At 73.5% G+C, this 42999-nt stretch carries 43 protein-coding genes (1 of these 43 only partly in view); 18 read left to right on the top strand and 25 right to left on the bottom strand.

All coding sequences use genetic code 11. The features are described from left to right. Positions 1-134 precede the first annotated feature (134 nt). From ACWGN5_RS20545 to ACWGN5_RS20475, 15 genes are all read right to left on the bottom strand, one after another. Positions 135-2390, bottom strand: a complete 2256-nt coding sequence (locus ACWGN5_RS20545) for a phage minor capsid protein (RefSeq protein WP_453517092.1) — start codon at positions 2388-2390, stop codon at positions 135-137. Between the two features lie 15 nt (positions 2391-2405). After that, positions 2406-3887 (bottom strand): phage portal protein, encoded by a 1482-nt coding sequence (locus tag ACWGN5_RS20540; RefSeq protein ID WP_453517089.1) that lies wholly within the window; start codon positions 3885-3887, stop codon positions 2406-2408. Next, complete coding sequence (locus ACWGN5_RS20535) at positions 3871-4308, bottom strand: HNH endonuclease signature motif containing protein (RefSeq protein WP_453517088.1); 438 nt, start codon at positions 4306-4308, stop codon at positions 3871-3873. Before ACWGN5_RS20535 ends, ACWGN5_RS20540 begins: the two co-directional genes overlap by 17 nt. Positions 4309-4379: 71 nt before the next feature. Continuing rightward, positions 4380-5612 (bottom strand): PBSX family phage terminase large subunit, encoded by a 1233-nt coding sequence (locus ACWGN5_RS20530; RefSeq protein ID WP_453517103.1) that lies wholly within the window; start codon positions 5610-5612, stop codon positions 4380-4382. After that, entirely contained in the window at positions 5612-6058 is a 447-nt protein-coding gene (locus ACWGN5_RS20525) for a helix-turn-helix domain-containing protein (protein WP_453517085.1), read from the bottom strand. Before ACWGN5_RS20525 ends, ACWGN5_RS20530 begins: the two co-directional genes overlap by 1 nt. A gap of 238 nt (positions 6059-6296) precedes the next feature. Further along, positions 6297-6446, bottom strand: a complete 150-nt coding sequence (locus tag ACWGN5_RS20520) for a hypothetical protein (RefSeq protein WP_453517083.1) — start codon at positions 6444-6446, stop codon at positions 6297-6299. 210 nt (positions 6447-6656) lie between these two features. Beyond that, positions 6657-7418, bottom strand: a complete 762-nt coding sequence (locus ACWGN5_RS20515) for a hypothetical protein (RefSeq protein WP_453517080.1) — start codon at positions 7416-7418, stop codon at positions 6657-6659. 14 nt (positions 7419-7432) lie between these two features. Continuing rightward, complete coding sequence (locus ACWGN5_RS20510) at positions 7433-7774, bottom strand: hypothetical protein (RefSeq protein ID WP_453517078.1); 342 nt, start codon at positions 7772-7774, stop codon at positions 7433-7435. Further along, positions 7771-7956 carry a hypothetical protein gene (locus ACWGN5_RS20505; protein ID WP_453517076.1) on the bottom strand — a complete coding sequence of 62 codons (186 nt, stop codon included), beginning with the start codon at positions 7954-7956 and terminating at the stop codon, positions 7771-7773. Before ACWGN5_RS20505 ends, ACWGN5_RS20510 begins: the two co-directional genes overlap by 4 nt. Further along, on the bottom strand, positions 7953-8243 hold the full coding sequence (locus ACWGN5_RS20500) for a hypothetical protein (protein ID WP_453517073.1): 291 nt from the start codon (positions 8241-8243) through the stop codon (positions 7953-7955). Before ACWGN5_RS20500 ends, ACWGN5_RS20505 begins: the two co-directional genes overlap by 4 nt. After that, positions 8240-9061 (bottom strand): zinc finger domain-containing protein, encoded by an 822-nt coding sequence (locus ACWGN5_RS20495; protein ID WP_453517071.1) that lies wholly within the window; start codon positions 9059-9061, stop codon positions 8240-8242. Before ACWGN5_RS20495 ends, ACWGN5_RS20500 begins: the two co-directional genes overlap by 4 nt. Further along, entirely contained in the window at positions 9058-9873 is an 816-nt protein-coding gene (locus tag ACWGN5_RS20490; RefSeq protein WP_453517068.1) for a hypothetical protein, read from the bottom strand. The genes ACWGN5_RS20495 and ACWGN5_RS20490 overlap by 4 nt, the downstream gene beginning before the upstream one ends. A gap of 156 nt (positions 9874-10029) precedes the next feature. Further along, positions 10030-10713: a hypothetical protein gene (locus ACWGN5_RS20485; RefSeq protein WP_453517065.1), complete on the bottom strand. Its 684-nt coding sequence runs from the start codon at positions 10711-10713 to the stop codon at positions 10030-10032. Continuing rightward, positions 10670-11239 (bottom strand): DNA cytosine methyltransferase, encoded by a 570-nt coding sequence (locus tag ACWGN5_RS20480; RefSeq protein ID WP_453517062.1) that lies wholly within the window; start codon positions 11237-11239, stop codon positions 10670-10672. The genes ACWGN5_RS20485 and ACWGN5_RS20480 overlap by 44 nt, the downstream gene beginning before the upstream one ends. A gap of 56 nt (positions 11240-11295) precedes the next feature. Continuing rightward, entirely contained in the window at positions 11296-11565 is a 270-nt protein-coding gene (locus tag ACWGN5_RS20475) for a hypothetical protein (RefSeq protein WP_453517059.1), read from the bottom strand. Between the two features lie 207 nt (positions 11566-11772). Between ACWGN5_RS20475 and ACWGN5_RS20470 the strand changes: the two genes are divergently transcribed. Next, a complete protein-coding gene (locus ACWGN5_RS20470) occupies positions 11773-12207 on the top strand; it encodes a hypothetical protein (RefSeq protein ID WP_453517056.1) in 435 nt (144 codons plus the stop codon). A 701-nt stretch (positions 12208-12908) separates the two neighbouring features. On the opposite strand, the gene ACWGN5_RS20465 is transcribed toward ACWGN5_RS20470, so the two are convergent. Together ACWGN5_RS20465 and ACWGN5_RS20460 are read right to left on the bottom strand one after the other, a co-directional pair. Next, positions 12909-13394 carry a Pycsar system effector family protein gene (locus ACWGN5_RS20465; protein ID WP_453517054.1) on the bottom strand — a complete coding sequence of 162 codons (486 nt, stop codon included), beginning with the start codon at positions 13392-13394 and terminating at the stop codon, positions 12909-12911. Further along, positions 13384-14583: an adenylate/guanylate cyclase domain-containing protein gene (locus tag ACWGN5_RS20460; protein WP_453517051.1), complete on the bottom strand. Its 1200-nt coding sequence runs from the start codon at positions 14581-14583 to the stop codon at positions 13384-13386. The genes ACWGN5_RS20465 and ACWGN5_RS20460 overlap by 11 nt, the downstream gene beginning before the upstream one ends. 222 nt (positions 14584-14805) lie before the next feature. Between ACWGN5_RS20460 and ACWGN5_RS20455 the strand changes: the two genes are divergently transcribed. Then, positions 14806-16194: an ATP-binding protein gene (locus ACWGN5_RS20455; RefSeq protein WP_453517048.1), complete on the top strand. Its 1389-nt coding sequence runs from the start codon at positions 14806-14808 to the stop codon at positions 16192-16194. Between the two features lie 121 nt (positions 16195-16315). Then, on the top strand, positions 16316-17212 hold the full coding sequence (locus ACWGN5_RS20450; protein ID WP_453517045.1) for a hypothetical protein: 897 nt from the start codon (positions 16316-16318) through the stop codon (positions 17210-17212). A 96-nt stretch (positions 17213-17308) separates the two neighbouring features. Here ACWGN5_RS20450 and lepB read toward each other — a convergent pair whose 3' ends face one another. Together lepB and ACWGN5_RS20440 are read right to left on the bottom strand one after the other, a co-directional pair. Continuing rightward, a complete protein-coding gene (lepB, locus tag ACWGN5_RS20445) occupies positions 17309-18064 on the bottom strand; it encodes a signal peptidase I (protein ID WP_453517042.1) in 756 nt (251 codons plus the stop codon). 102 nt (positions 18065-18166) lie between these two features. Continuing rightward, the gene (locus ACWGN5_RS20440; protein WP_453517040.1) at positions 18167-19351 is read right to left on the bottom strand and encodes a LuxR C-terminal-related transcriptional regulator; all 1185 of its coding nucleotides are present in this window, start codon (positions 19349-19351) and stop codon (positions 18167-18169) included. A 207-nt stretch (positions 19352-19558) separates the two neighbouring features. On the opposite strand from ACWGN5_RS20440, the gene ACWGN5_RS20435 reads away from it, so the two are divergent. The 8 genes from ACWGN5_RS20435 to ACWGN5_RS20400 all read left to right on the top strand — a co-directional run bounded on the left by ACWGN5_RS20435 (position 19559) and on the right by ACWGN5_RS20400 (position 28735). Continuing rightward, positions 19559-19762: a hypothetical protein gene (locus tag ACWGN5_RS20435; protein WP_453517037.1), complete on the top strand. Its 204-nt coding sequence runs from the start codon at positions 19559-19561 to the stop codon at positions 19760-19762. A 5-nt stretch (positions 19763-19767) separates the two neighbouring features. Further along, positions 19768-20688 (top strand): hypothetical protein, encoded by a 921-nt coding sequence (locus ACWGN5_RS20430; RefSeq protein WP_453517034.1) that lies wholly within the window; start codon positions 19768-19770, stop codon positions 20686-20688. A 137-nt stretch (positions 20689-20825) separates the two neighbouring features. Continuing rightward, positions 20826-21311 carry a cupin domain-containing protein gene (locus ACWGN5_RS20425; RefSeq protein WP_453517031.1) on the top strand — a complete coding sequence of 162 codons (486 nt, stop codon included), beginning with the start codon at positions 20826-20828 and terminating at the stop codon, positions 21309-21311. Beyond that, a complete protein-coding gene (locus ACWGN5_RS20420; RefSeq protein WP_453517028.1) occupies positions 21308-22909 on the top strand; it encodes a class I tRNA ligase family protein in 1602 nt (533 codons plus the stop codon). Before ACWGN5_RS20425 ends, ACWGN5_RS20420 begins: the two co-directional genes overlap by 4 nt. After that, on the top strand, positions 22902-25031 hold the full coding sequence (locus ACWGN5_RS20415; RefSeq protein WP_453517025.1) for an FAD-dependent oxidoreductase: 2130 nt from the start codon (positions 22902-22904) through the stop codon (positions 25029-25031). Before ACWGN5_RS20420 ends, ACWGN5_RS20415 begins: the two co-directional genes overlap by 8 nt. 330 nt (positions 25032-25361) lie before the next feature. Then, entirely contained in the window at positions 25362-26588 is a 1227-nt protein-coding gene (locus ACWGN5_RS20410; RefSeq protein WP_453517022.1) for an APC family permease, read from the top strand. 28 nt (positions 26589-26616) lie between these two features. After that, a complete protein-coding gene (locus tag ACWGN5_RS20405) occupies positions 26617-27957 on the top strand; it encodes a lysine N(6)-hydroxylase/L-ornithine N(5)-oxygenase family protein (RefSeq protein ID WP_453517019.1) in 1341 nt (446 codons plus the stop codon). Between the two features lie 43 nt (positions 27958-28000). Next, complete coding sequence (locus ACWGN5_RS20400) at positions 28001-28735, top strand: pyridoxamine 5'-phosphate oxidase family protein (protein WP_453517016.1); 735 nt, start codon at positions 28001-28003, stop codon at positions 28733-28735. Positions 28736-28887: 152 nt separating this feature from the next. On the opposite strand, the gene ACWGN5_RS20395 is transcribed toward ACWGN5_RS20400, so the two are convergent. After that, positions 28888-29268 (bottom strand): DUF6479 family protein, encoded by a 381-nt coding sequence (locus tag ACWGN5_RS20395; RefSeq protein WP_453517013.1) that lies wholly within the window; start codon positions 29266-29268, stop codon positions 28888-28890. A gap of 121 nt (positions 29269-29389) precedes the next feature. Here ACWGN5_RS20395 and ACWGN5_RS20390 point away from each other — a divergent pair, with 121 nt between their 5' ends. Beyond that, positions 29390-29899, top strand: coding sequence for a SigE family RNA polymerase sigma factor (locus ACWGN5_RS20390; RefSeq protein WP_453517010.1), 510 nt, complete (start codon positions 29390-29392; stop codon positions 29897-29899). Positions 29900-29948: 49 nt separating this feature from the next. Then, positions 29949-31223, top strand: a complete 1275-nt coding sequence (locus ACWGN5_RS20385; RefSeq protein WP_453517007.1) for a hypothetical protein — start codon at positions 29949-29951, stop codon at positions 31221-31223. A 49-nt stretch (positions 31224-31272) separates the two neighbouring features. Here the strand turns inward: ACWGN5_RS20385 and ACWGN5_RS20380 are convergent, their stop codons facing one another. Together ACWGN5_RS20380 and ACWGN5_RS20375 are read right to left on the bottom strand one after the other, a co-directional pair. Continuing rightward, positions 31273-32964: a bifunctional 3'-5' exonuclease/DNA polymerase gene (locus ACWGN5_RS20380; RefSeq protein WP_453517004.1), complete on the bottom strand. Its 1692-nt coding sequence runs from the start codon at positions 32962-32964 to the stop codon at positions 31273-31275. A 418-nt stretch (positions 32965-33382) separates the two neighbouring features. Then, positions 33383-34627, bottom strand: a complete 1245-nt coding sequence (locus ACWGN5_RS20375; RefSeq protein WP_453517002.1) for a LuxR C-terminal-related transcriptional regulator — start codon at positions 34625-34627, stop codon at positions 33383-33385. Between the two features lie 148 nt (positions 34628-34775). Between ACWGN5_RS20375 and ACWGN5_RS20370 the strand changes: the two genes are divergently transcribed. Both ACWGN5_RS20370 and ACWGN5_RS20365 read left to right on the top strand, forming a co-directional pair. Further along, positions 34776-35702 carry an NADP-dependent oxidoreductase gene (locus tag ACWGN5_RS20370; protein ID WP_453516999.1) on the top strand — a complete coding sequence of 309 codons (927 nt, stop codon included), beginning with the start codon at positions 34776-34778 and terminating at the stop codon, positions 35700-35702. 30 nt (positions 35703-35732) lie between these two features. Continuing rightward, a complete protein-coding gene (locus tag ACWGN5_RS20365) occupies positions 35733-36290 on the top strand; it encodes a GNAT family N-acetyltransferase (protein ID WP_453517101.1) in 558 nt (185 codons plus the stop codon). Positions 36291-36660: 370 nt separating this feature from the next. On the opposite strand, the gene ACWGN5_RS20360 is transcribed toward ACWGN5_RS20365, so the two are convergent. The 3 genes from ACWGN5_RS20360 to ACWGN5_RS20350 form a co-directional block, all read right to left on the bottom strand. After that, the gene (locus ACWGN5_RS20360) at positions 36661-38763 is read right to left on the bottom strand and encodes an FtsX-like permease family protein (protein WP_453516996.1); all 2103 of its coding nucleotides are present in this window, start codon (positions 38761-38763) and stop codon (positions 36661-36663) included. Then, positions 38757-39593 carry an ABC transporter ATP-binding protein gene (locus ACWGN5_RS20355; protein WP_453516993.1) on the bottom strand — a complete coding sequence of 279 codons (837 nt, stop codon included), beginning with the start codon at positions 39591-39593 and terminating at the stop codon, positions 38757-38759. The genes ACWGN5_RS20360 and ACWGN5_RS20355 overlap by 7 nt, the downstream gene beginning before the upstream one ends. Before the next feature lie 122 nt (positions 39594-39715). Next, on the bottom strand, positions 39716-40537 hold the full coding sequence (locus ACWGN5_RS20350; protein WP_453516990.1) for an NAD(P)H-binding protein: 822 nt from the start codon (positions 40535-40537) through the stop codon (positions 39716-39718). A 124-nt stretch (positions 40538-40661) separates the two neighbouring features. Between ACWGN5_RS20350 and ACWGN5_RS20345 the strand changes: the two genes are divergently transcribed. The 3 genes in view from ACWGN5_RS20345 to ACWGN5_RS20335 are tightly spaced (at most 59 nt apart) and all read left to right on the top strand, a layout consistent with a single transcriptional unit that may run on beyond the window. Continuing rightward, the gene (locus ACWGN5_RS20345; protein WP_453516987.1) at positions 40662-41054 is read left to right on the top strand and encodes a winged helix-turn-helix transcriptional regulator; all 393 of its coding nucleotides are present in this window, start codon (positions 40662-40664) and stop codon (positions 41052-41054) included. Continuing rightward, positions 41030-42166, top strand: coding sequence for a DUF2786 domain-containing protein (locus tag ACWGN5_RS20340; protein ID WP_453516984.1), 1137 nt, complete (start codon positions 41030-41032; stop codon positions 42164-42166). The genes ACWGN5_RS20345 and ACWGN5_RS20340 overlap by 25 nt, the downstream gene beginning before the upstream one ends. Before the next feature lie 59 nt (positions 42167-42225). Further along, on the top strand, positions 42226-42999 hold the beginning of the coding sequence (locus ACWGN5_RS20335; protein ID WP_453516981.1) for an FUSC family protein. 1293 nt of this gene lie beyond the right edge of the window; 774 of the gene's 2067 nt are visible here — the first part of the coding sequence; the start codon lies at positions 42226-42228; the stop codon falls past the right edge of the window.

Below are 42999 nucleotides of genomic sequence, written 5' to 3'. Positions count from 1 at the left end.
ATAAGAGACAGGTGCAAGCACCGTAACAAGCCCTTCCACCCCGATCCTCCGCGCCTCGCCACGGGGAAGTTAAAGGGTTTGCAAAATATGACGGGCACTCAAGAAAGTGCAGGTCAAGGGTTGTTGGGCATCTTCTAGAGCCGACGCCGTTGGTCCTCACGCGCGTTGCGGGCGGTCTCGCCCGCACCGGTGCGGACGCCGGTCACCTGCTCGGTGAACTCGGCGAGAGTGATTCTCGGGCTCACCTCTTCCCAAAACCTGATCAGGTCCTCGGACGCTCGCGCGTAGGCGACGTGCGAGGGGCCGCTGAACAGAGAGGTGGGGTCGACGCCGGCGGCGCGTGCCTTGCGGTTGAGCATGAACCCGTTCGTGTAGTCCTCGGCGGCGATCTCTTGCAAGTAGATGTGCTCTCGGTACATCTCGCGTATCTCGTCGCGGCTGTACGCCGCCCGCTGGGAACGCGCTTCGAGTTCGCGCTCGTACGCCCATCGCTCGACGGCGGACATGTGCTCGGTGCCGTCGGGGCCCCGCTCGACGTCCGCCCCGTACGCGCCCCACTCGTCGGGGTCCGCAGGGGCGGGGTCGTCGAGGCGGATCGGGTGCATCGCGTCGTCGAGGGCGTTCCGCGCGGCGAGGGTGTCGGCGACCGTCGCCCCCACGACCGGCGGGGGCGGTGCGGGTGGGTGTCGGCGGTCGATCTCGGCGGTGATCCGGGCGGCGTCCTCGGGCCTCGCGTACCGGATGCCCCAGACGAGCAGCTCGTCGTCGAGCCCGGACAGGTCGGCGGCGAGCCGCCCGCCGGGGAACAGTTCGGCGAGGGCCCGGCGGCGGTGCATCTCGGCGCCGATCGCCGGACCGTCCTCGGGGACGTTGCGGGCTCGGGCGGCGAGGTCACGCTCGGACATGCTGACGAGATCCGAGCGGATCTCGGGCATGGCGGCGTCGAGGTCGCGCCGGTCGGCCTCGGCCATGACGCGCAGCATCTGCTCGTCGTCGAGGTGCGGCGCGATCCGGGCGAGCTCGTCGTCGCTGAACGGGGCGAGGTTGTCGACCATGCGCCCGCCGGGGCGGATGCGGTCGAGCAGGTCGGCCAGGTCGCGGCGGTCGCCCTCGCCCCGGATGCGGTCTCGGTCGCGCTCGTCGAGCACGCCGGGCCGGATCGCCGCGCCGAGCTGCTCGTCGGTCATCTCGGGCAGGGTGCGGTCGTCGCCCGCGCGCACGCGCGCGGCCTCGACCGCGTCGCGCGGCGGGGGCGGCGCGGTGCTCGGGAGGTTGCTCGCCCCGGGCTGCTCGCGCTCGCGCCGACGGATGAGCTCGGGGTGCTGCGCGAGGTGCTCGCGCATCTTGCCCTGATAGGCGCGCACCCGGGCCTCGGCCGCGCGCTTGGCCTCGGGCGTCATGGCGGCGGCGCTCTTGTTCTTCCACTTCCTGATGGCGCGCTCGATCGCGCGCTGCCGCTGTGAGGCGGCGTACCCGTCGGGGTCCTCGGAGTGCTCGACCGGCGGCCGAGTCACGCCGGGGAGGTAGGCGCTCGTCGAGTGGCGGCAGTTGGGATGTTGCAGCCCGGCCCGCCGCGCTTCGTCGAGCGATCCGACGACGTGTACCCGGACGGTGCGGCCGTCGTCGGTGGCGTGCTCCATCTCGACGGTGCGGGCGCCGCCCGGTCCGTCGAGCGCGAGCACCTCGCCCTCGAACGGGGCGCAAAGATCGCAGTTATGCGGGGCGTTGGAGACGATCACCAGACCGATACCAGCGGCGCGCAGCTTGTCTCCGTGCGCCTCGACCGCCGCGCGGCCGACGGCCGTCCTTACGGCCATCTCCGCGTAAGAGGTCATCTGCCAGGACCGGCCGCGGCGGTCGACGAACGACCGCAGACCTCGGTCGGCGAATCGGGACATCGCCGCTTGGGTCGCCTGCCGGCGGGTGTCGACCCCAAGTAGGGGAGTCGCCGACGTCTCGGCGATCACCTGCCGGTATCCGTCCTCGACGCCCCGCAGAATTCCGCGATGCGTCTCGGTGACGAGATCGATCGTCTCGGCGGCGAGCCGATCCACGGCCCGGGTGCCCGGGGTGCTCTCGGCGATCCGGCGCACGTCGACGTCGGAGAGCGCGCCGAGCTCGGCGAGCCCGGCCCGCGCCCCGACGTCGTACGCCTCGGTCACGGCCGAGAACACCTCAAGCTGCATCGCTGTTCCGAGGGCGTCGACGACGCCCTGTGCTGCCCGCCGTAGCGGTTGGATGTCGCGCAGCTTGGTGACCGCCCACCCCGGGGCCTCGAACCCGCCGTCGAGCTGCCGCGCGACGAGCGCGAGCAGCTTCTGCTCGGCGTCCGCGTACAGGTCGCGGACGGTGGCCGAAAGATCCTCGGCCATGGCGGGGTGGATGGGCACGAGCACCCCCTCGCGCTAGAGCAGCGTCCCCGCCTGCATCGGGTCGGGGACGGCGGCGCCGCTCTCCATGAGGATGCGGTCCGTCTCTTCCTGAGCGGCGACCGAGTCCCAGTCGGGGTGCAGCATCCGGACCTTGGTCAGCACGGACACGGCCTGTGCCTGTTGGAGCAGGGACAGGGTCTGGGCGAGCGAGGATGCGTCTTCGGTGACTACGTCACCAAACGCGACGGTCGGCCGCTCGGGCACGATGCGCGGTGCGAAGAACTGCCGGTCGAGCAGCAGCATCACGTGCAGCATGTCGGCGACCGGCGGCGACCAGTACCGTACCTTCTTGCCCCGGGTGGTCATGGACCGACGCTCGCGCGCCCGGACCTCGGTCGCGGTCACGGCCGTGCTCTGATCGCCAAGGCCGAACGTTGCGACCGAGTAGCCGGCGCTCTGCACCGCCTGCCGGGTAATCGCGCTCGCCGACCTCTCGTGCTCGTCGACCCTGATCGCGAACTGCGAGAGCGTGATCTGATTCCCACCCTGCTCCGTTGGAGGGATGTTCAAGAGCTGGAAGATCTCGCGGTCGTCGTCGAATGACGCGCCCTGTCCGGGCCCGTGGTTCCGCAGGTACCCGTCGGGCACGAGCAGGCGGGCGCGGGCGAGCCGCAGGTCGCGAATCCAACTCGTCCATGTTGTGTCGAGCGAGTCGAGCAGGTCGTAAATCGGGGCCGCGTAGTCCGAGCGTCCGAAGGCCGAGCCGCGGTTGCGGCGGTTTGGCCGGATGTTCGGGCAGTAGGCGGCGGTGAGCTGCTCGATCCCGGTCTCGATCGCGTCGCCGTCCGGGCCGAGGCTGACGGCCAGGTCGGCGACCTCGACGTGCTCGGTCAGAGGCACGCGCACGCCGACGCTGTCGGCCGACCCCTGGTAGAGCCCGTGCAGGATGCGCCCCGGCTCGTGCCGTTCGAGGTGCCGCCACACCGTGGCCGAGGTCGAGGTGAGCTCGCGCCAGAACGTCACGGCAGAGAGGCGGCCCCACCGGAATTCCGGCACGGCGGCGTCGGGGTGGACGCTGGTCAGCAGGGGCCGGTCGGCAAGGGACCGATCCCACGTGACCCGCAGGTACACCGAGCCGAGCGCGGCAGCGACCTCGGCCGCCTCAAGCAGCGTGTTCGCGATGCCGTCCGACTCGGCGAGCTCGTCGAGCCGGTCCTGAGTGCCGGTGTCGGTCACCGTGAGCTCGGGCGGCTCGGCGAACAGCAGGTCGGCCGACGCGCCGGCGATGTCGCCGGCGAGGGGGATGTGCAGCCGCTGATCGCGGACGTTGGGCCGCGGCTGACGGTCGCGCCCCCACAGTCGGCGGCGGCCGTCGCGTCGTACCGGACTGTCCCGGTAGACGGCGGTCAGCTTGGCGTGATCACCGGAGTACCAAGCATCATCGACCTTGATCTCGGCGTAGTGCTTGGCGAGCTGCGGCGGCGGCCACGCGACGCCGTTATCGGGCAGGGGCACGGTGCACCCCCAGCCGTCGTCTCATCCGGGCACGCAGCGCTGCGCATCTGCGGCAGTGCCGGGTGCCGTTCGGTGCGACGTAGGTCGTCGCGTTGTCGAACTCGTGCCCTCGGGCGCAATGCGTCTGCCGGGCACGGCGCGCGGCGGGGGACACGCCCCGCAGGATGTTGGTCCGGGTGGTGACCACGTCGAGGTGGTCCGGGTTCACGCAGTGCCGGCGGCGGCACAGGTGGTCGATCACGAGCCCGTCGGGTATCGGTCCGCGCGTGAGGGTGTAGGCGACCCGGTGCGCGTACTGCGGTCGCCCGCCGACCTTGACCTGTCCGTATCCGTTGGGCTTGACGTGCCCTGTCCAGTCCCAGCAGCCGAGGGGGCCGTCGACGATCTTCGCGAGGAACCGGTCGGTCAGCGAAGGGGGCACGCGATCACCCCCCTCGACAGCTCAGGCCCGGGGCGCGGCGAGGCGGCCCCGGGCAGGGAAGGGAGGGAGGTTCAGGCGGCGGCCGTGAGCAGACCGCGCCACTCGTGCGCGGTGCTGTGAACCACGTACCGCAAGGCGTCGACCGAGTGATCGTTCAGCTTCACCGGCCGGTCTTCACCGCGTGCGGCTGCTTCGTCCGACCACACGTATTCGGGGAGCTCGGCGAGCACCCCCTCGCACGACTCATGGATGAGCAGCAGACCGGCGTCGAGCGCGGAGGCGACCGAGCGGATTCCGTCGATCACGTCGTTCTTGGCCTTGGTCACGCCGGGGTGTCCGTCCGCCCACAACTGCGTGGAGAAGGACGACGCCGAGGGGTCGACGAACGTCCACTCGGGCTCGACGTCGAGATCGTCGAGCCACTCGCGAACGGCGCGGCTGTACTGCGCGTCGGTCAACTGCCGATGCGCCGCGCGGGAGTCGTGCCGCCACTCGCTCGTGACGTACAGGCGCCCGTCGTCGCCGAGCCCGAGGGTCAAGGCGGCGAACGGGTTCACCGTGCCGTAGTCGACGCCCGTCCAATACCGGCGCATCGGCGGGAGCTCGGTCACGACGTGCCGCTGCTCGTCGTACATGTCGAATACCGCGCCCTCGGCGATCACCCACGCGCCGTCGATCATCCGCCGGCGCCAGAGTCCGGAGTATTCGGCGGACAGCGCGGCGACGTACGCCGGGCTCAAGCTCGGGTTGTCGGCGAGCCGGAAGTGCCACGACGCGAGGTCGAGCTCGCTCTGCCGGTCGAGGTAACCGACCTTGAACCAATGCCGCGGCGAGTCCGGGTTCGTGGTCCCGAGCAGCCGCGCCCCGGGCACACTGAGCCTCGCGAGCAACTGCGTAAAGAACCCCTCGGGCATGAGGGTGATCTCGTCGCAGTAGGCGAGCGAGGCGGTCAGACCTCGCAGCCTGCCCTCGGCCCGAGCGTCGCTCGCACCAACGAGGTGGACGACGCGACCGAGGATGATCGCCGTTGTCGCGCCCCGGGTGTGGCGCACCTCGGCGGCGACCGGCCCGAACAACGCCGGGTCGGCGAGGGGTTCGAGAACGTTTCTTTCGATCGTCTGGAGACTGCGCCCGCAAATCAGGATGAGCCCGGACGCCGGCGCCCGCCGCACGGCGAGCAGGAAGGCGAGCAAGCTTGCGATGGTCTTCCCCGATCGCACGCTGCCGTGCCAGCAGCAGATACGGGCGGTCGCCTCGCGGATCGAGCGAATCTGTTTGTCGGACAGGGGTGGCGGCGAGGGGATCACCCCCCGTCGGCGTTGTCTCCCGTCGGCCCGAGCAGGGCGTCGGCGAGGCGGTCGAGCATCGAGCCCCCGCTGCTCCCGGTGCCGCTCGTGCGGGCGAGCTCGGCGACCTTGGCGTGTACCTCGGTCAGTGCGCGGGCGGCGGTGGCGTAGTCACGGGCATCACGTGCGGAGTCGGCCGCGCCGACCCGCTCGACCTGAGCGAGGGCCCCGTCGAGGGCGTCGTCGGCGAGCTGCTCGCGACGTGCGGCGGCGTCGGCGCGCCGTGCCTCGGTGGCTGCGGCTACGCGCGCCCCGCCGCTGAACGCGAGGCCCAACTCGGCGGCGATCTTTGAGACGGTGGCGGCGCTGCGCCCGGTCTCCCGGGCGATGGCGTTACGGGACTTGCCCCCGGCGTGCAGGGCGCGGACCGCCTCGCGGTCGGCGTCGGTGATCGGGTCGGCCACGGGTTCACCTCCCGGGCACGCGAACGCCCCGCCACCGGGGGGATGGTGGCGGGGCGAAGATCAGCGGATTGTTTCCAGGCACGCCGGAGGCGCCACCCACATTAGGTCACGGAACGATAACGGTGCAAGTGGTCTTTGGCGTGCTGCGCAGGTCGCGCCGTCCGCCACAGGTCACGGCGCAATAACGTTGTTACCTCACGCGTGTGATGCAGCATTGCCCGGCTTGGCGCGGTCGCGCCTAGAGCAATCCGGCGATCCGTGCGGCGATCAGCAGCGCTACGGCCGTCACGGTGGCGAAGACGCCGGCGCCCAGCAGGAAGACGAGTCGCAATGTGCCGTCGCCGCTTTGGAGCGCCTCGCGAATTACCCGCCCCCAATAGTTCTTCATTAATTCCGTCCTTCCAGAAAGTTCCCGCACGAGTACAGACCTAAAGATTTACTTAGACAAACTAAGTAATTTGAGGCCGAGTGAGACCGAAAGATCCCGCTCTGTGGTGAACTGTGTCGCCAACTGGGGGGCGGTGGGGCGGGATTGGCCACGGTGTTATTAAGTCGTGATGGTTGGGGCCCGGTGATCCGGGCCGGACCCCACCTGCGCCTATGCCGCTGCGGTGATGTCCACGCCGAGCGCGGCGATCAGCTCGGGCAGGTCGTCCCACTCCCACACCCGCGCCCGCTCTCTGCTGTTGAGGGGGACGGGGGCGGTGCACCCGCGCCCGCCCGAGCAGGTCACGCTCGGCGGCCCGTCGGGGGCGCTGTGCAGGGTGAGCTCGCTCCCGCACCACGGGCACGGCTCGGGCAGGGGAGTCTCGCGCCGGTCGAGGCCGAGGGCGCGCAGCACCCGGGCCTCGGCGATCCGCGCGGTACGTCGCGCTTCGTGCAGCAGGTAGAGCGGCAGCACCTCGAACGGCGGGGGAGCGAGGGCCCGGTCGAGCTCGCGCTCGGGCGCGGTGTCTTCATCGAGCACTCGCCCCTCGACCCACACGCACGCCCAGTGCAGCCCGTGCCGCCTGCTGCCCGCTGCGCGGTGGCTGTCCGGTGCGGTCGGGTCGGGCGAGAGCCACCCTCGGGGGTCGCCCGGCTCGGTGCGCTGGACGGCGGCGGCGAGGGTGTCGGCGAGGTCGAACACGAGCCGCTCGACCGCCCGCCCGGTGTCGAGCGCGGCGAGGTTGAGGGGGGCGGGGTGCTCGCGCAGCACGAGCGGTGCCCGGTCCTCGACGAGCTGCTCGTCGTCGCCCTCGCGCATGGTGTGCGCGAGTTGCCTCGGTGGCCAGTGATCCGCCGGCGGCGTCTCGATCGCGAGCAGCAGCGCCGCCCACTGCCCCCGGATCGTGCGCAGAGCGCGCACAGTTTCGTTCACAGCCTGTGCGTAACTCATCGGTCCCCCTTCCCGGCCGCAGCGCGCAGCGCCCCGACCTCGGCGGCGTACTGGTCGCGCTCGGCCTCGATCTCCCGCATCGCCTGCTCGGCCGCCTCGATGCGGTGGCGCAGCTTGAGCGCCGCCGACTGCTGCCCGCCCGCCGACCGGCGGAACGCGTCGCACTCGGCGACCTCGGCCGCGGCCAGGTCGCAGAGTTGCCGCGCGTCCTCTCGGGTGAGAGCGCCTCGGTCGGCTCGGGCGAGCAGCCCGAACAGCGCCTCGCGCCGCTGCTCGCGGACCGCCTCGCGGGCGAGGGTCCGGCCGCGCCGCGACCGGGTTCGGGTGGTGTGGTTCATTCGGTCTCTCCGTTCTCGGCTCGGCGCGTCGTCGAGCAGGTGGTGCAGGTGGTCGAGCAGGGGCGTCGGTCGATGCGGCGCAGCTCGCGGTCGAGGCGGTCGTCGATCCGGACCACGTAGGCCAGGGACGCGCCGAGCGCGAGGGCGAGCACGACGGCGAGGGCGAGCAGGGCCGGGCTCATGGGGTTCTCTCTTCGGTCGTTCGGGGACGGCGCAGCAGCCGAGCGAGGGAGCGCCGAGCGCGCGGGGCCTCCCGCGCGCGAGGCGCGACCGGTCGCGCGCGGTGGTGTTCGTGGTGCAGGTGGATACCGGCATCCCGCACGCGACCGAGGTCGTCGGTCATGTGCCATCCCTCGATGGCGAGCCGATCGGCGAGCGAGGCGACGAACACGGTCGCGAGGTGCGGCGGTACGTCGAGCTCGTCGGTCAGTTGGGCGGCGATCACGGCTCGGGCGGCGAGCGGGATCATCGGGCCTCGCCCCCGCCGCTGGTGTGCCGGGCGCGAGCGTCTCGTCGAGGTGCCGGCGGTTGGCACATGATCCGAGCGAGGCGCACCTGCTCGTCGTCGGCCGCTTCACCGCAGCCGAGTTCGGCGACCACGGCCTCGACGCGCGACGGGTGAACGCCTGAGAGCGGTCGTCGGCCCTTGCCTCGGTTGCGGAAGCTCGAACGGCACTGCTCGTCGACGGCGGCGAGGCAGTAGGGGCACGCCACCGAGAGCGGGTCCGGCACGCCCTCGGCGACGAGCTGCTCGCGGTGGGCGCGAGCCTTCCGGAACGGGCGCAGATCGGCCGCCACGTGCTCGGGCATGTAGCGGCGCGGCCCCTTCCCGACACCGGACATGAGCGCGGCGAGACGTTTCTGCCCGCCGTGGTCGATCTCGGCGCGGTACTGCGCGGGCGCGGCGTGTCCGGTCGCGACCGCCGCCCGGGTGCCGAGCAGTTCGGCCCGCCACGCCGCCGGGTCGTCCGGGTCCGCCGAGGGCACCGGGTCGGTGTGTCGGTTCATGAGCTCCGCCCGGTGCGGCCCCCATGCGGCGAGCAGGTCGTGCGGCTCGATCGGGCGGAACTGCGCGGAGCGGTCTCCGTTGCGCTGCTCGTAGTAGCGGCGGGTCGCGCGGGCGGCGTCCCATGCCACGTCCGGCATGGTGGCCGGGACGTCGGCGACGGCGGCCGTCCACTCCGCGATGGTGCGGGCGGACTGCTGCGGGTCGGCGAGGGCACGGCGCACCCGCGAGTCGAGCGTTCCGGCAAACGCCAACAGGGCGGCGATCTGCTGCTCGTTCATGGGGTGCTCTCCTTCTGTGCGTGGAGCAGGGCGAGGCCGGCGGCGAGGTTGTCGGCGTAGGCGGCGGTCGACGACGGCGGTCGCGGCGGCGAGGCCGACGGTCGGTCGAGGTCGGACCAGACCTTGAGCCAGTACCGGGCCGCCTTCGGGGCCTCGCCCGGGACGGTGCGGCGGGCGGCGAGGCCGACCAGGGCCTCGACGCCGTGCTGCTGCATCAACCGGTAGACGTCGCGCTGTTCACCGAGCGAGAGCGACCACCGGACGGTGATCGAGGCTTGGGCGAGGGCATCGTCGAGCGGGCGCAGTTCGGGAATCAGCGCGGCCGATCTCGCGCGCGGCTGCTGCTGTTGTGGTGTTGAGTAGGTAGGTACGTTCTGGGGGCCGATATCCGGCCCCCCGGGGGCCGATCCTCGGCCCTCCCTCGGGCCGGTATCCGATCCCCCCGGGGCCGATGTCCGGCCCTCCCCGGGGCCGCTCACCGGCCCCCCGGGGGCCGATTCCCGACCCGGGCCGAAATCCGGTCCGGGCCGATCTTCGGCCCCCTGCTCATCGAGGAGCGGCAGACGATAGACCGTCTCGCCACCGGGCCCGACCCGTCCCTCAACGACGGCGAGCTCGCCCGAGGCGAGCAGGGCGTCGACCGCCTGCCGGACAGTGGAGCGGGCGGCGCGGGTCCGCTGCATGAGCGCGGCCGTACCGGCGTAGGCGACGCCATCGGCGCCGGCGCGGTCAGCTATCGCGAGCAGGACCAGACGAGCGGCGCCTCGGGCGCGGGACCGGGTCCATACCCAATCCGTCGCGGCCAGGCTCAACGGAACGTCTCCTTACGGGATTCGGGTCACCGGGTGGTTCGGGCCGACAGGCGAGAGCGGAGGGTGTGTGGAGCGGGCACCGGTCGCCGACGACGTAGCGGCGGGTTCCGATTGCATGGCAGTAGGCCCCGGCGGGGCCGTCCCAGAAATCGCAGATCACGCGGACTCGAATCGATCGAGCAGCAACCGCAGGGCGGCGGCGGCCTGTTGCGGTACGACGCCGTTCCCAAGGGCCTTGAGCCGTGCGCCCCGGGACAGGCCGGGGACGCTCGTCACATGACCCTCGGGCAAGCCCATGAGCCATTCGACGAACGTCGGACTCAATCGCCCCTGTTCGTCAACGGGCCGGGGCACTGGCCGGGTGAGCGCCTCCCACCGCTCGACTGCTGCGGAGTACGGCCCCCAGTGGGTACCGCCTTCCTGCGGCGTCGGTTCCGACCGGGTGATCGAGGCCATGACGTGGGACAGGTAAGCCTGATGACCGGCGGCGGCCCGTTCCTCGGCTGTCTCCCTGCTCGCGCTGCGCTCGCTCGCCTGCGGGGTTGGCAGCAGTCGCGCGGCGGCGCTCGCCAGGGTCGCACTGCCGTCGCCGAACTTCTGGTTCGGGCTGCCCTTTTCGCCGTCCGAGGCGCGTGGAGTCGGCAGCAACGAGACCGCGGTTCGCAGGTCAGGGCCGCCGTCGCCGTGCGAACTGGCGCCGTTGGTGTCCGAGGTGCGCGGGGTCGGCAGCAGCCGCACGGCGAGGCCGAGCGGCAGGCCCATGTCGCCCATGCCGGGGTGGCGTGCCTTCAGGCGCTCACGCCGCGCCCGCCAGACCGCAGGGTCGATCGTGTCCTGCACAAACGACGCCGTCGGGGTCGGCAGCAGGCCGCGCAGCGATGAACACCCGCTCGCGCCGGTGGGCAGTGCCGACCTCCGACGCGCGTACGCAACACCATTCCGCGTCATACCCGAGGCGGGCCAGGTCGCCGAGTACGGCGCCGAGTGCTCGCAAAGGAGGTTCAGCGCTTCCGTCTCCCACACACCACGGGCACGGTTCCACCTCGCTATGCGCCGACGCCGAGAGGAGGCCGCGGACATTCTCGATCACCACCAATCGGGGGCGTAGGGCTTGGATTGCTCGGGCGACGTGCAGCCACAGGCCGGAACGGGTGCCCTCGGCGATACCGGCGCGGCGGCCGGCGAGGCTGACGTCTTGGCAGGGAAACCCGGCGGTCAGCACGTTGACGGGCTCGACCTGGTCGAAGTCGACAGCGGATAGATCGCCCAGGTTGGGCACATCGGGCCAGTGGCGCGCGAGGATCGCGGCGGCGTTCGGGTCGATCTCGCAGTGCCAGGCGACCGAGCCGCCGAGCACCGCCTGCACACCCGCATCGAGCCCGCCGTACCCCGAGCACAAACTGCCGATCCGGGGTCCCGCTGTCACTTCTCGGCGCCGACGTACCGGGCGTAGACCCGGTGCTCGACGCGCCCCTGCTCGGGCACCGAACGGGCCACCGCCTCGAACTGTCCCTCGGGGTAGGCGGCCAGTCGGCCGCTCCGGATGGCCTGCGCGGCGGACGACGCCCGCGCGATCGAGGCGAGCCGCTGCACGATCGCCCACTCGCCCGGATGCTCGGCGAGCTCCATCGCGATCAAAGCGTGCTTGGTGTTGCGGCTGCGCGGCGGCGGGCCCGCAAAAACAACGCTCACAAGATCCCCCATGTGTTCCTGAGCACGAACAACAGCAGGCAAGTGCCGCCCGATACAGGTGGTTTGCCTGTTGCTGTTCTCGAACAAGAACAACCGTACGTGTGCTCGATTTGGCGCGTCAACGCAGTTCAGGGGTGGGCAATCCGGGGTGATGGCTGCTTATATAAGATCGTTCGCGTTCTGCGACAAGAACGGAGATGAGAACCCGTGTCCCCCATAGGCGGCGAGAGCTCGACGCCCTTCACCGACATGGTTCGCGAGGTGCTCGCCGTCAAGGGCGCGACCCTGCGGAGCGTGGCCGAGCGGGCAGTCGACCCCGAAACGGGCAAGAAGCTCCAGCACACAACCCTCGCGAAGATCGCCAACGGTGAGAGCTACCGGCACGACCGATGGATCGTCGGTGCGATTGCGGCGGCGACGAGTCGGCCGCTCGTCGAGGTGAAGCAGGCGGCGGCGGTCGAGTGGGTCGGGCTGACCGCCGACGACATCCTCGGCATGTCGACTCCCGAGGTCTCGGTCGTCGTGGCGTACAAGCCAGGAACACGGCCCGAGGATCTTCCGTTGGTCGAACAGGCGCTCAAGAACCTTGATCTCGAACGCGCGAAGATCACGTTCGTCGAGGATGGTCACGCAGGGTCCTAGTCGCGTGACCTGCGGCGATATGGGCGCTAATGTGGAGCGGGCCTTGCCTCGGGCATATGTTCGAGTGAGGCACTCGGCCATGCCACGAGGGGGGCATCTTGTACCGCGTCCGCCGTACCCGACTCGACGACAAAGCACCCGCAGCAGGTCGCGCCACTGCCAAGAGACGCGACATCCTGCTCGACGACCGGCACATCACCGATACCGGTGCCATAGCCCTTGAGGCTGTCCTGAACGCCTTGCCCCCCACCGCCGGCGAGCAGGACCGAGGCACCGAGAGCGGCGATCCCAAGTCCTGAGCGGGTAACCGGGCATAGGGAAGGGGTCGCACGGCAACAGCCGTGCGGCCCCTTTCCCGTGTTCCATGGCCTCACATCGGCCGCCCTCGCGCGCCGCTTCGAATCCTCCCGGCGACGGCGAATGCACTGCTCGGGTGCGGCCATCATGTGGCCACCGTGTGGCCGGACGGCTCTGAACCAGTCGGTACCGGCTGACACTTGAACATGGAGTGAAGCTCTCTGACCTGCATGTTCTGTCACTAGCCGGTACCGACTGGAACCCTCCATCATGAATGATCTTGAGCTCGTAATGCGTAGGTCTCGGGTTCGAATCCCGAAGGCGGCTCAGAGGAAGGCCAGGTCGGACAGTGTCCGACCTGGCCTTTTCTGTTTTGCTGGGGGGACGGGCGGCCCGTTCGCGGCTCAGTGCATGGCGTCCAGGAGCACGGACGACGCGAGCAACGGGAGAGCGGCGCCCAGGAAGGTGACCGCTCGGGCGATGAGCCGGTACTTACGGCCGGCCAGCACCGAGAGTTCGATCAGCTGGGCGCAGCCGTCGTGGCCGGGGGAGAGGCCCGCGAAGTGGGCGCGCAGGTCGTCGGGCCGGCCCGAGTACCGCGCGTAGAAGGCGAAGTAGTCGGTCCCCTGGGGGCTGTTCGCCCCGTCCGGGCGAACGCAGGCCAACAGGAGGAAGAGGCTGCCGGTCAGGCACGCGAGCCCGCTCCACGCCAGCCATTCGACGCCGTTCCACAGGGCGAACAGCCCGGAGGGCCGGGCGGCGAAGGCGGCGACGGCCCCCGCCGCGACGGCGGCGACGAGCGCGAGGAGCATCGCCGCCTTCTGATCGGCCCGCGTCAGCTCGACCCGTACGTCGGCGAGCGCGGCGCGCGCGGGATGGTCATGCGGCATGGTCGGCGCCCCCGTTCTCCGCCGTGCCGGCGCCGTCGGCGAGACGGCCCGAGATGCCCTTGTAGTTCCGCACGGCCTCGATCGTGACCGGGCCCCCGGTGTGGAATTCCGCGACCCGTGCGCCCAGGTGGACGTACAGGCTCTGCCGGTTGCCCATCTGGTCGAGGACGTCGACGAAGCCGTACCCCTTGTGCGCGAGGACCCGCTGGAAGACGCCGCGCACCACGTGGCCCTCCTGGACGGCGCACCCGGCGACCGGACAGGACCCGTCCGCCTTGAACGGCGGGCGCGGCACGAACCGCACGTTGTGGCCTTCGGCGAGGTCCTCCCCGTTCGCCACGAACCGGCGGTCGATGTAGTAGTCGCCTTCGGCGAGCGTCGCGATGAACCCCTGCCCGCGAACCGGGTCCCACCGCTTGACCACGCCCTCGCGCAGCTCCTCGGCCACCGGCGCCGGCTGCCGGACGGGACCGGCGGCCGGGCCGGCGTGGGCGGGGTACCCATGCCGGTCGGCGTGGGCGCCAGGGCGCTCGCTGATCTGGTCGACGGTCTCGTTGCGGGCGCCGAACGGCTTCGTGTGCCAGATCACCTCACGGTACCGGATGGGCTTGGGGAAGCCCTTGAGCTCCACCTTCCACTCGTCGGAGAGGTAGTCGTCCGACGAGAAGCCGTGCACCCGGCCGACCTCGCTGGTGACCCGGGTCATGATCGCGGCGGCGACGGTGGCGCTGTCGACCCAGATGGCCTGCGGGTTGCCCGCCGCGCACAGCCGGGCCGCGAGGTCGACGACGGATCCGACGTAGTCGAGGCCGCCCGCGGGCGCCTGGTACTCCACGACCCGCCCCGTGGCGATGCCGACGCTCGCCAGGCAGTCGGTGACGATCTGCTCGGCGTTCTCCGCGCGGAGCATCTCCTGGATCCTGATGGCCGCGCAGATGGCCTCGGCGGCGTGGTCGCCGTCGAACACGGCGAGGATGCCGTCGCCGAGGTACTTCACGACCGTTCCACCGTTCTCGATGGTCGCCGTCGTCGTGATGTCGAGGAACTTCCCGATGGTCGGCAGCCAGCCGACCTCCCCCGTCCTGCTCTTCATCTCGGTGGAGCCCGCGAGGTCGGCGAAGAGGACGACCTTGGTGGGCCGGTCCGTGCTGCGCAGGGCTTCTTCGAGGGTGATGCGGTCGGACGCCATGACGTCTCCTTGTCGAGAGCGACTGATTCCCGGCGGATGAATGACTTGTTCGACTCGGACCGTGTCGCCGGGCTCTGCCACGTCCGGGTCGTCAAGTCAGTCTGGAAAAAGCCGCGATCGGACGTCAGAGGAAGCATTGCCGGGCCCGTTGGGAAGTTTTGCGGTCCGCGTTGCGAACGTTTGCCTTCCGGTCCCCGGGGCCGACTCGACAGAATCGTGCGCATGGCTGCTCAGGACGCGGCGCCGCCGCTGCGTGACCGGTTGTCCGCTTGGTTCGAGGGGGGCGCACGCGTGCCGGGTCACCGCCCCGATCTGCGCACGACGGACCATCAGGTGATGGCCCGTCGCGCTCTGCACGGCTTCTACCGGTGGACGGCGCTGTGCCGTCTGGTCTCCGCCGTGCTGTGGACGGGATGCGGCCTCGCGGCCGTGCGGGGAGGCGGTTCCGTCGGGGCCGCTCCCGTCCTCGTCGCGGGTGCCGTCGCCTCGGTCGGCGCGCTCGCCGCCTGGAGCCACCACCACGACGGGGCGCTGGAGTGGATGGGCGAGCGCCGCCCCCTGCGCGGCTTCGCCTCGTACCTGAGCCGCACCGCGCGGGAGCGCCGGGTGACGCTGGACGTGCCCGGGGTCACGGAGGGTGCGGGTGTGGTGGCGATGGGCCTGGTCACCGCGTGGTCGGCGCCGTCCGGGCCGCCGCCGCTCGCCTGGTCCGCCGCGTTCACGCTCCTCCTCCTCTACCTGCCGTTCGCGCAGTACGTCATCGACCCGGCGTGGTACGCGCCGGAGCTGGCCCGCAGTGCCCCGTACGCCTGGGCTCGCCTGCTGCTGCCGGTGCTGCTGGCCGCCGCCGGCTACACGGTGTACCGGCTGGCTGCTCCGCCGGGGGCGACCGGGCCGGACGGGGCGCTCGTGCTGTGGGGGGCGGTGGTGCGCGTGTACGTGGACGTCACCCTGGTCGACTCGCTGCTCTCGGCGCTCGGTCCGGCGCTGCGCGACGAGCGGAAGGACCTGGCGGACGTGGTGTCCAGCGCGGTGCACAGCAAGGTCAAGAACGAGTTCCGGGTACTGGGGACGCTGTTGGACCTGGACGAGCAGTCCGACGAGGTGCAGGCCCGCTGGCACAGCCTGGTCCACCAGGTGGAGTCCCTGCGCTGCGATCCGTTCCGGGAGGGGGACCGCACGGGGCTGGACGAGATCGTCGCCGACGTGCTGTCGACTTGCCGGGCATTCTCGGCGGCCCCCGAGACGCTGGTGGTGACGGCGGAGCACTCGGGGACGGGAGGACATCCGCTGCGGCCGACCGACCTGGATCTGCTGGAGAGCGTGCTCAGCGACCTGTGCGTGAACGCGGTCCGCGAGGCGAACCGGCTGCGCGCGCCGGAGTTCGACATCCGGATCTCGCTCGCCGTGACCCCGGAGGCGGGGCGGCGCCGGGTGTCCGTGATGGTCACGGACGACGGCCGCGGGTTCGACGGGGCGTCCTCGATGAGCCGGCGGGGCTCTTCGCTGGCCGTGCTGGACCGCAGACTGCGCAAGCGGGGAGGCCGGATCGAGGTTGCTGCAGCGCCCGGGGGCGGCGCCGTCGTGCGCGGCACGTGGTTCGCTCTGTGACGGGCGGTCAATCGGAGGGGAGGCGAGGGGAATTCGGTCTTTCGTGGCGGGATTCCGACGGTGACGTCCCTGTCGCGCTCTGAAAGGCTGGCCCCTTGCAACCTGTCACAAGGAGGTGGCCTTGTCCGACCGGCTCGACGACGCCGTTTTCAGACCACTCGTTCCGGACGTCACCGTGCCCGCCCAGGGGGCGCAGCCCGTGGACGAAGCCGGGACGGTCGTGCCGCGCACGCTGCTCATCGTGGACGACGTCCCCTCCCTGGACCACCTGATAGACGGCATGCTCCGCACCCACCCCGACGTGCGTGAGGGCCGCCTGCTCTTCGAGACCGCGCAGGTCACCAGCCCCGACGACATCCCGATCGCCGTCGAGCGGGCCCGGGCCGACGGCGGGACGTACGACGTGGCCCTCGTCGACCTCGACTTCGGCGCCCGCCGCGCCGGCGGGGAACGGGGGCACGGGCTCACCGCGCTGCGGCTACTGGCCGAGACCTCACCGGACACCCGCACGGCGCTGTACACGGCGGACGTCGAGGGCAATCGTGAACTGATGCTCCGTGCGGCGTTCGAGCTGTGCCCGCACACCCCGGTCACCTGGATCAGCAAGTCGTTGTCGGCGGCGGACCAGGCCGAGGCGATCTGCGCACTGCTGGACGGCCGGGACCCGCCGCTCGGGCACTTGCGTCCGTACTGGAACCGCCCCGAGCACCTGAAGCTCCGCGTCGTCTGCAGCAGCCGCACCCAGCTGAGGATGTGGCAGGCGCTGGCACTGGGCTTCGACCACCGGGGCCCCATCGCGTCCCACGCCGGGGTGAGCGAGAGCACGCTCGACAAGTTCGTCGCCTCCGTACGGGAGTTCATCGTCGACTGCATGCCGCCGACGGGCGATCCCGGTACCGATGCGCGGGCCGGCGTCCGGAGCGCCCGGTCGGCCAATCTCGCCCTGGCCGCCCGTTTCGCCTACGTCAACCGGTCGTTCTTCGCCGACCCCGAGCTGGAGCGGCTCGTCGCCCGCTGAGTGCGCCCTGTGCGAGTCGCGGGACCGGATCCCGGGACGGCACGGAGAAGGCCGGGTCGGACACCGTCCGGCCCGGCCTTTCCCGTGGTGCGGTCGTCAGGGGCGGTCGGCGAGGCCCGGCTGCTCGAAGGTGTCCGGGACCGGCAGGGTCGACCAGTGGGGGATCGGCCAGGCGACGACGACGGCGCGGCCCACCACGTCCGTCACGGGCACCATGCCGCCCCGGGAGTCGTCCTGGTGGTAGCGGGAGTCCTGCGAGGCCTGGCGGTGGTCGCCCATCACCCAGAGGCTGCCGGCCGGCACCGTGACCTTGAACCGGCCGCCCGCGTCCGTGCTGCAGGCCGTGTTCCCCGCGAAGACGTACGGCTCCGTCAGCGGCTTGCCGTTCACCTTCAGGGGGCCCGTGCCCGCGCACTCGACCGTGTCCCCGGCCACCCCGATGACCCGCTTGATCAGGTGCTTCTCGCCCGCCGCCGGCATCAGCCCGACGAAGCCCAGCGCCTTCTGGACCGTCGTCGGCTGCTTCACCGGCTGTCCCGCCAGCCAGTCGCCGGGGTCGCGGAAGACCACGACCTCGCCCCGGTCCGGCTCCGCGCCGAACCACGGGGTGAGCTTGTCGACCAGGACCCGGTCGTCCACCTGAAGGGTGTTCTGCATCGAGCCCGAGGGGATCAGGAACGCCTGCAGCAGGAACGTCTTGATCAGGAAGGCCAGCACCAGCGCGATCCCGGCGAGCATCGGCAGCTCGACCCAGAAGGGGCGGCGCCGTTTCGGGGCCGCCTCCGGAGGACCCGGAGGGGTCTCCTCGGGGTCCTCCCGGTCGGATCGCTCCCCGGTCGCCAAGTCGCTCATGTCCACCCTGACTTCGTCCGCTCTGTGTTGTCTGCACGGACCCTATGCCCCGGTGGTGGCCGACTGGTGACCGCGACCGCTCTTCACCCCGTACGGGTGACCTCAGGGACCCGGCTGCTCACGGTCCTGCTGCGCGAGCAGATAACCCGCCTGGAAACGGCTCTCGGCACCCAGCGCGGCCATCACGTCGGCCACGTGCCGCCGGCAGCTGCGGACCGAGAGGCCCAGGCGGCGGGCGATGGCCGCGTCCGTCAGGCCCTCGGTGAGCAGCCGCACGATGGTCTGCTTCAGCTCGTCCGAGATGTCCATGATGGTCTGCCGGTCCCACTCCGTCTCGAACGGCAGCGCCTCCAGCCACAGCCGCTCGTACGCGCCCACCATGAACGCGACCACGTGCGGCTCCCGGATCAGGACCGCCGCGTGCGGGTCGTCCGGGACCGGGATGACCGCCGTCGACCGGTCGAAGACGAGCATGCGCATGAACTCGTCGTCCAGGGTGCGGACCTGGGCCCCTAGCCGGCCCACCCGCTCCACGTACGCGCACGTGCCCGAGGAGAAGCGGGCCGTGTGCTGGTACAGGACCCGCATCCGGACGCCCCGGCGCAGCAGTTCCTCGTCGCGGGCCACCGCCTCCTCCAGGACCTCGGCGCGCCGGCCACCGCCCGGCTGGGCCGTCATGACCTCGCGCTCGCAGGTCCGGCCCAGTTCGGTGATGGCCTCCCGTACGGCCCGCAGATCGGTGAGCAGCTCCACGTACTCCGCCTGCCGCAGATGCGTCAGCCGGAGCAGGTGGGACTCGTACAGCGGCATGAAGGCCATCAGCTGCTCGCGGGTGCGCTCCATGTGCTGGCGGCGGGCGCGCATCTCCCGTTCCAGCGGGCCCAGGGTGCGCTGGACGGCCTCGTCGGGTGCCACCGGGAGCACGGCCCGCTCCGGGGTCCGGCGCAGCAGCCCCATGTCGCCGAGGGCCGAGACGGCCGACTCCACCCGGGCCAGCGGCAGGTCCAGTTCCGCCGCCAGGTCGGCCGGGTGCGCGGGCGGTCGAGCCGGGTCCCGGGCCAGGAGGGCGGTGTAGACGCGGGTCAGGGGGTCTTCGGGGGACTCGGGGGTCTCGTTGTTCCCGGAGTTTCTGGTGCTGCCGGTGTTTCCGGAGTTTCCGGTGTTCCCGGTGTTCTCGGTGTTCTCGGTGTTCTCGGAGTTTCCGGTGTTCTCGGTGTTCCCGGAGTTTCCGGTGCTCCCCGTGCTCCCGACGTCTTCCTGAGCCTGCTCGATGTCTTTTATCGCCACCTTTTCCCCCGTTTGTGACGGCGTCCTCTTGCTGCCATGCAGCCTAATGAGCCATGCGGTCCGCCCCATAGCCATGCAGCCCTCGCTACGTTCGTCTCACCGCCCACAAGGTCGAAGCGCACCAAGCTCGCACAGCCCGCGAAGCTCGCAATCCCCCACGGAAACCCACGACTTACTCCTCGCGGAAGCGGAAAGAGAGCACTCGTCATGAAGCGGCGGATCCGCAGCACCCTCCTCACCACCCTGGTCGTCGGCCTCGCCGGCCTCGCCACCGTCACCGTCGACCGGGTCGCCACCGGCACCGGCACGGACGACACCGGCTGGGGCTCGGCCGTCCTCACCGGCACCTACGACACCGGCTGGGGCGCCCCCGCCGCCGGCACCGGCACGAACGACACCGGCTGGGGGTGACCCCGATGACCCTGCTCGACTGCACCCTGCGCACCGGCGGACGGCTCACCGGCGGATCCGTACCCCCCGCGCTGGCCGCCGACTACCTCGCGGTCTGCGGGCGGCTCGGCATCGACGTCATCGAGCTGGGCAGCGTCCACGACCCCGCCGACCGTTCCGCCCCGCGCGGCGCGCTCCTTCCGGTCCCGCTCCCCGAGCGCTACGGCCCCCGCTTCTCCGTCCTCCTCGACACCGCGGACCTGCCCGTCACGGACGCCGCCGCCACGGCCTCCGCCGGGCGGATCGCCGACGCCCTGGTCGCCGGTCCCGTGTCCGTCGGCCTGGTCCGCCTCGCCGTCCGGTACGACCGGGTGGCCCGCGCCGCCGCCCCGCTGCACCGCCTGCGCGACGCCGGCTTCGGCGTCTGCCTGTTCCTCACCCACATCGACCTCGCCTCCTACCCGGAGCTCGACCGCTGCCTCGGCGAGAGCGCGGCACTCGGCCCGCTCGACGCCGTCTTCCTCGTCGACTCCCTCGGCTCGCTCCGCCCCGAGCGCGTCATCGAACTCGTCCAGTCCACCCGCGCCGCCGTGTCCGCCCCCGTCGGCATCCACGCACGCGACAACCAGGGCTTCGCCCTGCACAACACCGTCGTCGCCGGGAGCGCCGGCGCCACCTGGCAGGACGCCGCCGTGCACGGGATCGGCCCGGGCGCCGGCCTGACCCGTACCGAGCAACTGCTGGCCCTCCTCGGCGCCACACCCACCGACCTCGCGCCGCTCCTCGCGCTGATCGCCACCCACGTCGCGCCGCTCAAGCAGCGGTACGGGTGGGGGGCCGGCCCCCGCCAGGTGATGGCCGGCCTGGCCCGCATCCCGGTCACGTCGGTGACCGGACTCGGGCCGGCGTCGCCTGCGGGTGGTCCCGAGCCGCACACCGCTTTCTGAGGCCGCTCGCGGACCGAGAGCCCCGCCCGTTCCGAGGCCGCGGACGCAGTGTCCCGCTCGTTCCGCGGACCCAGCGTCCGCCCCTTCCGCGCCCGCTCGCGGACGCAGCGTCCCGCTCGCCCTTTCAGGAGACCCGTATGCCCTTCACCTCGCCCATCCTGCCGCCCGGAGAACCGGCCCTCGCCCCCACTCCGTACCGCGACCTCCCCCCGAAACAGAGCCCCGGAGCCGCCCCCATGGCCGATCGCCGTTTCCGTATCGACCGCAGTGCCGCCACCGAGGAGTTCGGGCTCGCCTGCCAGCGGCTCATCCCGTGGCCCGGCGGGGACTCCGAACCGCCCGTCGGCGCGATGGCCTGCTTCCTGGAGCCCGGCGGGGACTCCGACCCCGACTGCCACAACCAGGACGAAGTCATGATCATCCTGTCCGGGGCCGGCAGCGTGACCCTCGACGGCACCCTGGAGCCGCCGTTCCGGGCCGGCGACATCGTCGTGCTGCCCAGGAACCAGGAGCACGTCGTCCACAACACCGGCGACGCCGAGCTGAGCTGGGTCTCCCTCTACTGGCCGCTGCGCGAGCCCGCCATCCGTACCGAGAACGAGACCGAGGAGGTCGCGGCATGAGCGACACCACCGCCCACTGGATCACCGCCACCCCGCCCACCCCCAACGGCGACCTGCACATCGGCCACCTCGCCGGGCCCTACCTCGCCGGCGACGTCCTGCGCCGCTTCCTCGCCGCCGAGGGCACCGGCCCGGTCCGCTACACGACCGGCCTCGACGACCACCAGAGCTACGTGCCGGTCCGCGGCCGGGGCGACGGCGGCCGCAAGGGCGACGAGGTCGCCGACGGCTACGGCGCCTCCATCGAGTCCGTCTGGCGGCAGGCCGGCGCCGACTTCGACGCGATCGTCCGCCCCCGCCGCGACGTCGGCTACCAGTCGGCCGTCCAGGACTTCTTCGCCCGCTTGTACGACACCGGGCACATCGTCGCCCGGACGCGACCGCTGCCGTACTGCACGGGCTGCGAGCGCTGGCTGTACGAGGCCTACCTGAAGGGCGACTGCCCGCACTGCGGCTCCGGCTCCAACGGCAACGCCTGCGAGCCCTGCGGCCGCCCCAACGACTGCGCCGACCTGACCGACCCCGTCTGCACCGGCTGCGGCGCCACCCCCGAACTCCGCGACTGCGAGCGGCTCTACTTCCCCCTCGCCCCCTGGGAGCAGGAACTCACCGCCTTCTGGGACCGGGTCGACATGCCGCCGCACCTGCGCTCCCTCTGCGAGCGGATGCGCGCCGCGGGCCTCCCCGAGATCGCCGTCAGCCACCCCTCCGAGTGGGGCGTGCCGGTCCCCGTCGCCGGCTTCACCGACCAGCGGATCTACGTCTGGTTCGAGATGGCCCCCGGCTACCTCCTGGAGTGGACCGGCGCCGGCGAGACCGGACCCGCCCCCGCACCCGTCCAGTTCTTCGGCTTCGACAACGGCTACTTCCACGCCCTGCTGTTCCCCGCCGCCTTCCGGGCGTACGACCCCGAGATCGCGCTGCCCCGGGCCTTCGTCGTCAACGAGTTCTACCGGCTCGAAGGGCTCAAGTTCTCCACCAGCCGGCGCCACGCCATCTGGGCGCACGAGGAACTCGCCCGGACCGGCGCGGACGTCCTGCGCTACCACGTCCTCTCCGACCGGCCCAACGGCCGCCAGACCAGCTTCAGTTCGGCCGCCCTCGCCGTCAGCCGCGAACGGCTCGCCGAGCGCTGGGACGGCTGGCTCGGCCGGCTGCTCACCGCCGTGGCCGAGGCCGGTGGGGCCGCCCCCGCCGAGGCGCCGCAGGGTCCCGCGTGGGAGCGGCTGCGCGGCCGGCTCACCGGGACCGTCGGACAGCTGCGGGAGGCGTACGGCGTCGAGGGCTACGACGTGCGGCGCGCGGTCGCGCTGCTCGACGAAGTGGTGTGCCTCGCAGAGGACTTCGGGTACGTGAACGGCTTCGAGGGCGAGCGTCCCGACGGCGCCTCCGCGTACCGCTCCGCGCTCTCCGCCCAGCTCGCCGTCGCCGCCGCCCTGTCCGCCTGGGCCGCGCCCGCCCTCCCGTACGGCTCCGCCCGGCTCGCCGCCCTCCTCGGCCTCGCGCCGGAACCGCGCCGGGTCGACGCGGAGGCCCTCGCACCGCTCGCCCCGGGGACGCCGGTGGCGGCCTGGCCCGGGGCGGTCTTCAGTGCCTGACCGGGAGCTCCTTCCGCGCGGCGCCGTCGTCGGACCCTTCTCGGGGCCCCGGGCGGCCTGGGGCGAGCACCTGGAGCGGGCCGCCGAGCGGTACGGGACGGCCGTGAACTGGGAGCTGTACGACGACCGGGGCGAGGCCGAGACGGCCCGGCAGATCGCCGAGGCGGTCGTCGCCGAGGGCCGGCACGCGCTGGTCGTCGGGCACTTCAACAGCGCCGGCGCGGCGGCCGCCCTCCCCGTCTACCGGGCCGCCGGACTCCCCGTCCTCCTCCCGCTGGCCACCACGCCCGGCCTTCTCGCCGACAGCGCGGGCACGCTGCTCCGCTGGTGCCCGGACGACCGGGCCCAGGCGGTCGACCTGCTCGCGTCCGTGCGGGAGGCGGGTCACACCCGGGTCGCCGTGACGCACGACGGCAGCGCGTACGGGGAGCGGCTTGCGCTGCTCGTACGGGAGGCCTCGGCGGTCACCCGGCCCGCCCTGCCGTCGGGGGCCGTGGTCTCCGACGGGAGCGGGCCCGCGACGGGCGCCGTGCCGGTGCCGGCCGTCCTGGCCGGGCCTTCCCTCGACCTGCTCGACGCCCCCTCGGGGCGGGACCTCACCGCGCTCGTCGTCTGCGGGACCCACGTCGGGGCCGCGCGGGTGGCCCGGGAGTGGCGGGCGGCCGGGTACGAGGGGGCGTTCTGGTTCACCGACGACTGCGCGGTGGACGAGTTCGCGGACCTGCTCGGCCCGCCCGGCGGCCCCGCCTCCGTGGCCCGGATGCGCGGCGGGCCCGAAGCGCACGTGGACGCGGCCTTCGCGGCCGCCACCGCCGCGCTCTCCGAGGACGCCGGGCGCATCGGACGCACCCTCCTCGCGGCCGTGCGGGCCCACGCCGACCGGGGGTTCACCGCGCTCGGCGAACCCGAGGCCGGAAGCGTGGGCTGGGACTTCGTGCCGGTGCCGGTGCCGGTGCCGGTGCCGGTGACGGTGACGGTGACGGCCGCGACCGTCGAGCGCCCCCGTACCGCCGGACGGCACGGGCGGGCGTACGACGTCATCGTCGTCGGCGCCGGGGTCGTCGGCGCCGCCACCGCTTCCGTCCTCGCCCGGCAGGGCGCCCGGGTCGCGCTCGTCGCGCCCATGGACGGACGCCAGGACCACGCCACCGCCTGGTCCGGCGGGCTCGTCCGGTCCTTCGAGGCCGACCCGTACCTGCGGGGGCTCGCCCTCCGCAGCCACCACCTCGCCTGGGGGCCCGCCGCGCTCGCACCGGGACCGTACGGCTTCATGACCACCGGGTCGCTCGTCCTCTGCGGCGACGCCGACCTGGAACAGGCCGAGAAGGGCGTCGCCGAGCTCAACGGGGCCGGAGTCCCCGCCGAGTTGCTGGACCCGGGCGTGCTCGGGGCCCGGTTCCCCGGGCTCTCCGTCGACGGCGTCACCGCCGCCGTGTGGGAACCCGAGGCCGGGTACGCCGACCCGCCCCGCACCGCGCGGGTCTACCGCGACCGCGCCCTCGCCCACGGGGCCCGGCTGCTGCCCGCCCGGGTCCGGGAACTCGACGCCCCGCCCGGCGCCGACCGGGTCCGCGTCCTCCTCGAACCCGGCGGACCCGTCGAGGCCTTCGCGGTCGTCCTCGCGGCCGGCGGCGGTACGGGGGAGATCGCCGGGCACCGGCTGAGCGGCGCGGACGCCGGACGCACCAAGTCCATCCGGTACGGCTTCTTCCACCACCCCGCCACGGCCGGACTCCCCACCGTCGTCGACATGGTGAGCGGGGTGTGGGGGCGGCCGCAGCTCACCGGGGAGGCAGCGGGGGGCTACATGGCGGGACGGCCGGTCGACGAGTGGGACGTACCCCCGGGCGGGCTCGCCACACTGACCGACGAGCACGTGGCGTACATCCGCCAGGGCGCGGCCGCGCGGTGGCCCTGGCTCGCCGACCCCGCGACCCGTTTCCTCGGCGGCCGCCAGGGCGTCGACCTCTACACGCCGCACTCCCGCCCCCACCTGGGGCGCGAACGGGCCGACAGCCGGATCGTCCTCGCGACGGGGTGGTCGGGGGCGGGCTTCAAGACGGCACCGGCGGCGGCGGAACTGGCGGCGTCGGAGGCGCTGGACGTCCTGGCCGGCGCCTGATCCGGGGCCCCGCGCCCCGCGCCCGTGTGGGCCCCGCGCTCGCGCCCGTGTGGGCAATCGTCCCGCAGGGCGGGACGGGTGGGCACACGGGACGGCGCGCCCAGCGGCGCCTCCGCGTTCCGCGCCCCGGCCCGCACCACGACGGCGCCGTCACCAGGGGTGCGGGTCCAGGCGCTGGAGCCTCTGGCGCCGGCAAGGGCGCCGTCCGTTGTGCCCACCCTCCCCCAAGCTCTCGGCTTCGCTCGAGCAGGGGGGACCCCCATCGCCCCTTGCGGAACGCCTGCCCACAACGGGCGGGGCGCCGCCCACAACTCAACTGGAGGTGACACCATGACCGATCTGCTGCAGCGACCCACCGCCCTCGGCGTGCGCGCGCTCGTCGTGTTCTACGTCAGCAGTCTCGTCGGGACCGGCATCCTTCTGGTGCCGGGGCTGACCGAGCGGCAGGCCGGCCCCGCCGCGCTGCTCGCCTGGCTGGCGCTCGCGCTCAGCTCGTACCCCTTCGCGCGTTTCTTCGCGGAGATGTCGGCCTGGCGCCCCGACGCCTCCGGCCTCGCCGCGATGGTGGAGGCCGGCTTCGGCCGCCGCCCGGGCCGCGCGGCGGCGCTGCTCCTGGTCGCGACGTACGTCATCGGGAATCCGGTGATGGGCATCGTGTCCGCCCGCTGTCTCCTCGGACTGATCGGCCAGCCCGACGGGCCCGTGTACCCGATCGCGATCGGCTTCATGGCGCTGTCCGCCGCGTTCACCCTGCTCGGTCTCACGGCCGGCGCCCGGGTGCAGGCCGCGGCCCTGGTCGTGCTGCTGCTCGGCCTCGGCGGGGCCGTGGTGCTCGCGGTGCCGCGGTTCGACGCGGGGGAGTACACCCCGTTCCTCACGCACGGCTGGGGCGGCGTCGGCATCGCCGTCGTCACCGCCTTCTTCTCCTTCCTCGGCTGGGAGAACGTCTCGACCCTCGCCGAGCAGGTCGACGACCCGGCCCGCAGCTACCGCCGGGCGATCCGTTGGGCGGTGCCGATCGTCGGGCTGCTGTACGCGGCGGTGACGGCCGCCTACCTGGCCGTTCCCGGCGACGAGCCCGTCGTCATCACCGCCCTCCTCGGCGCCTCGCTCGGCGACGCCGGTGCCTTCGCCGGCGATCTCCTCGCCCTCGGGCTCGCGGTGGTCGCCACCAACGCCTGGGTGCTCGGCGCGACCCGGGTCGTCCGGGCCGCCGCCCGCGAGCGGATCCTGCCGCACGCCCTGGCCGACCGCCCGGTGCCTGCGACCGTCGCCCTCGCCCTCGCGTACGCGGCCGTCCTGGCCACCCTGACCCTCACCGGCACCGGTGAGGAACTGGTGCTGGTCGTCACCAGCAGCGCCTTCCTGCTCCTGTACGTGGCCGCCGCCGCGGCCGCCCTGCGGGCCCGCGGCACCGGCCGCGCCCTGCGCGGGACCGCCGTCGTGACCCTGGTGATCGCGGCCGTCTTCCTCTCCTTCGCCGGTACGGGGCTGCTGCTCGCCCTGCTCCTCGCCGCCGGCTGCGCCGCCGTCGCCGGCCGCGCCCGAACCTCCTGAACCTCCGCCCACCGAAAGGCAGTCAGCCATGAACGAGACCTCGCACGAGACCACGCCCGTCTACGACATCGTCGGCGTCGGCTTCGGGCCCGCCAACCTCGCCCTCGCGATCGCCATCGAGGAGTACAACGAGCAGGCCGCGCCCGACGAGCGGCTCACGGCCGTCTTCCTGGAGAAGCAGCCGAACTTCGGCTGGCACCGGGGCATGCTCCTGCCGGACGCCACGATGCAGGTCTCGTTCTTGAAGGACCTGGCCACGATGCGCAACCCGCGCAGCCGCTTCGGTTTCGTGCCGTACCTCCACGACCGCGGCCGTCTGGTCGACTTCATCAACCACAAGGTGCTGTTCCCGACCCGCGAGGAGTTCCACGACTACCTCCAGTGGGCCGCCAACGGCGTGGACCACATGGTCCGTTACGGGCTCGAAGTCACCGCGATCCGGCCCGCGGGGGCCGCCGGACCCGCCGTCGAGGTCGACGTCGCCGCCGTCGGCGAGGCCGAGGCCGTCACGTACCGGGCGCGGAACCTCGTCATCGGCACCGGCCTCGTCCCCCGGCTCCCCGAGGGCGTCACCTCCTCCGAACGCCTCTGGCACAGCAGCGAGTTCCTGCACCGGCTCGCCGCCCTGCCCACCGAGAACCCGCGCCGGTTCGTCGTCGCCGGGGCCGGGCAGAGCGCCGCCGAGATCGCCGACCACCTCCACCGGACGTACGAGGGGGCCGAGGTCGTCGCGGTCCACACGCGGTACGGCTACAGCCCGGCCGACGACAGCCCGTACGCGAACCGGATCTTCGACCCGGAGGCCGTCGACCTCTACCACGGGGCCGAGCCGTCCGTCCGCCGGACGCTCATGGACTACCACCGCAACACCAACTACGGCGTCGTCGACATGGACCTCATCGAGGAGCTGTACCGCCGCTCGTACCAGGAGAAGGTCCGCGGCGAGCAGCGGCTGCGGATCCTCGGCGTCACCCGGCTCACCGAGGCCGTGGAAGGCCCCGACGGGGTCCGCGTCCAGGTGCGGAACCTGGCCACCGGCGAGACGGAGACCATGGAGGCCGACGCCGTCGTCTACGCCACCGGCTACTCCGAGCCCGACCCGGGCCGGCTGCTCGGCGCGCTCGACGCGGCCTGCGCGCGCGACGAGGACGGCCGGCTGCGGGTCCGCCGCGACTACCGGGTGGAGACCGCGCCCGAGGTGGAGGCCGGGATCTACCTGATGGGCGGCACCGAGCACTCCCACGGCATCACGGCCAACCTGCTCTCGATGGCCGCGGTCCGGGCCGGCGAGATCTGCGACTCCCTGGTGGCGAGCCGTCACGACGGCCGGCGTTCCGACAGGCGGAAGTCGGTGGCGGCGACGGGCTGATCCCCCGTACACCACCTACAGCCGCACGGAACGAGAGGTCATCATGAGCAGCACCACCACAGAGCTCGGCGACGAGCCGGCCGTCACGGAGCCGGCCGCAGCCGACCTGGCCGTCACCGAGCGGACCCGGTTGCGCCGGATGCGCCACAAGGGCAGCCACCGGCGCGCCGACCTGGACGCCGTGCTCGCCGCCGGCTTCCTCTGCCACCTCGGCGTCACCGTCGACGGCACGACGATGGTGGTGCCCACCGCGTACGGCGTGGACGGCGACCGGCTCTATCTGCACGGCTCGGTCGCCAGCCGCAGCCTGGTCCAGGCCCCGGACACCACCGTCTGCGTCACGGTCACGCACGTCGACGGCCTCGTCCTCGCCCGCTCCGTCTTCGAGCACGGGGTGAACTACCGCTGCGCGATGATCTACGGCGTCCCCGAGATCGTCACCGACCCGGAGGAGAAGCTCCGCGGTCTGCGGGCCCTGACCGAGCAGAGCTCCCCGGGCCAGTGGGAGTACGCGCGGCAGCCGAGCCGCAAGGAGCTGGCCGCGACCGCGCTCCTCGCGCTCGACCTGACCGAGGCCTCGGTGAAGACCGCCGACGGGCCGCCGGACGACGGCGAATCCGAGGACGCGGCGCTCGGCCTGTGGGCGGGCGTGCTGCCGGTGGTGACCACCTTCGGCGAGCCGGTCACCGACCCGGTCCTCCCCGCGGACTCCGCCCCGCCGGCGCACATCGCGGAGCGCGCGGGCCGGATCCTGGGCGGCGAACCCGCCCAGGCGTAACCGGAGCCGGAGCCGGAGCCGTTTGGCCGGAGCCGGAACCGCTACCCGAACCGGAGCCAGTACCCAAGCCGGAGCCAGTACCCGAGCCGGACCAAGCCCAGCCGATTGCGGCTGGGCTTTTCTGGGTCAGGGGCCGGGGTCAGGGGCCGGCGTCAGTCGCCGTGGCCGGTGCCTCCGCTGCCGAAGCCACCACTGGAGATGCCGCCCCACTTGCGCTTCTCCTCGGTGGGTGGATCGGTCGAGGCCTCCCCGGCGTTCTTGAGCTGGTAGGGCATGAGCCGGTGCTCGCCGTCGGTCTGCGGCATCTCGGACGGCTTGCGGTACTCCTCCATCTCGCCCGGCAGGGCGCCGGTGTCGGGCCGGTGCGGCTGTTCGTCCGGCTTCGGTTTCTTGGACTCGCGGTCGCTGAGCCGGAAGCCCAGCCAGACGGCACCGATGAGGACGAAGACGACGACGAGCCCGCCGACGACCTGGGCCAGACCTGACTGCCAAACCCCAGCGGCCAGGTTCTCTGCTGCGCTGAGAGTGTTCATACCAACAGGATTACCCGCTTCCGCTTCTTCGGATACGTAGGGCTGAAACATTTCCGCGCTCCCGTCGCGTCAATGAGGTGTACGCCGGCCACACCCCGTGACCGCGAGGGAAAGGAGGGGCATGAGAAAGTCCCGCGCGGACGCGTTCCTGGAGTTCGCCTCCGCACGAACAGGGCACCTCTTCCGCTCGGCATGCCTGCTGACCAGCGGAGACACACATCTCGCCGAGGACCTCACCCAGGAGACCCTCGGCCGGATGTACGCCCACTGGGGCCGTATGGCGCGGGTCGGGAACCCCGCCGCGTACGCCCAGACCGTGCTCGTACGCACCTTCCTCAGCCACCAGCGGCGCCGCTCCGCCACCGAGCGCCCCCTTGGCGAGCTGCCCGACCGCGCCCCCGAGTACGGCGAGGACCCGGCCCTGCGGATCGCGCTGCTCGACGCGCTCGCCGGCCTCGCGCCGAAGGACCGGGCGGTCCTCGTCCTGCGGTACTGGGAGGACCGCAGCATCGAGGAGACCGCCGACGCCCTGCACGTCAGCTCCGCCGCCGTCCGCACCCGCTCGGTGCGGGCGCTCGCCAAGCTGCGGGACCGACTCGGCGGCAGCGTCGCCACGTTCGCCACCCGCTGACCCCGAACGTTTCCCGCTTTCCCTACCGACCTGAGACGGTGATCCCGGCATGCCCCAGAACGAAGAAACCCAGGCCTTCGAGGAGGAGCTCGGCGCGGCCCTGCGCAGCGCAGGCGACGGCTTCTCCGCCGACGACCGGCGCGAACTGATCGCCGGCGGGCTCCAGCGCGGCCGGCGCCGCCTGGTGCGCCGGCGCCTCGCCGTGACCGGCGGCGTCCTCGCGCTCGCCGCCGTCGGCATCGGCGGCGTGTACGGCGGCTCGCTGCTCGGCCCCGAGGGGTCGGCGACGACGAGCTCGGTGGCGGCGCCGCCGCCGCGGACGGGTCCGGCCGACCGGCCCGCGGGGAAATGGGAGCTTGCTCCCGAGATCCCCGTCAAGGACCTCGCCGCCGTCCTCAAGGCCAACACCCCGGCCGGCCAGTGGCAGTTCGACAACCTGGACGGCAAGGGCCAGTCCGTCACCGGCGTCTACGACGACGGCCGCGGCAAGGCGGGCGTCAGCGTCGGCCTCTTCCGGGCCGGCGGCACTCCCGAGGCCGGCGCGGACCAGGTCACCTGCCCCGACAAGGTGGTCGTCCGCTACGACAGGTGCGCCAGCCAGCGGCTGCCGGGCGGTGACCGGTTCATGGTCATCGAGGGGTACGAGTACACCGACGGGCGCGAGAAGACCAAGAACTGGCGGGCGGTGCTGCTCACCAAGGACGGCTTCCTCGTCGACGCGAGCGAGTACAACGCCGCCGCCGAGAAGGGCGCCGCGATCACCCGCGAGAACCCGCCCTTCAGCGCCACCCAGCTGCAGACCCTCGTCACGGCCCAGGGCTGGCGGCCGCTGCTCAAGCAGCTGCCCGCGCAGCCGAAGCCCTATCCCTCCGAGAGCCGGCTGCCCGCCGTGCCGAGCGCCGCCGCCGTCCAGTCCACCCTGCGCCGCCTGCTGCCCCAGGGCCTCACCGTGACGTCCCACGGCGGCGGCGACGGCCACGGCTACGTCGTCGTCGACGACGGCAAGGGCAAGAGCCTCGTCGGGGTCGACGTCCAGCCCGACGCCGGGAAGGCCGTCGCCGAGCTCTTCTCCGGCGCCGGGGTCGTCACCCTGCCCGACGGCACCAAGGTGAAGTCCACCCAGCAGCCCGGCGAGAAGGGCGGTGCCGGGGTCGTGTGGTGGAGCGTCGACACCCTGAGCCCCCAGGGCTTCCGGGTGGCGGTCTCCGCCTTCAACGCGGGCGCGCAGCACGAGGCCGCCACGCGCGCGGAGCCCGCGCTGACCATGGAGCAGCTCAAGGAGCTGGCGCTCAGCCAGAGGTGGCGGACGCTGCCGACGAAGTAGGGGCGGGCGGACCTGCGGTACGGGCCCGGGGGGACTCGTACCGCAGGCCCTACTTCGCGTCCGAGTACCGCTCGACCGTCGCCGTCGTGAACGGGAACCGGACCGGTGTCTCGCCGAACGCGATCCGCCCGGCCTCGTCCCCGGCCGCGCGGATCGCCTCCGTCACCGCCTCCGCCTCCTCCGCCGGGCAGTGCACGATCACCTCGTCGTGCTGGAAGAACACCAGCTCCGCGCGCATCCCCGACAGGGAGCGCCGCAGCGCCGCCAGCATCAGGAGCGCCCAGTCGGCGGCGCTGCCCTGGACGACGAAGTTACGGGTGAACCGGCCGCGGGCCCGGGCGTTCCCCGAGGCGTACCCGGGGACGAACTCGCCGCTCTCCGGCTCCGGTTCGCCGGACTCCTGGGGGAGCCCGGCCTCCTCGTCCTCACCGGAGCCGACCGCCCGCGGGCTGGTGCGGCCCAGCCAGGTCCGTACGAGCCGGCCCTCCTCGCCCGCCTTCGCGGCCTCGTCGACATAGGCCACCGCGCGCGGGAAGCGGCGGCGCAGGGCCGCGAGGTTCTTCAGGCCGTCGCCGCTGGTCTGCCCGTAGATCGCGCCGAGCAGCGCGATCTTGGCGTGGTCGCGGTCGCCGGAGAAGGCGCGGTCGGACAGCCGGGTGTAGAGGTCGTCGGGGTGCCCCGCGACCTCCATCAGACCCGGGTCGCGGGAGATCGCCGCGAGCACCCGCGGCTCCATCTGGTCGGCGTCCGCGACCACGAGCCGCCAGCCCTCGTCGGCGACGACCGCCCGCCGGATCACCTTCGGGATCTGCAGGGCGCCGCCGCCGTTGGTCGTCCAGCGCCCGCTGACCGTGCCGCCGGGCAGGTACTCCGGCCGGAAGCGGCCGTCGCGCACCCAGTCGGCCAGCCAGGACCAGCCGTGGGCCGTCCAGATCCGGTACAGCTTCTTGTACGCGATGAGCGGCTCCACGGCCGGGTGGTCGATCTCGGCGAGCTCCCAGCGGCGCGTGGACCTGATCCGGATCCCGGCCTGGGCGAAGGCCTTCACCACGTCGGCGGGCAGATCGGGCCGCACCCGGCGGCCGAACGCCGCCGACACCTCGTCCGCGAGCTCCGCGAGGCGGCGCGGCTCGCCCCCGCCCGCGTACCGCTCGCCGAGCAGCTCGCCCAGCAGCTCCCGGTGCACGTCCGCGCGCCACGGCAGCCCCGCCCGGTGCATCTCGGCGGCCACCAGCATCCCGGCCGACTCGGCGGCGGTGAGCAGCCGCATCCGGCCCGGGTGCTCGGCGCGGTCGTGGCGGCGCAGCTGCTCCGCGTAGACCGCGAGGAGCCCCTCGAAGGGCACGGAGGCGGTGGGGCGGGGCTCGAAGAGCGAGTCCTGCGAGCCGGGCTCGGCGGCGCGCTGCGGCGGATCCGGGGGTACGGGGGCGTTGCGCAGCCGCGCCAGGGCGGCCGCCGCCGATCGCGGCTCGCCGAGCCGGCCCTCGTGGCTGAGGAGGAGCTGCTCGGCGTCCTCGATGTCGTAGCAGCGCTCGACGCGGACGCCGGCGGCGAGGAGCCGCGGATAGACCTCGGCCGTCGACCGCCACACCCAGCGGGCCACGTCGGGCCTCTGGCGGACGGCCGCCACGAGGTCCGGCTCGCGGCGCACGGGGGCGGTGGGCCGGCCGTCGGGCCCGAGGGGCACGAGCAGCGCGCCGTCCCCTTCGGTCTCGACGCCCAGCGCCCACCTCTCGCTCATACGCGCGAGTCTGACACCCGGCACTGACAACGACGCGCGGCGCCGCGCCCCGCGCGCCCGCGCTCCGTGCCCGCCTGGGCCCGCGCCCGCCTGGGCGACCCCGCGCCCGGCTGGGCGGCGCCCCGCGCCCCGTGTGGGCCCGCGCCCGGGTGGACGTCGCCCCCGCCGTGTGGGCAATCGTCCCGCTGGGGCGGGACGGGTGGGCACACGGGACGGCGCCCTCTCGCGGCGCCTCCGCGTTCCGCGCCTGGACCCGCACCACCAGTGCGCCGTCACCAGGGGTGCGGGTTCGGGCGCGGGAGCCTAGGCCCGGCAAGGGGCGCCGTCCGTTGTGCCCACCCGTTCCGCCCCGGCGGAACGCATGCCCACAACGGGCGGGGCGCCGCCCCACAACGGGCGGGGCGCCGCCCCACAACGGTTACGCCGCCGCGTGGAAGAGGGCGGCAGCCTCGCCGCGGGAGTCGACGCCCAGCTTGTTCAGGATGTTCGCGACGTGGAACTTCACCGTCGACTCGCTGATGTGCAGCTCCTCCGCGATCCGCCGGTTCCGGTGCCCCAGCGCCAGGTGCCGCAGCACCTCCACCTCCCGTTCGCCGAGCCCGGTCAGCGGGTGGGCGGCCTCGACCGGGGCCTCCGGGGTGGCGAGGGGGATCACCGCCGTGATGGTCGTGCCCCAGCCGGGGACCGCGTCCATGTCGAGCCGCCCGCCGAGCACCTCCAGCCGGTCGCGGATCGTGCCGGCGCCCAGGTCGCAGGGGGCGAGCCCGCCCGCGCCGTCGTCGCGCACGGAGGCCCGCAGTTCGTGTTCGGTCAGCTGCCAGCCGACGTGGACCCGCCGCACGGAGTCCTGCTCCAGGACGATCAGGAGCAGCGACCGGACGATGGCCCGCGCACTGTGCGCGACGTCGGCCGCGAGCGAGCGCGTGGAGTCGGGCGCGCCGAGTTCGAGCCGGACCTTGCTGTGCCGGAGCATCGGCCGCAGTTCGCCCGCGAGCCGCTCGAAGGCGTCCTCCGCGGGCTCCTCCGCCAGCGCCCGGTCCCGCCGCTGCTCGGCCCGCATCTCGATCAGCGCGGACGCGGCCAGGTCGGTGGCGGTGGTCCGGGCCGTCGTGTCGTCGAGGGCCCGGCTGCGCAGCACTCCGAGGACCCCGGAGAGCGCCGCCGCGTGCGAGGCGGTGAGTTCGGCGATCACCCGCGCGCGGGTGTCGGCCGCCGCGCGCGAGCGGGCCAGCGCGCCCGGCACCGCCTCCGTCGCGAACCGGTCGAAGTGCCCGGTGACCAGGTCCCACAGCGCCTGCGCCACGGTGAGCGCGGCCGCGTCGGCCGGGGCGGTGCCGTCCTCCCGTACGAGCACGAGGACCGCCCCGCGCCGGGTCGCGTGACTGGTGACGGCGACGACCTCGCGCTCCCGGCCGCCGATCGTCGCGCGCCCCTGCCAGGGCGCGCCGGGGACGCCGGCCGCGAGCAGCGGGGCCAGTTCGGCGGCGGTCATCAGCTCCGTACCGCCGAGCCGCTTGAAGGGGGAGTGGGCGCAGTGGGTGGAGAGTTCGGCCGCGTCCACGTGCGGGACCAGGGGGGCGAGGGCGGCGGAGACCTTGGGGAGGATCTCCCCGAGCGGCTGCCGGATGATCTCGTACGCGGTGGTCAGCGTGAGCGCGTCCATGCGGCTCAGCGTAATCGGGGACGGCCGGCTGACGGCCCGTCTTTCGGACAGGTGGGACTGGCCGTTGGGAGGGCGGGGGCGAGGTGGCCCGCGGCGCAGGATGGGGACATCGAAGAGCGAACGACAACGGGCAGCAGCGGAGGCTGAGATGGAAGCGATCGTGTACGAGGAGTTCGGCGGCCCCGAGGTGCTGCGCCACGAGACCGGCGTCGCGAAGCCGGAGCCCGGCCCGGGGGAGGTAAGGGTCAAGGTGGCCGCGGTCGGGCTCAACCCGGTGGACTGGAAGCGGCGTTACGGCTGGGTCGAGGAGTTCTACCCGACGACCTTCCCCGCCGTCCCGGGCCTGGAGTTCGCGGGGACGGCCGACGCGCTCGGCGAGGGCGTCACCGACGTGGCCGTCGGCGACGAGGTCCTCGGCTGGACGAAGACCGGCGCCTACGCCGAGTACGCCATCGCCGGCACCGTCGCCCCCAAGCCCACCGGGCTCTCCTGGGAGGCCGCCGCGAGCCTGCCGGTGGCCGGCGAGACCGCCCAGCGGGTCCTGGACCTGCTCCGGGTGCGGGAGGGCGAGACGCTGTTCCTGCACGGTGCGGCGGGCGTCGTCGGCTCGGTGGCCGTGCAGCTCGCGGTCGCGGCCGGGATCACGGTGATCGGCAGCGCCTCGGAGTCCAACCACGCGTACCTGCGGGAGCTCGGCGCGATCCCCGTGGCGTACGGGGACGGGCTCGCCGACCGGGTGCGGGCCGCCGCCCCGGAGGGCGTCGACGCGGTCTTCGACGCGGCCGGGCACGGGGTCCTGCCCGTCGCGATCGAACTGCTCGGCGGCGGCGGCGCGGCGAAGGAGCGGATCGTGACGATCGCGGCGACGGACGCGGCGGAGCACGGCATCGTCTTCTCCGGCGTCACGGGGGCGCCGGAGGCGGTACGGGCCGGGCTCACCGCACAGGCCCGGCTGGCGGCGGAGGGCGCGCTCACGGTCCGCCTGGCCGAGTCCCTGCCGCTGAAGGAGGCGGCGCGGGCGCAGGAGCTGAGCGAGTCGGGCCATGCGCGGGGGAAGATCGTCCTGATCCCGTAAGCGATGCGATGACGGAGGAAGGCGATGCCGATGTACGCGATGTCCCTGGGCGACGACGGCGCGGAGCTGCGCCCGCTCGAACCGTGGCAGGCCGAGGAGTTCCTCGCGCACATGGACCGGGGACGGGAGTTCATCGGCGCGCGGAACGGGCTCCCGGACGTGGTCACGGACCTGGAGTCGAGCCGGGCCTTCCTCAGGGCGTACGCGGAGCGGGCGGCGGCCGACACCGGACGCATCCACGGCATCTGGTCCGAGGGCACGCTCGTCGGCGCGGTGATCCTCCGGAAGTTCGACCTGACGGACCGCACGGCGGAGGCGGGCTGCTGGCTGGAGCCGGCGGGCGTCGGCAAGGGCCTGGTGACACGGGCGGCGCGGGCGCTCATCGACTGGGCGATCTCCGTGCGGGGCATCCACCGGGTGGAGTGGGTCGTCTCCTCGGACAACGAACCGAGCATCGCGGTGGCGCGGCGGCTGGGGATGACGCGGGACGGGGTCCTGAGGGAGAGCTACGACTACCGGGGCAAGCGCCACGACGAGGAGATCTGGGCGATCCTGTCCAGAGACTGGCGAGCCACGCCCACGCCCTGACCCCGCCCGTTGTGGGCATGCGTTCCGCCGGGGCGGGGTGCCCACCCCGTTGTGGGCATGCGTTCCGCCGGGGCGGAACGGGTGGGCACAACGGAACGGCGCCCCTGCCGGCGCCCGAGGCTTCCGCGCCCTGACCCGCACCCGGTGTGCACCGCCGCTCGGGGTGCGGGTCCAGGCGCGGAACGCGGAGGCGCCGCTGAAGGGCGCCGTCCCGTGTGCCCACCCGTCCCGCCCCAGCGGGACGATTGCCCACACGGCACGGGCACGGGCACGGGCACGGGCCGGCGCACCGCCCGGACCCGCGACGCGCGGACGGGGCGGTGACCCGGCTCCGACCCCGGTCACCGCCCCGTCGTCCCACCATCGCCTCTCATCGCGTGAGCCGCCACGCGGGAGCCACCGCCCCGGCGACCGCGACCACCCCGCACACCCCCGCGGCCGCCCCCACCTGCGTCCACGGCAGGGCCAGGACCACCGGGGCCGAAAGCGCCGCCAGGCCCGCTCCGAGGGTGCCCAGGACGACCGCCGTCACCACCAGGCCAAGGAGCGTCCCGATCGCGACCGCCAGCGCCGCCTCGCCCGCCACCACCCGCAGGATCTGGGCCCGGGTCGCCCCGGCGAGCCGCAGCGAGGCCAGTTCCCCGCCCCGTACCGAGGTCGCCATGAGCAGGGTGTTGGCCAGGCCGATGACCGTGTAGACGAGGGCGATGCCGAGGACCAGGACCATGCCCAGGCGGTTCTGGGGGTTCCCCGCCGGTACGGCCCGCTCGGCGGCGGACCGTACCGTTCCTCCGCTCGCCGCGAGGGCCCGCACCGTCCCCGCCCCGCCCCCGCGCGCGTCGATCCGGTCGAGCGCGGCGCCCGGCGCGTTCGCCCGGGTGACGTACGGCCCGTTGTCGCCGGTCCCGAGCGCCAGGACGGCCACGACCCGGAGCCGTACCGGACCGCTCCCGTCCGCCCGCCACACCTCCACCGTCTCGCCGACCCGGTGCCGCTCGAACTCCTCGTTCACGACGATCGACCGGTCGTCCAGGTCCCGCAGGTCCCCGGCGGTCACCGGCAGCCGGGCCAGCTCCGCGAAGGCCGCCGGGTCGGCGACCGCCCGCGCCCCGTACTTCACGACGGCCTCGGCCCCGTCCCGTACGAACACGGACGTCGCCCCGGTGGCGGACACCACGGCCCCGGGCGGCGCCGTCACCGGCCGCAGGTCCTCGCCGCTCGCCACGTACTCAGCGGCCGTCTGCTCCCGCGCCTCGGCCTCCTTCGCGCGCGTGACGCTCGTCGCCGAGCCGAACAGCGTCCCGGCGAGCGCCACGGTCACGAGGACGGGCCCGGCGACGGCGGCGGTACGGCGGACGGCGGCCGCGCTGTTCTCCCGTACGAGCGTCCCCACCGCCCCGCGCGCCCGCAGCAGCCGGGCAGCCGGCCGGACGAGGAGCGGGGACAGCAGCGCGACGCCGGTGATCAGGAGCATCGGCAGGGTCGTGTACGTCTTCCGCTTGAGCAGCGCGGACGGCTCGGTGGCGCAGGTCCAGACGAGGAGTCCGAGCCCGGCCACGACCAGGCCCGTGCCGAGCACGGCCCGGCCGAGGGGCAGGGCGTCCGCGTCGACGTCCGCCTCCCGCAGCGCGGCCGTGGGGCCGACCTTCCCGGCGCGCCGGGACGCGGCGACGGCCCCGGCGAGAGCGACGGTGACCCCCGTCCAGAAGGCCGCGTGGTAGGGCCAGGAGGGCCCACCGATCGTGAACCACGCGGGCGCGAGGCCGCCGTCGACGAGCGTCCGGGCGAGGAGGGGCCCGCCGAGGGCGCCGAGCGCGCACCCGGCGGCCGACGCGAGCACCCCGAGCACCGCCGCCTCGGCGAGGAGCAGCCGCCGGACCTGGCCGGGGGTGGCCCCGGCGGTCCGGAGCAGCCCGAACTCGCGCCGGCGCAGCGCGACGGCGAAGGCGAACGTGGAGGCGACGACGAAGACGGAGACGAAGGCGGTGACGCCGCCGGAGGTGCCGAGGAGGGCGTTGAGGCCGACGAGGGCGCGGGCGTCCCGCTCGGGGTCGGGGTCGGCCCGGGCGCGCTCGGCCCCGGTGAGGACCCGGGCGCGGTCGCCGACGAGCGCCCTGACCTCGGCGACGGGCGCGTCGAGGCCGACGGCGTCGGGGCCGCCGGAGGTGGTGACGGTCCAGCGGGCACGCAGCTCCCGGAGCAGTCCGTCGTCCACAGGCTGTGGACGGTCGAGCCACTGCTCCACGGGCACGGTGTCGGGCCCGCGCCGCACGTCGAGGGTCAGCCGGTCCTGGCCCGAGACGACGACGGGCGAGGAGGCGAACCGCTGGGGAGAACGCTCGGGCGCGTGAAAAGTGGCGGAGAGGCCGAGTCCCATGGTGGCGAGCAGTCCGACACCGAGCGCGAGCGCGACGAACCCGCCGAGGAAGGAGGCCCAGCGGTCCCGGATCCCGGAGAGGACGACGGTCAGCACGAGGAACTCCCCACGGAGACACCGACACCGGCCACGTGCCCGCCGCCTCCCGGCCGCCCGCCCCCCGAGCACCCACCCAGGCCCCCATCAGGGCCCCCGCCGGGACCCCCACCCGTCTCCAGCGCCGTCATCCGGGCCGCGACCGTCTCCACCGTCGGGGCCGTCAGTTCGGCCGTGACCCTGCCGTCGACCAGGAAGACCACCCGGTCCGCGCGGGACGCCGCCACCGGGTCGTGGGTGACCATCACGATCGTCTGGCCGTCGCGGTCGACCAGCTCCCGCAGCATGGCGAGCACCTCGCGGCTCGTCGTCGAGTCGAGCGCGCCGGTCGGTTCGTCGCCGAAGAGGACGGCGGGCCGGGTGATCAACGCCCGGGCGATCGCGACCCGTTGCTGCTGGCCGCCGGACAGTTCGCCGGGCCGGTGCCGTTCCCGGCCGGCGAGCCCCACGCGCGCGAGTGCCTCCCGGATCTCCGTACGGGACGGCCGCCGGCCGGCCAGCCGCAGCGGCAGGGCCACGTTCTGGGCGGCGGTCAGGGAGGGCAGCAGGTTGAAGGACTGGAAGACGAAACCGATCCGGTCCCGCCGCAGCAGCGTGAGGCGCCGCTCGCTCAGCCCCTCCAGCGCCGTGCCGCCGACCTCCACGGTCCCGGAGGTGGGCCGGTCGAGTCCGGCGGCGCACTGGAGGAGCGTGGACTTGCCGGAGCCGGACGGCCCCATGACGGCGGTGAAGGTGCCGGCGGCGAAGTCGAGGTCGACGCCGTCGAGGGCGCGGACGTCGCGGTGGTGCCGGGTGAGTCGGCGGAGCCGTACGGCGGGGTTCGAGGTCATGGTTCGAGCCAACCGTTTCGGCGCGCCCCGATCACGACCACCAGCGGGCGTCCCCGGGGTATGCCTGGCCCTACCCCCGGCCCCGGCCTTACCCCCCGCCCCTCCCTACCCCCGGCCCCGGCTCACCCCTCCCGTACGGCCTTCACGAACACGTCCAGCGCGTCGAGGGGCTCGCGCCCGCCGAGCAGCGCCCGCAGGTGGCCCCGCTCCACGCCCGTACCGTCCAGGAAGCCGTGGGCGATCGCCGAGTACGTGCTCGCCAGCATCGGCACCTGGAAGGGCACGGCCCCGGAGGCGGCGAGGGCGGTACGGGCCTCCGCGAGCGTCCCCGGGGCGTACTCGGCACCCAGGGCCGCAGCGAGGTCCGCGCCGCCGAGGGCGCGCTCGCCGACGAGTTCGTACACCCGGTTGCGGTGGGCGGCCGGATCGGTGGCGACGGAGACGGCGACGTCCGCGAGGTCCTCGCGGGCGACGGCGGCGAGCCGGCCCTCGCCGAGCGGGCCGGTGATGCGGTGCTCGGCGTCGGGGGAGGCGATCCAGGTGAGGAGTTCGGCGTAGAGGCCGTTGCGGAGGATCGTCCAGTCGAGCGTCGTGGACCGCTGGAGCCGCCGCTCGGTCCAGCGGTGCGCGAGCGCATACGTGAGGTGGTCGCCGTCGCCGGAGAGGCTCGTGTAGACGACGTGCCGGACACCGGCGGCCTCGGCGGCGGAGATCGCGGCCTCGTGGCGGGCGACGACGACGTCGTCCTCGCCGTAGCCGGCGGAGATGAGGAGCAGCGTGTCCACGCCGGCGAAGGCCTCCGGGAGGGTCTCCGGCGCGTCGAAGTCGAGCCGGCGGGTGCCGGGAAGCCCGGCGCGGGTGCCGAGGACGACGTCCTCGCGGCCGGCGAGGCGTGCGGCGACGAGAGAGCCGAGGGCGCCGGAGACGCCGGTGACGAGCAGCATGGAATTCCCCCAGGGGCCGTGACGGCTGAGACCATCGAGAGCGATCGGGAACGATCGGGAGCGGTTGAGAACGATCCAGGACCATCGTGAACGGGTGGACGGTCGTGCGGAAGGAGGCACATTGATGTCAGAGGGGCACACGGAGGTAACCACCGAGCCCTTGGTCAGCTGTGCCGAGGACTGCGGGGTACGGGACGTCCAGGACCGGCTCGGCGACAAGTGGACGGTGCACGTCGTCGTCGAACTCGCGGCCGGGGCCCGGCGGTTCAGGGAGCTCCAGCGGCTCGTCACCGGCATCTCGCAGCGGATGCTGACCCTGACGCTGCGCCGCCTCGAACGGGACGGGCTCGTCTCGCGGACGGTGTACCCGACGACCCCGCCGCAGGTGGAGTACGCGCTGACGGAGACAGGCCACAGCATGACGCACCTGATCAAGCAGCTGATCGACTGGTCGCTCGACCACCGCGCGGTGATCGCCCGGTCGCGCGGGGAATGGGACGCGAGGGGCACGGCGTGAGCACCACCATCGACAAGGCCTTCGAGGCGCTGTACGCGACCGACGACGGCTCCCTCGACATGGCGGCCTCGCTGCTGGCCGCAGCCCCGGGCACGGACGCGGAACTGGCCCGGCGGGGCGAGGAGTTCGTCCGGACGCTGTGGGTGCGGGGCTGGCAGCCGGCGGACCTGGTGCGGATGGCGCGGCGCGAGCTGTCGGACGAGCACGTACGGCTCCTGGCGGGGCTGATCAGGACGGAGACGGCCTCCTACGAGCGGCTCCCGCACCGCTGGCAGGCGCAGCTGGACGACCTGGACCCGGCGGAGGGGCGTCCGACGGACCGCTTCTCGCGGGCGACGACCGTCCTGGAGCTGTACCGGCTGCTCGTCCGGCTGCCGCGCCTGGACGCGGTCGGCCCGGTGCCGGGTGAGGCCCTGCCGCCGGCGGTGGCGGGCGAGCCCCGGATGCTGACCCGGATCAGGGCGCTGCTCGCGAAGGCGGAGGCGACGGGCTACCCGGAGGAGGCGGAGGCGCTGACGGCCAAGGCCCAGGAGCTGATGGCCCGGCACAGCCTGGACGAGGCGACGCTCGCGGCGGGCGCGCCGTCCCCGGAGGCGCCGGGCGCGGTCCGGATCGGGGTGGAGCCGCCGTACGAGCAGGCGAAGGCGATCCTGCTGGACGCGGTGGCGACGGCGAACCACTGCCGGGCGGTGTGGAACGAGACGTACGGCTTCTCGACGGTGGTCGGCTTCGAGGCGGACCTGGACCCGGTGGAGCTGCTGTACACCTCGCTGCTCGTACAGGGGACGGCGGCGATGACGCGGGCGGAGGCGGAGCAGCGGGCGGGCGGCCGCAAGCGCACGAAGTCCTTCCGGCAGTCCTTCTTCCTCGCGTACGCGAACCGGCTCGGCGCCCGGCTCGCGGCGACGTCCCGCCGGGTGACGGCCGAGGCCCCGACGCTGTTGCCGGCCCTGGCCTCGCGGGAACTGGCGGTCACCGCCCGCACGGACGAGCTCTTCCCGGAGACCCGCACGACGCGGGTCCGGGCGGCCTGGGACGAGGCGGGCTGGACCCATGGCGCGACGGCCGCCGACCGGGCCGGTCTCCACCCGGACCGCCCGCACCTGCCGTAGGCCGCCGGGGGCAGTGGGGGAAATGCCCGGTTCGGGGAGCTCGCGGATACGCTCTGCGCATGAGCTGGCTCCGGGCGCTGAAGGAGACCGCCCGCTCCGGCCTCACCGTGGAGCGGCGGCGGCTCGAACCCGCCGTCGCGGCACGCGGCGCCCTCGGCCTCGCCCTCGTCGTCGGGTTCTCGCTCGCGCTCTTCGGCCCCGCCGTCGCCGCCTCCTCCGCCTTCGGCGCCTTCCAGGCGGCCATCGCCACCTTCCAGCGTTCCTGGCGCCCCCGCCCCACCCTCGCCCTCGCCTCGGGCGCCAGCCTCGCCGTGTCGACGTTCCTCGGCTATCTCACCGGCGCCCACACCGGCCTCTTCCTCGCCCTGCTCCTCCTCTGGACGTTCCTCTCCGGGCTCGCCTGGGCCGCGGGCCCAACCGCCGGCATCATCGCCTCCTCCAACGTGGCGATCATGCTGGTGACGGTCACCCTCCCGACCTCCGTCGCCACCGCCGCCGGCCACGCCGCCATGATCTTCGCGGGCGGTGTGGTCCAGGCGGCCCTGGTCGTCCTCCTCCCGGTCCGCCGCTGGGGCGCCCAGCGCGACGCCCTCGCGGACGCGCTCGCCGCCGAGGCGGACTACGCCCGCCGGCTCCGCCACGACCCGGTCGCCCCGTTCGACCCCGTACCGCTCATGACGGCCCGCAACGCCGCCGCCGTGACGCCCCGCCAGGCCCGTACCCGCCCGGCGGAGCTGCACGGCGCACGGGGCCTCGCGGAGCGGATCCGCCCGGTCCTGGCCTCGCTCGCGGACCCGGCGGTGGGCGTGCCGGAGGAGGGTCCTGAGCGGGCC

The organism is Streptomyces sp. NPDC055815 (assembly GCF_053616475.1).
Note: the sequence above shows the minus strand (reverse complement) of the source record. Positions and strands in the feature narration are given on the sequence as shown.

Coding starts and splice junctions, on each gene's coding strand:
- ACWGN5_RS20520 (WP_453517083.1), bottom strand. CDS start 6,446: ATGAAGAACTATTGGGGGCGGGTAATTCGCGAGGCGCTCCAAAGCGGC.
- ACWGN5_RS20510 (WP_453517078.1), bottom strand. CDS start 7,774: ATGAACCACACCACCCGAACCCGGTCGCGGCGCGGCCGGACCCTCGCC.
- ACWGN5_RS20505 (WP_453517076.1), bottom strand. CDS start 7,956: ATGAGCCCGGCCCTGCTCGCCCTCGCCGTCGTGCTCGCCCTCGCGCTC.
- ACWGN5_RS20500 (WP_453517073.1), bottom strand. CDS start 8,243: ATGATCCCGCTCGCCGCCCGAGCCGTGATCGCCGCCCAACTGACCGAC.
- ACWGN5_RS20495 (WP_453517071.1), bottom strand. CDS start 9,061: ATGAACGAGCAGCAGATCGCCGCCCTGTTGGCGTTTGCCGGAACGCTC.
- ACWGN5_RS20465 (WP_453517054.1), bottom strand. CDS start 13,394: ATGCCGCATGACCATCCCGCGCGCGCCGCGCTCGCCGACGTACGGGTC.
- ACWGN5_RS20460 (WP_453517051.1), bottom strand. CDS start 14,583: ATGGCGTCCGACCGCATCACCCTCGAAGAAGCCCTGCGCAGCACGGAC.
- ACWGN5_RS20455 (WP_453517048.1), top strand. CDS start 14,806: ATGGCTGCTCAGGACGCGGCGCCGCCGCTGCGTGACCGGTTGTCCGCT.
- lepB (WP_453517042.1), bottom strand. CDS start 18,064: ATGAGCGACTTGGCGACCGGGGAGCGATCCGACCGGGAGGACCCCGAG.
- ACWGN5_RS20435 (WP_453517037.1), top strand. CDS start 19,559: ATGAAGCGGCGGATCCGCAGCACCCTCCTCACCACCCTGGTCGTCGGC.
- ACWGN5_RS20430 (WP_453517034.1), top strand. CDS start 19,768: ATGACCCTGCTCGACTGCACCCTGCGCACCGGCGGACGGCTCACCGGC.
- ACWGN5_RS20425 (WP_453517031.1), top strand. CDS start 20,826: ATGCCCTTCACCTCGCCCATCCTGCCGCCCGGAGAACCGGCCCTCGCC.
- ACWGN5_RS20420 (WP_453517028.1), top strand. CDS start 21,308: ATGAGCGACACCACCGCCCACTGGATCACCGCCACCCCGCCCACCCCC.
- ACWGN5_RS20410 (WP_453517022.1), top strand. CDS start 25,362: ATGACCGATCTGCTGCAGCGACCCACCGCCCTCGGCGTGCGCGCGCTC.
- ACWGN5_RS20405 (WP_453517019.1), top strand. CDS start 26,617: ATGAACGAGACCTCGCACGAGACCACGCCCGTCTACGACATCGTCGGC.
- ACWGN5_RS20400 (WP_453517016.1), top strand. CDS start 28,001: ATGAGCAGCACCACCACAGAGCTCGGCGACGAGCCGGCCGTCACGGAG.
- ACWGN5_RS20395 (WP_453517013.1), bottom strand. CDS start 29,268: ATGAACACTCTCAGCGCAGCAGAGAACCTGGCCGCTGGGGTTTGGCAG.
- ACWGN5_RS20390 (WP_453517010.1), top strand. CDS start 29,390: ATGAGAAAGTCCCGCGCGGACGCGTTCCTGGAGTTCGCCTCCGCACGA.
- ACWGN5_RS20385 (WP_453517007.1), top strand. CDS start 29,949: ATGCCCCAGAACGAAGAAACCCAGGCCTTCGAGGAGGAGCTCGGCGCG.
- ACWGN5_RS20380 (WP_453517004.1), bottom strand. CDS start 32,964: ATGAGCGAGAGGTGGGCGCTGGGCGTCGAGACCGAAGGGGACGGCGCG.
- ACWGN5_RS20375 (WP_453517002.1), bottom strand. CDS start 34,627: ATGGACGCGCTCACGCTGACCACCGCGTACGAGATCATCCGGCAGCCG.
- ACWGN5_RS20370 (WP_453516999.1), top strand. CDS start 34,776: ATGGAAGCGATCGTGTACGAGGAGTTCGGCGGCCCCGAGGTGCTGCGC.
- ACWGN5_RS20365 (WP_453517101.1), top strand. CDS start 35,733: ATGTACGCGATGTCCCTGGGCGACGACGGCGCGGAGCTGCGCCCGCTC.
- ACWGN5_RS20355 (WP_453516993.1), bottom strand. CDS start 39,593: ATGACCTCGAACCCCGCCGTACGGCTCCGCCGACTCACCCGGCACCAC.
- ACWGN5_RS20350 (WP_453516990.1), bottom strand. CDS start 40,537: ATGCTGCTCGTCACCGGCGTCTCCGGCGCCCTCGGCTCTCTCGTCGCC.
- ACWGN5_RS20345 (WP_453516987.1), top strand. CDS start 40,662: ATGTCAGAGGGGCACACGGAGGTAACCACCGAGCCCTTGGTCAGCTGT.
- ACWGN5_RS20340 (WP_453516984.1), top strand. CDS start 41,030: ATGGGACGCGAGGGGCACGGCGTGAGCACCACCATCGACAAGGCCTTC.